We start from the raw sequence: 57671 nt of genomic DNA on the forward strand, positions 1-57671 counted from the left end.
TTCTCAGTAAATGATCACTAGGCACAAGTTCATCAAGTGTAAATAAAACAAGTTGGTCTCTATTTATCATATCTTGCTTTCGCAACATAAAAATCACTCCAATATAAATATGTATTTTTAGAAAAATGTTTGAGCTTGCGAGTTTCAAAGTTCCTAGAATTTAGGATGTATGGAGATTTTAGAAATCTCAAGGTGAAATTTAAAGGCCGCTCATTCCATTAGAGGACGCATATTATATCTTTAATTTATATTTATATTTTACTACAAAAAGAAAGAAAGCTCTTTTTGAATTACAAAAAGGCTTTCTACAATATAATTTGTCAACAGTCTGAAAACCTTAGGGCTATAACCCTAAGGTTTTGTAACTATTTTCCTAATCTAGTTCTTAATTTTTCAAGCATATCTTTTGTCATAGAAGATAAATCATACTTAGGATTCCATCCCCATTCCTCTCTTGCAGCACTGTCATCTAATGAATTTGGCCAAGAGTTTGCAATTGATTGCCTTACACTATCAACGTTATAATCCATTTCAAAGTTAGGTATATGTTTTTTTATTTCTGCTGCTATTTGTTCCGGTTCAAAACTCATAGCAGTTATATTAAAGGCATTTCTATGTATAAGTTTAGATGGGTCAGCTTCTAATAGAGTTGATATAGCATTTAATGCATCTGGCATATACATCATATCCATATATGTTCCTTTATCTATATATGATGTATATCTTCCTTTTTGTATTGCATCATAATATATATGAACTGCATAATCTGTAGTTCCACCACCTGGTAAAGTTTGATATGAGATAAGTCCCGGGAAACGAACTCCCCTTGTGTCTACTCCATATTTTTTGAAGTAGTAATCGCAAAGTAATTCCCCTGCAACCTTTGTTACTCCATACATAGTAGTTGGCCTTTGAATTGTATCTTGAGGAGTATTATCTGCTGGAGTATCTGGACCAAATGCAGCTATTGAACTTGGAGTAAATAGAGAAAGCTTTCTTTCTTTTGATATTTCGAGCATATTAAAAAGCCCGTTCATATTTATATCCCAAGCCCTAGCTGGATTTTTTTCACCAACTGCAGATAATAGTGCTGCAAGATGAATAATTGTATCTACATTATATTTAGATACTACTTCAGATGTTTTTTTTCCATCTAGAACATCTACTATTTCAAAAGGACCTCCATATATAACACTTTCATCTCCATTTTTATGGATATCACTTGCAACTATATTGTCATCTCCGTAGATATTTCTTAAATGTATAACTAGTTCAGATCCTATCTGACCTAGTCCCCCTGTAACTAAAATTTTTCTCATAAATTTATCCCCCCCATATATAATATTTATTAATTTATAATTTTATTATTAAAGCTGAAGATTGTAAAATTATTTTTTTGAATATTGTGAATTTTTTTCATAAAAAAACACTCAAAATTTTGAGTGTTTATTTTCTATTTGCTGGTTCTATATTAATTTTATTACCTTTTATTTTATTGTTTTTCATTATATTTAGTACATCCTTTGCATGTTCTCTTGGAACTTCAACAAATGTATATTTATCGTATATGTCTATAGCTCCAATTAACTTTCCTGCAATTCCTGTTTCTCCTGCTATAGTTCCAACTATATCTCTTGCAGAAACCTTTTGCTTACGACCAACATTTATAAACAGTCTTACCATTCCAGGTTCAGCACCAGTATTTTCAAAATCATCTTCTATCTTCACTTCATCTTTTACAGAGTCTTCTCCCATAGAAAGCTTTAAAAGTGCAGCAGCTATATCTAAAGATGTATATTCTTCATCTAACAGTCTTTCAATCCAATTAACATATTTAGTTAGGTGACCTTCTTCTACTACATTTTTTACTTTTTCTAAGAATAAATTAGTCTTAATTTCTTCTACATCACTCATAGAAGGAATTTCATGTATCTTAACTTTAGTTTTAGTATACTTTTGTATATCTTTTAATTTATATATATCTCTTCCTACTATAAATGTGAAAGCTCTTCCTGTCTTTCCTGCTCTTCCTGTTCTTCCTATTCTATGAACATAATATTCTTCATCTTGTGGCATATCATAGTTAAATACAGCCTCTACATCATCTATGTCAAGACCTCTTGCTGCTACATCTGTAGCAACTAGTATTTCAACTGTTCCATTTCTGAACTTAGCCATAACATTATCTCTTTGACTTTGCTTCATATCTCCATGAAGCCCATCAGCAAAATACCCTCTTCCTTGAAGATCTCCTACTAATTCATCAACTCTCTTTTTAGTATTGCAAAATACAACTGATAACTTAGGATTATACATATCTATTAAACGAGATAATACTTCTGACTTTGACTTTTCTTTTACTTCAAGATAAAATTGCTCTATACTTGGGACAGTTAATTCTTTTCTTACAACTTTTATAAGCTCTGGATTTTTTTGATATCTTTTAGTAAGATCTAGGATAGCTTTAGGCATAGTAGCTGAGAAGAATGTTGTTTGCCTTTCAGTTGGGACTTTTTCTAATATAGTTTCTATGTCTTCTCTAAAGCCCATATCAAGCATTTCATCAGCTTCATCTAGTATTACCATTTTAACATTTTCCATTTTCAGGGTACGACGGTTCATATGATCCATAACACGACCTGGTGTACCTATTATAATTTGAATTCCTTTTTTTAGTGCTTTGATTTGGCGATCTATTGGTTGTCCACCATAGATAGGTAGGATTTTGATTGAATGCTTATATTTTGAAAGCTTTCTCAGTTCTTCTGACACTTGAATAGCAAGTTCTCTCGTAGGACATAATACTACAGCTTGAAGTGAGTTGTCTGTAGGATCTACCATTTCTAATATAGGTATTCCGAACGATGCTGTTTTTCCAGTTCCTGTTTGTGCTTGACCGATTACATCTCTTCCCTCTAATATATAAGGAATAGCTTGTGCTTGTATAGGAGATGGTTCTTCAAATCCCATGTCAGCAATAGCTCTTAAAATCTCCTGTGACAAATTTAAATCTTCAAATCTAATTTTTTGGTTGTTTTCCATAATTAAGTTTCACTTTCCTTTCATACGCTTATCTTTTCAATTATATATACATTTGTCGCATTTTGCAATCTTTTTATTTTTTTATTTCAAGATTATTTTCTCTATTTTAATGATATTTAATGCATAATTGTTTAATTTTTGGCATAGTTTGGACACTTATTAATTTTTTGTAACATTTTGAAATATTGTATACAATATGCGTAAATTTTGTGTTAATATATACATATAATATATTGTATACATAATTTCTTAAAGGAGGTAGTTAAATTATGAAAGCATGGGAAAACTTTAAGCTTGGAAAATGGACTAAAGAAATAGATGTTAGAGAGTTCATACTAAGCAACTATACAGAATATACTGGTGACGAATCTTTCCTTACTGGTCCTACAGAATCTACTAAAAAACTTTGGGAGAACGTTTCTTCTTTAATCAAAGAAGAAGTTCGCAAAGGTGGAACTCTTGATGCTGATACTAAAGTTATTTCTGATATAACTTCTCACGAACCTGGATATATAGAAAAGGAATTAGAAAAAATCGTAGGACTTCAAACTGAAGCACCTCTTAAAAGAGCTGTAATGCCTTACGGTGGAATTAGAATGGTTGAAGCTTCATGCGATGCTTATGGATATAAACTTGACCCTTCTGTTAGTGAAATATTTACAAAATACAGAAAAACTCATAACGAAGGTGTATTTGATGCTTATACTTCTGAGATGAGGGCTGCAAGAAATTCTGGTATAATAACTGGTTTACCTGATGCTTATGGTAGAGGTAGAATAATCGGGGATTATAGAAGAGTTGCTCTTTATGGAATAGATATGTTGATAGAAGATAAAAAGAATCAACACAAATCTTTAGAAGTAAATGTTATGGATGAAGATACTATAAGATTAAGAGAAGAGTTAGCTGACCAAATCAAATCTTTAAAACAATTACAAGAAATGGCTTTATCTTACGGATACGATATATCAAAACCTGCTACTAATGCAAAGGAAGCTATTCAGTGGACTTATTTTGCTTACCTAGCAGCTGTTAAAGAGCAAAATGGAGCTGCTATGAGTTTAGGTAGAGTATCTACTTTCCTTGATATATATATAGAAAGAGATTTAAAAAATGGAACTTTAACTGAAGAAGAAGCTCAAGAGCTTATGGATCACTTCGTTATGAAACTTAGAATGGTTAGATTCTTAAGAACTCCTGAGTACAATGAATTATTCTCTGGAGATCCTACTTGGATAACTGAGTGTATAGGTGGTATGACTTTAGATGGAAAATCTTTAGTTACTAAAAACTCATACAGAATACTTAACACTTTATACAACTTAGGTCCTGCACCAGAGCCAAACTTAACTGTTCTTTGGTCTGTTCATCTACCAGAAAACTTCAAAAAGTTCTGTGCTAAGGTTTCTATAGATACAAGTTCTATCCAGTATGAAAATGATGACTTAATGAAGCCTTACTGGGGAGATGACTATGGAATTGCTTGCTGTGTTTCTGCTATGAGACTTGGAAAGCAAATGCAATTCTTCGGAGCTAGATGTAACTTACCTAAAGCATTACTTTACGCTATAAATGGTGGTAAAGACGAAAAAACTAAGATGCAAGTTGCACCTAACTTCGCCCCTATAACTTCTGAATACTTAGAATATGATGAAGTTATGTCAAAATTCGATCAGTGTCTTGAGTGGCTTGCTAATCTTTACGTAAATACATTAAATGTTATCCACTATATGCATGATAAATACTGCTATGAAAAAATACAAATGGCACTACATGATAGAGATGTAGTTAGAACATTAGCTTGCGGTATAGCTGGTCTTTCAGTTTGTGCAGACTCTTTATCTGCTATAAAACATGCTAAAGTTAAAACTATAAGAGATGAAGATGGAATGGTTGTTGACTTTGAAATCGAGGGAGATTATCCTAAGTATGGAAACAATGACGATGTAGTAGATACTATAGCAACTGAATTAGTTGAATTATTCATGAACAAAATAAGAAAAAATAAAACTTACAGAAATGCTATACCTACTCAATCAGTACTTACTATAACTTCAAATGTAGTTTATGGTAAGAAAACAGGAAATACTCCTGATGGAAGAAAAGCTGGAGAGCCATTTGCACCAGGAGCTAACCCAATGCACGGTAGAGATACTAAAGGTTGCTTAGCTTCTATGTCTTCTGTTGCTAAACTTCCATACAAAGATTCTCAAGATGGTATATCTTACACATTTACAGTTGTACCTAGCTCTTTAGGTAAATCAATAGAAGAAAGAATAAACAATCTTACATCATTACTTGATGGATACTTTGTTCAAATGGGTCACCATATAAATGTTAATGTACTAGATAAAGAGACTTTACTAGACGCTATGGATCACCCAGAGCTTTATCCTCAACTTACAATACGTGTATCTGGATACGCTGTTAACTTTATAAAACTTACTAGAGAACAACAACTTGATGTAATAAATAGAACATTCCACGGAAAGATATAATTCAAAAATAAAGCCAAGGTAAATTTATCTTGGCTTTAAGATTCAAAGTGAGGTGGTATTATGGAAATTAAAGGAAGAATTCATTCAATAGAAACATTTGGAACTGTAGATGGACCTGGAATAAGATATATAACATTTCTGCAAGGATGCCCTTTAAGATGTAAATACTGTCATAATAGAGATACATGGGATCCGTCTGGCGGGAATGAGTATACCGTATCTTCTATTATAGATGATGTGAAGAAATATACTCCTTTTATGAAATATTCTGGTGGTGGCATAACTGTATCTGGTGGAGAACCTATGCTTCAGCCTGAATTTGTAAAAGAACTATTAATGAGAGCTAAAGCTAATGAAATTCATACAGCTATAGATACATCTGGGTTTGTAGATATAGATGTTATAGATCCTATTTTAGACTATACTGATCTTGTTCTTTTAGATATTAAGCATATGGATAGAGATTCTTGTAAAGAGCTTACTGGTGTATATAATGATAAGACTTTAAACTTAGCTAAACACCTTTGTAATAGAAAAATCCCTGTATGGATAAGATATGTGCTAGTTCCGGGCATTACAGACGATGAGGGTGATTTAGAAAACCTTGCAAAATTTATATCTACTCTTAACAATGTTGAAAATATTGAAATACTTCCTTACCACACTTCTGGATCATTCAAATGGGAAGAACTTGGTTATCAGTACCCTCTTGAAGGTGTTCCTGATGCTACTGATGAAGATGTGTCAAAAGCATCTAAAGTGTTTGAAAAGTACGGATTAAAAGTAAAAAGGAAAGCGGCTTAAAGCCACTTTCCTTTTTTTACTTTATATCAAACAAACTACTAAGTATCATATTTACTATACTTAATACTATAGATGCAACTATAGCACCTAGTAGTCCATAAATTACAAAACCTTCAACTAATGCTGATGCAAGATAAAGCATAAAACCATTTATTATAAATGTGAATAAACCTAATGTCATAAAGTTAATAGGAATAGTAAACATCACTATTATAGGCTTTATAAGTGTGTTTATAATTCCTAAGATCGCTGCTGCTACTAAAGTTGTTGAAAAGTCTGATACGTGCACATACCCTAATAGCTTAGCCGTAAGGTATATACTCAAAGCTGAAATAAGCCATCTCAAAATGAATTTTCTCACTAAAATTCAATCCTTTCAACTTCTATATTATCAATAGCATCTTTAATTAATTCATCTACATTGAGCTTTGATTCTGAACTCAATATTTTTTCTATTTTAGGTCTTATAACAGGGTTCTTAGGTAAGAATACTGTACAACAATCTTCTTCAGGAATTATTGATGTTTCAAATGTTCCTATCTTCTGAGCTAATGATACTATTTCCGTCTTGTCCATAGCTATACACGGTCTAAATACCGGAATATCTACTGCAGAATTAGTAACATGAAGACTTTGAAGAGTTTGCGATGCTACCTGCCCTATACTTTCGCCAGTTATTAATGCATTACAGTTTCTATTCAGTGCAACTTCCTGAGCTATCTTCATCATAAATCTTCTTGATAATATTGTCATTTCTTCTTCAGGACAATTTTGATTTATAGTTTTTTGTATAGGAAGTAGATTTACTGAATGCATAGTAAACTTTCCACAATATTTAGATAGTATCCTAGCTAAGTCTTTTACTTTTTCTTTAGATCTTTCACTAGTAAATGGATAACTGTGAAAATGTATAGCTTCTATCTCAACTCCCCTCTTTGCTACAAGCCATGCAGCTACGGGGCTATCTATTCCTCCTGAAAGTAAAATCATAGCCTTTCCGTTAGTTCCTATAGGAAGACCTCCATATCCTTCTATCTTATCTACATAGCATATAGCATTTTCTTCTCTCATCTCTGCATATACCACGAAATCTGGATTATGAATGTCTACCTTTAAACTATCTCCTAAGTTAGATAATAAATATCCTCCTATATCCTGACTCATCTCTGGAGACTTAAGTTTGAATTTTTTATCTGCTCTTTTTGACTCAACTTTAAACGTGCTTACATTTTCAAATTCTAACTTCTCTTTTGTAAGTTTTAGACAAACATCTTTTAGTTTATCATAATCTGGCTCTAGTTTCACGGCAGGGCTTAGTGATACTATACCAAATACCTTTCTTACCTCTTGTATTACAGCTTCATAATCATAGTCTTCTATATCTATATATATTCTTGCTTGATCCTTATATACTTTCAATTTTCCAATTTCTTTTAGATTATTCTTTATATTTCTTATAAGTCTATTTTCAAATACATATCTATTTTTTCCTTTTACACCTATTTCTCCGTATCTTGCAATAACTACATTATACAAACTATCACCTCTTATTTATTATTTTTCTAAGATCATATATTCTTTTCTTTAGTATATCTACAGCTAATTTTATTTCTTGCTCTGTATTTGTATGTGACAAGCTAAATCTTATAGCACCTTCTATTTCTTCTGGTTTTAATCCCATAGCTATAAGTACGTGGCTTCCCTTCTTCTTAGATGAGCAAGCAGATCCTGTTGAAACATATATATTATCTTCTTCTAGATAGTGAAGAAGTATTTCTCCTTTTATGCCCTTAAATGATACATTTAGGATATGACAAACTCCATCTTGTGGACTATTTAGTTTAATATCATTAATATTATCACTTATTTCTTTTAATAATAAAGATTTCATATTATTAATTTTTTCTATGTTTTCTTTTAGGTTTGAACTTGTAATTCTGACAGCCTCACCAAGTCCTAATATTCCTGGAACATTCTCTGTGCCAGATCTAAAGTCATACTCTTGTCCACCACCTGTTAAAAATGGCTTTATTTTCGTCTTTTCCTTTATGTATATAAACCCTACTCCTTTAGGACCATGTATTTTATGACCACTTACAGATAATAAATCCACGTTATATCTAGAAGGTTTAAAGTCAATCTTTCCGAATGATTGAACTGCATCTATATGAAAATAAATTTTTCTTTTAAATTTATTTAGATAGTTGCCTATTTTATCTACTGGCTGAATACTACCTACTTCATTGTTTACATGCATAATACTTACGAGTATAGTATTTTCATTTATAGCATTTTTAAATTCTTCAAAATCTATGACCCCATTTTTATCAACATTTAAATATGTAACTTCATACCCTTCTTTTTCTAAATCCTTGAATGTATTTAGGACAGATGGATGCTCTATATTTGTGGTTATTATGTGGTTTCCACTTCTCCTATTTGCATACGCAATTCCTCTTATAATTATATTGTTAGCTTCTGTTCCTCCAGATGTAAATACTATTTCTTTCTCATTTACACCTAAAACTTTAGCTATTTCTTTTCTTACATTTCTTATTTCCTTTTCGACAATTACTCCTCTTCTATGAACCGAAGATGGATTTCCGTATTGCTCTGTTAGTGCATAAACAACTTTATCTACAACTTCTTTATACGGCTTAGTAGTTGCACTGTTGTCTAAATATATTTCCATTTTGCATCACCCACTGAAAAAATTATTAAAGCCAAATAACATATTATATTATTTGGCTTTATATGTAAAGTTAATACCCTATTTCTTCATTTAGTATATATACTTTAAAGTCTATAAGTGGAGGTGCTGTTTCTATTATACTTGTAACCATGCACATTCTCTCACTACTTTTGCAATCCGTACACTTTTCTACTTTTGAACAAGGGACTTCTCTACCCAATCTTTTTGCATTTTTAGGACATGCAACCTCCTTTATTCTTTTCATTGCATCTTCATAATCTTTACATATTTTATTTACACCACATATTATTCTGACTTTCTTAGGTCCAAAGAACATAGCTGCAACTCTATTTCCTACTCCATCTATATTTATTATTTTTCCATCTTCAGTTATTGCATTACTACTAGTTAGATATATATCTGAAAACAATGCTTTTCTAAGTACATCCAGTTTTTGTTCATTAGGTACTTTCCAGTGCCATAAAACATTATTACCTCTTTCTATTAGTTTATCATACAGTCCTAGTTCTTCGACAGTCATAGATCCACCTATTGCAACTAATTCATCATTTTTTATTTCTTCCATTATTTCGCTCATTAAATCTTCTCTGCTTTCAAATAATTTTGAGTTTATATTCCTCTTTGAAAAAGCATCTATAACCTTTAATATTCTTTCCATAGACTTTACCTCCTTTAATCATGTACACTTTATATTATATTAGATTTTGTAGTAATATAAAAATTTATTTTTGTTCAAATGTAAAAAATACCTATTGCAAAATTTGTCGCATTTTGTTATACTATGTTTAGTGGTTATCCCCCTGGTAACCTCAATGAAATCTCTATTCCCAATACCCCTTTTGAACGGATTTCACGCATATGATTATGCGTAGCCTGCCATATGTGGCAGGTTTTTTTTTATCTTTTTTCTTTATAATACATGAAATGTCATATATAATATAATTATGACTTATTATATCTAAGGGAGGTATTTATGAAAAAGAAAGTAGCAATAATATTCACTGGTGGTACTATATCTATGACAGTAGATCCTAGACTTGGAGCTGCTATACCTACTCTTTCAGGTGAACAGATAATGTCTATGGTGACAAATATAGATAAACTTGCAGATATAGAAATCATCAATTTTGATGAGATTCCTGGCCCACACATGACTCCTGAAAAAATGCTAGATTTAAAAAAATTAATAGATACTTTAATATTAAGAGATGATATTGATGGAATAGTTATAACTCATGGAACTGATAGCCTTGAGGAAACCGCTTTCTTCTTAGAATTAAGCTTATATACGGATAAACCAATAGTTGTAACAGGGGCAATGAGAAGTAGTTCAGAACTTGGATACGATGGCCCTAGCAACTTAGCTGCAGCTGTTTGTACTGTTATATCAGATAAGGCAAAATGTAAAGGTGTTTTGGTTGTTCTTAATAATGAAGTAAATGCAGCTTCAGAAGTTACAAAGACTGATACTTTAAGATTGAATACATTCAAATCTGTATCTTATGGTCCTTTAGGAATAGTTGATAATGATGAACTTATACTTCATAGAGACATACTTTCTAGACAGCACATCCATACTAATAAAATAGAGCCTAATGTAGATTTAATAAAAACTGGTGTTGGAATGGATTCTAAGTTTATAAAATTCTCTATTGACTCTGGTGCTAAAGGAATTGTAATAGAGGCTATGGGAAGAGGAAATATTCCTCCTAAAATGTTAGATGGAATAAAATATGCAAAAGAAAAAAATATACCTATTGTAATAGCTTCTAGATGCCATTCAGGACGTGTTCTAGACACGTATGGTTATGAAGGTGCAGGAAGAAACTTAGTTGAGCTTGGCTGTATTCTCGGAAATGACCTTCCTGGACAAAAAGCTAGAATAAAATTAATGCTTGCACTAGGCAAAACTAACAATATCGAAGAAATTAGAAGTATATTTGAGGATGGAGTATACTAAAGAAAATACCCCTTAGCAGTGGTTGCTAGGGGGTATATATTGACTTAGTAACATTTATATTATAAAATCATAATATATAAATAAATAATTTCTTAGGAGGTATTATCCATGTTTAACATTGGTTCTAAGCTTGAAAATATATCTGTAGATGAAATAGATAAAGAGATTCAAAATGGTGCTATTCTTATAGATATAAGAAATGAAGAAGCATATAGTGAAGGGCATATCAAAGGAGCTATAAATATACCTATAAAGCTTCTCCCTTTTAAAATGAATGAGCTTGATAAAAGTAAAACTATACTTGTAGTATGCTATGTTGGTGGAAGCAGTGTTGTTGCTTGTAAAGCTTTAAGTAAAGCAGGATTTAAGGTAAAGAATGTTACTGGTGGAATGAAAGCTTGGAGAGGCAATTTGTCAAAATAATTTATAATGAGGGGATATTCCCTCATTATAAATTTAAAACACTAATTCTAATTTTAATAGCCTTTCTTTTACTTCATCTACTATTTTCTTTTCTTCTTCATAATCTTTAGCTTCAAATGTTACACTAAACCTTAAGAAAGCTCCTGCATCATCCCATGGAACTGTAGAAATAAATGCATTTTCAAGTATATATGAAGAAGCATCTTCTGCATTTGTGAATATTTTTCCACATTTTGTTCCTTTAGGTATCGGAGCATAGCAATAGAAAGTTGCTTTTGGCTTTGTAACATCAAATCCTACTTCCCTTAGTGCACAAACTAGTAAGTCGTGTCTTCTTGAGTATCTTTCGCAGTTGTTATGTGTTATATCTACATTATTTAGTGCACATATACCAGCCTTTTGTATTGCTATAAATTGACCTGAATCTATTGTAGATTTTACATCTGCATATAAATCTATAAATCTTTTGTTTCCTACAATAAATGCAAGCCTCCATCCTGTCATATTGAATGCCTTAGATAATGAATAAACTTCAGCTCCTACTTCTTTTGCACCGTCTACAGAAAGAAAACTTAAGGGCTTATAATCATCAAATGTTAGTGCACTATACGATGCGTCAGAAATTACAAATATATCATTTCTTTTTGCAAAATCTATAACTTCCTCATAAAACTCACGTGTTGCAACTTGACCTGTTGGGTTATTAGGGTAATTTATATACAAAAGCTTAGCTCTTTTTAGTATGTCATCGGGTATATTCGAAAAGTCTGGATAGTAGTTATTCTCTTTATACAAAGGTAAGTTATATACTTCTCCACCTAAGTATCTTGTGTGGTTTGCTATTACAGGATATCCTGGAACCGTTGTTAGTATGACATCTCCACTATTAATAAAACAAAGAGGAATCATTGCTAAAATTGGCTTTGATCCTATTCCGTGCATTATTTCATTATTAGGATCAACATTACATATTCCATATACTCTCTTTAAATATTTAGCTGCAGCATCCTTGAATTCCTGTATTCCATTGTCAGCATACCATCTATTTTCAATTTTTCCAGCCTCATTACAAAGAACATCGACAACTTTTGAATCTGCTTGTATATCAGGCTCTCCTACTCCTAAATCTATAATCTTTGCATCTGGATATTTCAATTTTAGCTCAGCCTTTGCACTTTTTATCTTCATAAATTTGTAGCTTTTCTTTGAAGGGTCGAAATTCTTTCCTCCTAGTCTATTTGCAATTTTTTCTCCAACAAAATCCATGTTCCCCCCCCTTTACACTTTTATACACTACTATATATTATTCATTATGTTAACTATTTGTTCGAACAGAAAAAGAGATTTAACACGTGTTAAATCTCTTTTTAAATGTTCCCATATTTATACCGTAGTTCTTATTTAGGAAAATAATAAACCAGCTTGTTAACACAATTCCTTTAAACACACTGCTCATACTGATGCTCCACCATACACCGTTTAATCCTAATACATTCTCTGATGATAAAATAAGTGCTGCTGGAACACGAAGCCCTGTAAAAACTATTCCAACAATAGATGGTGGTATTGTTTTTCCTAGTCCATTAAATGCTCCTGCTGTTGTTATCTCTATACACATAAAAAGCTGAGATAGTCCTAGTATCTTTAGATATACTATTCCATAACTTAGAGCTTCTTGCTCTGAAATAAATATAGAAAAAACACTTCTTGCTCCAAATATCAAAAGTGCAGTTGCAAATAGTCCTATGACACTTACTATACTCAAGGCTACGAAATATCCTTTATAAATTCTATCCCATTTCTTAGCTCCATAGTTTTGACCTACAAATGTACTTAAAGCTGTAGAAAATCCTCCTGCACTCATCCAAGAAATAGCTTCTATTTGAGACCCTACCTTTTGTACTGCTATAGGAACAGGACCCCAGTTAGATATTATCCTAGCTATAAACATTGCAAATACAGTAAATAATCCACTTTGAAGTGCCACTGGTAATCCAACCTTTATTATACCTTTTATTCTATCATTCTCTGGCTTTTTTAATATGTTAAAACCTTCAAACAAAACCATTTTCCCTCTTATCTTATACACAAATACCATAAAAACGATAAACTGTGCAGTTATTGTTGCAAGTGCTGCTCCCCTTACTCCTAAACTCGGAATTGGACCTAATCCAAATATCAATACAGGATCTAATATCATATTTACACATAGACCTATAGCATTAATCATAAATGGAGTTTTACTGTTTCCATATCCATTAAAAATACCAGTCAAAACTGGATTTATAAAATGAAAAACCATTCCACTTGCAATTATAGTTAGATATTCAACAGACATATTTGCAACTTCTATGTCTCCCATATTAAAAAAGCTTATAAGGTATTTTCTAAAAATTATGATAAAAGTACTGTAGATAAGTGCTAATGATATATTGAGCTGAATACCACTTCGTGCATAAGATTTTGCAGATTCTAAGTCTTCTTTTCCTATACTCTGTGCTACCCCTATTTCAGCTCCTATTTTAGAAATCATTATAAGGGCCATAGAAAACCATACAAAAAATCCAGCAGCACCTACAGCTGCAACATGTCTACTTCCCATTTTCCCTATCCATATCATATCAGTCATGTTATATGCCATCTGAAGAAATGATGTTCCCATTATAGGAAGTGCTAATTTTATAAGTGCTTTAAAAATACTTCCTTCTGTTAGCTTATTAGTTGACATTTTACCCCCCCTGCCCTCTCGATTAATCAAATACATTATATTATACATAAAATAAAAGCTTATTGTAAATGGCAAAAAATTAGGACTTTTTCCAAAGTCCTAACTTCTATCTATATTTTTTTTAAAGCATAGATACCAATCTATACAATGTAAATCTCCTGGACATGTTTCTCTTTCTATCAATCCTTCGTACGTTTGTGGTGGAGGCACAACTACTGGTTGACCTGGCACCCAGTTAGCTGGGGTTACTACCTTTTTCTCATCTGTTGTTTGTATTGCATATAATAGTCTAAGAATTTCTGGTATATTTCTTCCATTAGTTAGTGGATAAGCTAAAATAGCTCTAATTATTTGCTTATCATCTATTATAAATACACTTCTAACTGTTTCTGTTGCACTAACACTTTCTGATATCATTCCGTAAAGTCTAGATATAGATCCATCTCTATCTGCTATTATCGGGAAAGGTATCTGAATTCCTGTGTTCTTATATATATTATGAACCCACGCTAGATGAGAAGGGTTGCTATCTATACTAAGTCCTATTATCTCTGTATTCCTTTGTTTAAAAGCATTATAGCACTGTGTAAAGGCAATGAATTCCGTTGTACAAACAGGTGTAAAATCCCCTGGGTGTGAGAATAATACTACCCATTTACCTTTATAATCTGAAAGTTTCATAGGCCCAAATGTAGTTTTTGCAGAAAAATCTGGAGCTTTCATTCCTATTTTTAGACACTGACTCACAATATCACCTCACTCAAAATATTCATACCTTCTTAATATATGGTATGAATATTTTGAGTGTTGGTTACATTGATGTATTTATCTTGAGAGTCCATTTTTCATAAACTTTATCAAATTATTTATAACTTCCTCATAATCATTCATTTTACTTACACTTGTTATATTAGTTATGTTTGTAAATAAATAAGAAACTATACTTTTTATAAATTCCTTTGGCAAATCCTCCCTAAATTCACCTTTGCTGTACGCATTTTCAATAAGAGCATTCATATAATCATCATTTTGAAAATTGTACTTTTCAAATACTTTCTTATATATTTCATTTTCTTTTTCCTTAATGAAACTTTCCGAGAACTTGCTTATACTAGGACTTTTGTTTGCGAACTTCATTCCAGCCTTTGTTAACTCTTCAAATATTGTAAAGATATCTTTAGAAAAAACATCATAACTTACATTGTTCTTAAGAAACTCTTTTTTCTCATCTATTAATATACCTATTAAATATATATATAGTGCCTCTTTATTTTTAAAGTGGTAATAAAAAGTGCCTTTGCTTATTCCTGCTTGTTTCAGGATATTATTTAAAGAGGCATTTTCGTATCCTCTTTCACTAAATTCATTAATAGCTGCATCTATCAATTCGCTTTTTTTCTCGAAAGTTTTTTCTTTTTCTTGCAAAATACCACCTCTTTATAATTTCATTTGTTTACATCTTAGTTCTTTGTAAGAAAAGTCTGTATGACACAAAATTTAGGATTAGGACATATAAAAGCCCTATAAAGTAGTACTGATTGTAGCTTAAAAGTAATATACTCTCTCCCTTTATTATGCTGCTTATTGCCTTGGCAGGATAAAAGCTTGGAACAAAAGAAAAGAATAGTTCTCTTTTATCTATAAAGAATAATGATATTATAGGAAATATTATAACACTTCCTGCCCCTTTCATTGCAGCAAATCCTTCTATCTTATTCTTAGATAAACAATTTATAAAAAGCCCTGTCATAGGAGCTGATAGGGAAGCTAGGAATGCAATAGATATTATTTGTATATTATTGAAACTTCCTATATTTGAAAAATACATTACGTAACTACATGCTATAAAAGATAAAATAAGCACTATAGCTAATCTAAAAGATAGAAACTGATGAATATTAAGTGGTGTAACTCTTATAGATGTCAAAATATTATCATCTCTATCATCTAAAATTGAAAATCCTATCAAAGCTCCATAAATTTGAGGGGTAAGTAGTGTTAGAATAACTACTATTAAATCCGCATAAACATCTATGTCAAATCCGCTACTTTCTGCAATCCAAGGAAGAAAATATCTACCTATCAATCCAAATATGATTGGATAAAACATCATAAATCCCATCAAAGGATCCCTCATATATTTTTTGAATTCACTTTTTATGAAATTTGCATACATATTAAACCCCACTTTCCTTTACAGCAAATTGATCAAACTTATTCAGGACTATAACATATAAACTTATAGACAATATAATTAAATATAAGCTACATAGAATTATTTCAATATTTTCTATTCCTCCTGTAGAGGCCTTGAGTAAAACCATAGATGCTTTAGTTGGTACAATATATAAAGCTTTTTCTATAATTTCACCTTTAATTAGTCCTACTTCTTGTAAAAGTACTGGAAGCATACATACAAAAGAATACTTTATCATTCCAACCAACAGTTCAGTAAAGTCTTTAGAGTAATAAGTTAATATAAATCCTATTAAAGAATGTAAAAAAGCGATTAGCATAACTGTAAAAATTAAACCTACAATATTGATATTTATTTCCTTAAATAACTTAGAATATATATACAAAATAACCAATGTTATAATATTAGAAAAAACATTAGCAAAAGTCTTAGCAAGTATATATTCAACTTTACTTATAGGAGAAACTAATAAGCTCTTTATTACACCTTCTTGTTTTTCAAAGAACATAGTAACTCCAATCATCAATATACTCATAGAAGTTGCATCTAAATAAATAAGTAATGGAAATATTTTACTTACATCATTTATTTTAGTAAAGTGAAGAACTGCTATCCACATCAATGAAACAAAAAAGCTTGCAGTAAGAATATTATATCTTTTCATTCTTTCAAGTTCACCGTTGAACAATACTACTAAATTATTCATTTTTCTCAACTCCTGTTACTTTTATGAATATATCATCAAGAGTGGTTTCTTTACTGTGTATAGTTACTATTTCTTTGGTTTTAATAATACTCATAAATTTTTCATTTCCTCCTAGATTATCAAGCTTAAAAGATTCTTTTATTACATTATTATCACTTATATATTCTATATCAACCTTCCTCTGTCCGTACTTTAATTTAAGATTCTTAGGAGTGTCTATTTCTGCTATTTGGCCATCTGCCATAAATGCTACTCTATCACAAAGCTCATCAACATCATTCATTAGATGTGTAGTTAGTATAACAGTACCCCCATTTTGTCTAAATTCTTTTATAATATCTTTCACTATTCTTGCATTTTTAGGATCAAGCCCATTTGTTGGTTCATCTAAAAATAGTATCTTAGGATTATTTATAAGGGCTCTAACAAAATTTAATCTAGCTTTCATTCCTTTTGAATATTCATTAACTCTTTTGTCTTTATCCTCGTGAAGCCCAACCCTTTTTAAAAGTTCATTTGTATCTTTATTAGATTTGTATAGCTTCTTGAAAAAATTCAAATTCTCATCCGCTGTAAGTTTTGAAAAGTGAACAGGCATTTCAAATCCTACTCCTATTTCTTCATAAAAGTCTTTACCATAAAACTTTAAATCTTTGCCTTTATATATAACACTTCCATCGTATTTATCTAATAGCTTAGTTAGTATCTTCTGTGTCGTACTTTTTCCAACACCACTTGGACCTAAAAGTCCAAATATTTCTCCTTGCTCAATTTCAAAGTTGATTCCTTTTATCGTATTTTCTTTGTTCTTTGGATACCTAAATGTCAAATTCTCTACTCTAAACATTTCGTTCCCTCCTTATTTTATAGACTATGTAGTCTAGACCGTTAAGTCTATATTATGTCATGTTTAATTTTATGTCAATAAATAAATTTGTATGCAAAAAAAAGAAGACCTGTAAGGTCTTCTAGTTTGCACTTAACCCAGCTAAATTTAGCAAGTTCCAAGGTTTGTTGTAATGTGGCTGAAAGAAAAAATCAACAAATGCAAGCTCGTCTATAGTCATATTGTTTTGTATACAAACTGATATAGTATTTATCGACTGAGTTAAATCAACTTTTGATATTATTTGTGCTCCTACAATTCTTCTTGAGTCTTTTTCGTATACTACTTTTAGTTTTGCTTCATCATAAGTTGGCATAAATTCTGGTCGATAATTATCAGTTACAATTACTGATTCTACATCCATTCCAAACTCATTAGCATAGCTTTCTGTAATTCCTGTTGATGCTATATTGTAATCATAAATTTTAATTCCTGATGTTCCTTGAGTTCCCATATATTTAGTAGTAGGTTCTACTAAATTTCTAGCTACCAAGGTTCCCATTCTAACAGCATTTGTAGCTAGTGGAATATACTCATGAGTTTTTGTAGGATTGTATATAACACTACAGCAATCTCCAGCTGCATATACATCATCTTTGCTAGTTCTCATATACTCATCTACTATAATAGCTCCATTTGATAGCATTTCAACTTTATTTTTAAATAGGTTTGTACTAGGTCTAAACCCTATACAAAGTATAACAAGGTCTGCATTATGCTCTCCTTTGTCAGTTATAACCTTCATAACTTTTCCATCTTTTCCTTCAAACTTAGTTACAGTTTCTCCTAAAGCTAATTTTATGCCCTTATTTTTTAATTCATCTTCAGCCATATCTGTATATTCTTTATCTAGATATTTACTTAATATTCTATCTTGAGTATCTATTAGTGTAACATTTTTTCCGTTCATTTCAAATGCCTCTACAAGCTCAACTCCTATATACCCAGCTCCCACTACAACTACATTTGTAGCATCCTTTGACTTTTCTATTATTTCATTAGAATGGTAGTAGTTTTTAGATAGAAGTATATTCTTCAAATCTACTCCTTCTATATTAGGAACTATAGGCCATGAACCTGTCGTTATAATAAGCTTATCAAATGTGTCCTCAATTTCTTCATTTGTTTTCAAATTCTTAGCTTTGATTTTCTTGTTATCTATATCTACATCTATTACCTCATGAGACATTTTTGTATTTACTCCTATACTCTTGAGATGCTCTGGAGATGAATAAAAAAGTTCTTTAGGATCTTTAACTATTCCTCCTACATAAAGTGCAATTCCACACGAAAGAAATGATATAGTATCATTTCTTTCATATACAGTTATTTGAGAATCTGGGTATAATCTATTTATATTCAATATTGAAGCAGTACCAGCGTGTGTACAGCCTATAACAGCTATTTTCATATATATTGCCTCCTTGAGAGTTTAAATTATTCATATATATAATACCCAAGTTAGATTTGTTTAAACACCAAGGAAGCTATAACAGGCTAGAACACCACAACTTTTCCTTCTTTAATAGTTACATTTATAGTATCACCTTTTTTAAATTTGCTTTGTAGATATTTTTCTGCTATTTCATCTTCTATATACTTTTGTATAGTTCTTCTTAAAGGTCTTGCACCATACTTTTCGTCATACCCTTTTTCTAGTATAAAGTCTTTTACTTCTTCTGAAACTTCTATATTCATATCTTTTTCTTTTACTTCATCTTCAACTTCTTTCAACATAAGATCTATAATTTTTCTTAGTTCTTCTTTGCTTAGACTTGTAAATACTATTATTTCGTCTACTCTATTTAAAAATTCTGGCCTAAATATTTCTTTTAGTGCATTTTTTGCTTTATTTTCTAAAGCTTCATATGCATCTTTTGCAAATCCTATATTATTAGATCTCAGACTACTTCCTGCGTTTGATGTCATTATAATAACTGTATTTTCAAAGCTAACAGTTCTTCCATGAGAGTCTGTCAATCTTCCATCTTCAAGTACTTGAAGTAGCATATTAAATACATCTGGATGAGCTTTTTCTATTTCATCTAATAAAATAACAGAATATGGCTTTCTTCTTACCTTTTCCGTAAGCTGTCCTCCCTCATCGTATCCTACATATCCTGGAGGTGATCCTATTAGTTTTGAAACCGTATGCTTTTCCATATACTCAGACATATCTATAGAAATCATTGCTTCTTCACTTCCAAACAGTTCTCGTGCTAACGTTCTAACAAGCTCTGTTTTTCCTACACCCGTAGGGCCTACAAATATAAATGAAGACGGCTTTTTCTTTTTTCTAAATCCAGATCGATTACGTCTTATAGCCTTTGATATACTTTCAATTGCTTTGTGCTGACCTATTACATGCTTATGTAAACTTTCTTCTAGGTTTAAAAGCTTTCTTGCTTCTTCTTGTGTTATCTTTTGCATAGGAATTTTTGTCCATGACTCAATTACAAAAGCAACATCCTCTACTGTAACATGTGTTTGATTAGCTTTTTCACCTATGGATTTAATTCTTTCACTTATTTCACATTCTTTCATTTTGTATGTAGCGGCTCTTTCATAGTCATTATCAATTGCAGCTTGCTCTCTTTTCTCATTTATATCTTTTAGTTCTTCTTTCAGTTTTTCTAATTCTAAAAGATCGTGATTATTTAAATTAACCTTTGATCCTGCTTCATCTATTATATCTATTGCTTTATCTGGCAAGTATCTATCTGTTATGTACCTTTCAGATAATTTAACTGCTGCTTCTATAACTTCATCTGATATCTTAACCTTATGAAAATCTTCATAGTAACTTCTTATACCTTTAAGTATCTCTATAGATTCTTCTATTGTAGGTTCATCAACTATAACTGGTTGGAATCTCCTTTCAAGTGCTGCATCTTTCTCTATATGTTTTCTGTATTCTTCAAGGGTTGTGGCTCCAATTATTTGTATTTCTCCTCTTGCAAGAGCAGGCTTTAATATATTAGCTGCATTCATAACTCCTCCATGAACTTCTCCTGCTCCCATTATATTATGTACTTCATCAATTACTAAGATAATATTGCCATGCTCTTGAGCTTCTTTTATTATAGATTTCATTCTTCCTTCGAATTGACCTCTAAATTGAGTACCTGCAACAATTGCAGTTAAGTCTAAAAGATAGATTTGTGCATTAAATAACTTAGAAGGCACCTGCTTTTCTACTATTCTAACAGCTAATCCTTCAGCAATAGCTGTCTTTCCAACACCCGGCTCTCCTATTAATATAGGATTATTTTTACTTCTTCTATTTAAAATTTGTATTACTCTGTCTATTTCTTTATCTCTTCCAATAATTTTATCTATTTGATTACTTCTAGCTTTATCTATTAAATTTGTTCCATAAGTTTCTAGATACTTAGTGCTTTTCTTCTTATTTTCATTGATTTCTGGTTTTTGTTTAGTGTCTGATATACTTTCTTTTTCTTCACTATATAAACTTTTAAAATTGTTAAGTATATTATTTAGAACGCTATCATTTTCAGTATTATCATCATCGAAATCTTCATCTTCAAAAGCTGCGTTCATATCTTTAGCCAGATTTTCTATATCTTCTTCATTCATACCTGTTTGTCCTAGAATTTGATCCATTATTGGAAGTCCTAGTTTTTTTGCACATTCTATGCATATTCCTCTCATCTGTGTTTTTCCATTTTCAATTTTTGATACAAATGCAATTGCTACATTCTTATTGCAAACAGAACATTTTTTCATATTAATCATCTCCGTTTATACACCAAAAATTATAATTTTTTATAAAATTTATTAATATTATAACATATAGAAAAAACCTCTTTAACAGAATTTAACTCTTCTAAAGAGGTTATTTTTTTATACATTTGGGATATCCATACCATAAAATATCTCAGTCATTTCCTTATTTAACATCTTTATTATACTTTCCTTTTGTAATTCACTAAGATCTTCCTCTTTTATTTCAAATAAATAGTTATTTAAGTTTATATCTTTGACCCTCATCTTTGTATGAAATACATTTGATTGATATATATTCATATCTATTAGATGGTACCTATTAATAGTTTCTTTGCTTATATAGTTTTGGATTGAATTAATTTCATGGTCTATGAAATGTTTTCTTCCATCTACATCTCTAGTAAATCCCCTTACTCTATAATCTATGGTTATTATATCTGAATCAAAACTGTCTATTAAGTAGTTAAGTGCTTTTATAGGAGATATGGTTCCACAAGTGGATACATCTATATCAACTCTAAACGTACTTATATTATTTTGTGGATGACTTTCTGGATATGTGTGAACAGTTATATGACTTTTGTCTAAATGTCCTACTATATTTTCTCTACTCGGAGATATTATTCCTCTATTACAAGAAGTATCTAGCACATATAAAGGAACTTCCTCCTCTGATATTAAAATTGTTACACTAGCTCCCTGTGGATCATAATCCTGCTTTGCAATATTAAGTACACTAGCTCCTATACTTTCTGTTACATCTGTCAAAATTTTCGTCAGTCTTTCTGCATTATATTGCTCGTCTATATATTCTATATATTTCTTTCTGTCTTCTTCACTTTCTGTATAGCAAATATCGTATATATTAAAGCTCAATGATTTAGTTAAATTATTAAACCCATAAAGTTTTAGCTTATTTTCTTTTATGTTAGTCAATGTAATTCCCCATTTCTTTTTAAAGTTATACATTACTAGATATTATTATATCCATATATATACATTGTTATAACTTTTGAAGAATATTATATTTTAAACACGTTTCATAATCTAATGTCTTTATTTCATATTTAAATTTAACTTCTATAATATTACCTTTTTTACTTATAACTTTACCATCTTTAAAAATCTTATGGTATACATTATCACCTTGTTTTATTGAGTTCAGTTCATCATATGTTACACTACTAACTTCTTCTATAAATCTAGACATATACGCTCTTTTTCCATATCTATTTCTTATATAGGATATATATAACTTTTCCATAGCTCTAGTCATAGCTACATAAAAAAGTCTTCTTTCTTCTTCTATAAGTTCTTCATCTTCAAACGATTTTTCATGTGGCATAACCCCTTCTATAGCTCCAATTATAAATACATTTTTAAATTCAAGACCTTTAGAACTGTGTATCGTAGTTAAAACAACACTATCACTATCTTCATTACTTTTGCTTGTAATTTCATCTTTCACTTTTTCTATATGAGTTAGATATTCATTTATAGTTTGAAAGCTTGCTCCTGAGCTTTCTATTTCATTTAATATGTCAAATAATCCTGTACTTTTTATTTTTCTCTGCGAGCAATAATCAAGTATATGTCTATCGTATTCTAAAGTAGTTCTTATATAAGATATAGCTTCCTTAGGAGGCAAACAACTAATATAGTTAATATCTATTTCAAGGTCTTCTATAGTTTTTATCTGCCATGGTAATAATTTACTTTTTATACAATTTATAAAGTCATTACTCTTAAGTGCAAAGTTTATATTATCCTTAGATATATATCTAAAAGGCTTGTTTATTATCCTAGCAAATTCATCTTTTAATTTTATATCTATACACAGTTTTAAGTAAGCTATTATATCTTTAGCTACCCAGTGGTCGTATAAGGTTATCATTGAGTCTTTGACAACAAAAGGTATATTCATATCCATAAATACATCTATTACAGCTCTTGCTTGCATATTTGTTCTATATATTATTGCTATATCTGAATAATATAGATTTTTGTTATCTACTATACTGTTTATTATCTTTCCTATTTTTCTTCCCTCTTCTTCTGAGTCATTTGATGATATATATTCTATATTCTCATTGCTTTTTTTTAGTCCTTTTATTACTTTTTCATATCTTTTGCTATTATTTGAAATTAGCTTATTCGATCCGTCTATTATTTTATCAGTACTTCTATAATTTATATCTAATATTATTTTGTTTACTGGTGAAAAATACTTTTCAAACTGTAAGAGAAAATCAGGCCTAGCTCCTCTAAATCCATATATAGACTGATCTTCATCTCCAACTACAAATATATTTTGTGTATATTTCACTATAAGTTTCAAAACCTCAAACTGTACTTTATTTACGTCTTGAAATTCATCTATCAGTACATATTTGTATTTGTTTGCAACTATACTCAGCACATCATCATTATCTTTTAAGAGGTTGTAAGTATGTATTAGCATATCATCAAAATCTATCTTCTTCATATCTATTTTATATTTTCTATACATATCATAAATTCTAGTAAATTCATCATTAGAAACTAAGCTAGACTCAAATTCATTTACATTCATAAGTTCATTTGTAACAAATGATATTTCATTTATTATAGATGATATAAACTCGTCATCTTCATAGTTTTCTATGTGACATGTCTTTAGTATGTTCTTAAATATATATCTTTTATTTTTTTCGTCTAAAATATTTTCCATGGTATAGTTTCTAAAATTTCTAAGAATGTTAAAAAATATAGAATGGAATGTTCCAAAATTAACTCTACTTGCTCCTGATGATAGTCTTATAGTTCTATCCTTCATTTCAAGTGCAGAAGATTTAGTAAAACTTATGGCTAATATATTTTGTGGATTTATATTATTCTCTATTAAATTTACTATTCTATGTGTTATAACTCTAGTCTTTCCAGACCCGGGTCCTGCTAATACTATACATGGCCCTTTTATATGATCTACAGCTTGCTTTTGTTTATCATTTAAATTCTCGTATGTAAATTTCATGTATATCACCTAGTCTTAGATTTAGTAATATTTATATAATATCACAAAATCTTTTTAAGTTATTAATCTTTCCTTTCTCTTTAAATGAGCCTTTATCGCATTCTTTGTATAATATACCAAATCCATATCTAATGCTTTTTCAGGTTCTACCCATATATAATCTTCATGTTCATAACTTAGATTAACTTTCCCCTTTATGTACTTTGCTTCATAAATTAAGCTTACATATTGTCTTTTATCCATTTCAAAAGCACTATCCACTGAAGCTATATCAAATATATCTACATCAAGTCCTGTTTCTTCTAGAACTTCTCTTTTTAGACATTCTATAGGATTTTCTCTAAACTCTAATTTTCCACCTGGCAAATCCCATTTATGTGATGCAAATGCACTATTTGATCTTTTTATTAATAAAACCTTGTTTTCCATAAATATTAATGTCTTTATTAGGATAATAAACACTTAGTCCACCTCGTTTTACATATGATATAATCATATTCATGCTAATATTATAATACATAGTAAATCATATATTCATGTATTTTATTTAGGAGGTTTTTATGGAGATTATAACTAATACACTAGATGAACTAATAGATATTCCTGAGGGGTTTTGTGTGTTTGATATAGAAACAACAGGCCTTAGTCCAAAGTATAGCTATGTTATACTTATAGGCGTTTTGTATATCAAAAATAACAAAACTGTGATTCAGCAATTTTTTGCTCATGACCCCTCGTTTGAAAAGGAGATACTTTTTTATTTCAAGGAACTTTTTAAAACTTTTAAAGGACATATTAGTTTCAACGGTACCACATTTGATATACCATTTCTAAATGAAAGATTTTCTCATAATAAGCTAGATTATTGTATAGATAAAAAAAATGATGTAGATATCTTAAGATTAGTTAAGCCTCATAAGGAAAAACTTGGACTTATTGATTGTAAGCTTAAAACTGTAGAGAAACTATTAAACATAGATAGAAAGGATACTATATCTGGAAAAGAAAGTGTAGAGCTTTATAAAAAATTCGTATTAAGTAAAGATTCAAGTCTTAAGGATAAAATACTTCTTCACAATTATGAAGATATATATTATCTAGGTAAGCTTTTTAAAATCAAGGAACTTATAGATTCTAAAGAGGAATTTATTGATTGTCTTATATTTAAAGAACATTTTAAATTAAGACTTAACTCTTTTAAATTAAGAAAAAATACTCTTTCCTTAGAATATAGGCTGAATAAAAAGCTTCCACTTAATGTAGAGCTTTATAATGACAATTATACCTTGTATGGATGTGAAGATACTCTTACCATAAACTTAAATGTAAAGAAAGGAAAAGATATAAATGAGGTTCCTGTAGTTTTTTTTAATATAGAGAATATTATTCCATTGAAATTTGATAAACGCTTCCTTGAAGACAACATTAGAAGTTTAGGAAAATACATCATAAATTCTGAGTTTAATCATAAAAAGTAGGCACCTTTTAAGATGCCTACTTTTTTATAGTTTAACTAAAGTTTGTGCAATTATTTCCATGGGATCTATTATTGGTATATCTAAATGTTCTTGTTTTAGTACTAGCCCTATTTCTGTACAGCCCGAAATTAAAAGTTCAGCTCCATTTTGCACTAGTTTCGTAGCTGCTTCTTTAAGAAGCATAAGTGGTTTTTCTCCAAGATTTCCACTTTTTATACCATATTCTCCATAAATAGCTTGCATAACCTTCTCTTCTTGATCTTTATTATCAGGATAAATAATATTAATATTATCTAAATACTTTTCAAATAGTCCCGTTTTAACAGTACCTGATGTGGCTAGAACACCTACAGTGTTAACTCTAGGATAATTAGCTAAAATATACTTATTAACTTCCTCAAATGCATTTATTATAGGATAGGACACACTTTCCTGAATACTTTCTATAAAATAATGGGAAGTCATACAAGGTATACACCCTACATCTACACCTATAAGTTCAAGGTTTTTAGCAGTCTTTACTATATCATCTACTGGACTTTTACCATTATATAAAATGGCTTGAGTGCGGTCTGGAATTTTTGGATTACTATCAATTATAACTCTAAAATGATCTTGATCAGCCTTAGTTTTTGTAGCTTTTATAATTTTCATATAAAGGTTAGCTGTCGCTTCTGGCCCCATGCCACCTATGATACCTATAACTTTATCGTTCATAATTGTACCTCTTTTCTAAAAAACTAGATATTTCATATATTATTCCATTCCTGCTACTCTTTTTTCCAAAGGTCTGAATAAAACTTTTGTATCAATATAAGGTTTTAGCCTACTTAATATCTCTAGTGCAATTTTAGCTCCATAATCCATTCCTTGGCAACCTGCTAACATCAAAACATCATCGTTACCTATTCCTGAAAGAGCGTACTCAATCGCATCTGATAATTCCTCATATAAATGAACCTTAATTCCTTGTTCTGACATAACTCTTTGGAAAGCTATTAATTCTTCATCTTGTACTCTATCTTTTTCAGTTACATGTGATTTACTTAACGTAACTATTATTTCATTCATATCAAGCTTTGGTGCCCACTTGGCTATCATCTGAGCATTTTCTTTATTTACAATAGGTCCCCTATTTCCACGAATAGCGTATACTAACTTTAGGTTGTTATATTTCATTTTTTGTAAAGTTTCTAGTGTTATGTTTATATTTCCAGGATTAGCAAAGTGGTCATCTATTATCTTAAATTCATCTTCAAAAATAATCTCAAAACGTCTTTCCACTCCTTTAAATTGATTTATACCTTTCTGGATAACAGGTATTGGAACACCGCACAATAACCCAGCCATAATAGCCACCATAGCATTGTATACTGAGTGATAACCAGGAGTTGAAAGCTCTATATCAAACATTGTTGGCTTATATACTATATCATCAACTTTGAACTCTTTTCTAACTTCAACTATAAATTTTGCTCTACCAGTTGATAAATCTATATCTCTACACCATAAATCTCCAGTATTATTTTCTATTCCAAACGTAAGAGTTTTAGCTTTTGTTTGGTTGACTAGCGAAGCTGAGTATGGGCAATCTAAATTCAAAATAGCCCATTGTTTTTCGCTTGCGTTTCTTATTAAACTTGCTTTACTGTCAAAATAATTTTCAAATGATCCGTGCAAATCTATATGTTCTCTACTAATGTTATTAAAAGCTACTATATCAAATTCTACATTGCCTACACGAGAAAGCTCTAGTGCTGAAGATGAAACTTCCATAGCTACATGAGAAATCCCCTCTTTATTCATACTATGAAGGTATCTATGCAAGTCTAAAGATTCTGGTGTCGTCAACTGAGATGGAATTATATTGTTTCCTATTTTTATAGATACCGTTCCTATTACACCTGTTTCAATTCCGTAAGCTTCTAAAATTGAATTAGTCATAAAAGTAGTTGTAGTTTTTCCATTTGTTGCAGTAATTCCGATCATTTTCAATTTCTTAGAAGGGCATCCGTAAAAATAATCACTTAAAGCAGCTAGTGCATATCTGCTATTACTTACTTTGATTTGAGGTATATCCCAGCCTTCTTGAAAATCTTCTACCACAATCGCCACTGCTCCATTTGAGATTGCACTAAAAATATATTTATGGCCATCTGTTTTGTATCCTTTTATGCATACAAAAATATCACCTGGTGTTACATTTTTAGAATTATAAGCAATGCCTGTTACATCGACATTTTTTTCATTTTTCATATCTATGATATCAATAGATTTAAGCAATTCATATAATTTTATCATGGGTTTCTCCTTTCTATTAGTTATTCGCCCTTATTCATGAAATTATTTGAATAACTTTCCTGATATTTTATCAAGTAAAGATCTTAAGAATACAATAAAAGGCTGTGGGTCGTTATAATCCCAAATCGCATACGCCTTTGGTCTAAAATATGACTTAATAACTTGCAGTAATGTTAGTTGTTTAGTTTTAATGTATCCTTTAACCGCTAGGAAATCTTCATATGCATACCAAAATACTAAATTTTTATCACTTGTGATAGCCTTAGGACTTAGAGGAGATCCAGTAAGCTCCATGTATGCAATATATGGCATATTAATTCCTACCTTATATAATAAATTATTTAAGTTAGTAGTTCTAACATTTACTTCTATTAGATAGTACTTTCCTGTATTAGAGTCTTTTTTAAACTCTATCTCTGCAAAACCCTTAAACTTAACCCCTTCTAAAAATCTTGAACCTATTTCATACAGCTCTGGAACATATTTTTGTTGAGTATATACAGATGCACCAAAATTGATAGGATACTGACGCATTTTCTGGCAAGTAACCCAATGAGTAATCTTAGCATCTTGGTTTAAATAAGCATCAAATGTATACATATGATCATCAAAGCCTGGAATTATCCTTTGAACTATAACTTCTATATTTTCTTTATTAGCAAGTTTTATTGATGAAATTAACTCTTCTTTATTATATACCTTAAATAGCTTCTTTCTAAATTTAGCAACAAATGCGTGAGAATCTACTGGTTTAACTAGGCATGGATATTTTATAATCTCTTCTACTTTTTCTATAAGATTTTCATCATCTGTAGTTAATGTTTCAGGAACCAAAACATCATGCTTAATTGCTAAATCTCTAAGAGTATCTTTATTCATTAATTTTGTATAAAGATTTTCCTCAGTTTGAGGAATTAGAAAATATTTTCTCAGTACTGAAAGATACTTGTCTAAAAATTCTACATAAGGATCCGCACAAGGAAATAATACTGGAGGATTGTCCTGCTTTTTTGCATATTCTATTAAAAATTCTAAAAATGCCTCAGGATCTTTTTTGTAGTGTGGTCCTACTAAAGTTTCAGAGCAGTATTTAGAATAAAAACCGTATGTGTTTTTGTCAGAGTAATCTACTGCTACTACATGTACTCCGTTAACTCCTAAACATCTAATTACACTAAGACCTATATAATAATTAGCCCCAAGAACTACAGCTTTATGTTTCATATTTCATCTCTCTCTCTTGTTATTTTTAGTTGATATTTCTAAATTAGGTATTAAAAAAATTCAAAGTACTTTAACATTATAGTGCTACTTTGAATTCAATACAATCATATATAATAATATTTTGATGTTCCTACTTTTGTATCATAAGATTACGTAGGCTCAAGTTTTCTAGTAAGTAGTATACACTAAAAAAATATAAGTTTCAATAGAATTTCAATTACCTAATCTCATCTGTAGCAATTATCTAAAAACTAAATAAGAGTAAGAATTAAACTGGAATATATTAATGAGTATGCTGGATTTGTTAGTGAAAAATAATTTTGATAAGTGGTTATGAATAGAAAAAGATAGCATTAAATAAGCTATCTTCCTTGATTGGCGGAGAAGGAGGGATTTGAACCCTCGCGCCCCTTGCGAGACCTACTCCCTTAGCAGGGGAGCCTCTTCAGCCACTTGAGTACTTCTCCATATATAAAAAATGGAGCGGGTGAAGGGGATCGAACCCTCGCAGCCGGCTTGGAAGGCCGGAACTCTACCACTGAGCTACACCCGCTCGTCCTATTGACATGTATAATAATATCATAGCAGTTTCATCATGTCAATATTTTTTATACTATATTTTATTGAATTTTTGCAGCATTAACTACGTGTTTAGCAAGTATACTTGTTGTCACTGATCCTACTCCCCTCGGTACAGGAGTTATCATAGCTGCTTTGTCTTTGCAGTCTTCAAAATCAACATCTCCACATAAATTCCCATCTTCATCAACATTTATTCCAACATCAATTACTATAGCATCTTCTTTTATAAAACTTTTATTTATCATCTTGGCTTTTCCAACTGCTGCTATCAATATATCAGCTTCTCTTGTTATACTTTCTAAATCTTCAGTTTTAGAATGACATATAGTAACAGTAGCATTTTTATTTAATAGAAGTATTGAAATAGGCTTTCCTACAACTGTTGATCTACCTATAACAACTACATTTTTAGATTCTACAGGAATTTCATAATATTTTAATATTTCCATTACTGCTGTAGGTGTACAAGGTGCAAATCCTGACTTATCTCCTTCTAATAACTTCCCTAAATTTATAGTATTAAGACAATCTACATCTTTATTAGGATTGATTATATTTTTTATTTTATCTTCGTCTATATGTTTAGGAAGTGGCCTTAAAACTAATATTCCATTTACACTCTTATCTTCATTTATATTTTTTAGACCATCTATAAACTCAATTTCATCTATATCATCATCAAAAGCTTTAACATCTACCTGTATACCTATGCTCTCACACCTTTTTATTGCCCCTCTTTGATAAGCCATATCATCTTCTTTATTTCCTACTCTAACTATAGTCAGCTTAGGGGTTACGCATTTTTCTTTTAGTTTGTTAACTTCTGTTATAAGTTCTTGTGTTATTTTATCTGCAACAGGCTTTCCTAGTAATATTTTCATGCTGCTTCCTCCCTTATAATTAAATCCAGCTGCATAAATTGCAGCTGGTTTTAGATTAAAACAATCCACTTATTACTCCATTCTCATCTACATCTATTTTTTCAGCCGATGGAACTTTAGGAAGTCCAGGCATTGTCATTATTTCACCAGTAAGTGCAACTATAAATCCAGCTCCTGCTGACACTTTAACTTGCCTTACAGTAATCTTAAAGCCTGTAGGTCTTCCTAGTTTCGTCTGATCATCCGTCAAAGAATATTGAGTTTTTGCCATACATATTGGAAGCTTGTCAAAACCTAATTTCTCAAGGTTTGCTATTTCTTTAGATGCACCCGATGTAAACTCTACATCATCTGCTCCATATACTTTCTGTGCTATCGCTCTTATCTTTTCTTTAATAGGTATATCTAGATCGTATGCATAGCTAAAGTTATTTTCTCCTTCTTCAATCAATCTTAAAACCTCATTAGCCAGTTCTTGTCCACCTTCTCCTCCTTTAGCCCATACCTCTGATAATGCAACGTTTACACCTAACTCTTTACATTTATCTTTTATAAGATTAAGCTCTTTTTCTGTATCAAACGGGAATCTATTTATTGCAACTACCGCAGGAAGTTTGAATACTTTAGTTATATTCTCAACATGTTTCAAAAGATTAGGTATTCCTTTTTCAAGAGCATCTAAATTTTCTTCATTTAAATCTTGCTTAGCTACTCCACCATTGTATTTCAAAGCCTTTATTGTAGCAACTATTATAACAGCATCTGGCTTTAAATTAGACATTCTACATTTTATATCTATAAACTTTTCAGCTCCTAAATCTGCTCCAAATCCTGCTTCTGTAACTACATAATCTGCAAAATGCATAGCCATTTTTGTAGCTATAACAGAGTTACATCCATGAGCTATATTAGCAAATGGCCCTCCATGTACAAATGCAGGAGTTCCTTCTAGTGTCTGAACTAAATTAGGTTTTAGAGCATCCTTCAAAAGTGCTGCCATAGCTCCATGTGCATTTAATTGTCCTGCTGTAACAGGCTCACCACTTCTTGTATATCCTATTATTATTTTTGAAAGCCTTTCCTTCAAATCTATTATATCATTAGCTAAACAAAAAGCTGCCATAACTTCAGATGCAACAGTTATATCAAATCCATCTTCTCTTGGAACTCCATTGGCTTTTCCATTTAATCCATTAGTTATAAATCTTAGCTGTCTATCATTCATATCAACAGCTCTTTTCCATGTTATTCTTCTAGTATCTATATCAAGAGCGTTCCCTTGATATATATGATTATCTATCATAGCTGCAAGCAAATTATTAGCAGCTCCTATAGCATGAAAATCTCCTGTGAAGTGAAGGTTTATATCTTCCATTGGAACAACTTGGGCATATCCGCCACCTGCAGCTCCTCCCTTAACTCCAAATACAGGCCCTAAAGATGGCTCCCTTAATGCAACTAGAGTGTTTTTTCCAAGGCGTGATAATGCATCTGCAACTCCTATAGTCGTAGTAGTTTTTCCTTCTCCTGCTGGAGTTGGATTTATAGCAGTAACAAGTATTAACTTCGAATCTTTTGATTTACCATTTTTCAATAAATTATAATCTACTTTTGCCTTATACTTTCCGTAAAGTTCTAAGTCGTCTTCATTCAAATCAAGCTTTTTTGCTATCTCCCTTATATCCTTAAGTTTAGCTTCTTGAGCTATTTCTATGTCTGATTTAAAGCTCATTTTCATCCCCCTCTAATTATAGTTTAATATTCAAAACTCATTTTAAATTGTGAAAAATTTTGAAAACATTTACTATATTGTACCACTTTCATAAAATTCTTTCCACAGTATTTTTTGAACATTATGTCGATTTTTATTATTTTTGTACGCTTCATTTCGCTAATTAAATGCATATTTCACACATTAATATTCGCATATTTTTATATAAAAACAAGATAGCTATCGGCTTAACTATTTGCCTTTTTTATAGCTATCTTGCAACAATTAATTTATCTATTCATTCCTCTTTCTATTGCTTTAGTATTTAGTTCTACAAATTTTTCTTTAACATTTTCTTTAACAGCTTTATTCCAATCTGCGTCTTGAAGGTCTAAAGCTTTTATAAGTCCTCCAAGCATTACTATATTTTGAGCTTTTATATTTCCAAGTTCCACAGCTTCATCAGCAGCTTTTATTACAGTAACATCATCACAAAGTAATTTTACTTTTTCTATTATACCTTGAGGGTATTTTTCTTTTCCTGCTATTACTGTTGCAGAAGGTATTTCATAGTCATTTATTACTATTTTTCCATCTGGCTTTAGGTAATCAATCCATCTTAGAGCTTCTACTTTCTCAAATGCTACTATAACATCTGCTTGACCTTTTCCTATTATAGGTGAATATACTTTTTCACCATATCTTACTTGTGTTGTTACACTTCCACCTCTTTGGGCCATTCCGTGTACTTCTGACATTTTAACGTCATAACCTGCATCTATTAATCCACTTGTAAGTATTTTAGATGCTAATATTATACCTTGACCTCCAACACCTACTAATAGAACATTTTTTATCTCTTTCATATTATTCACCTACCCTTTCTATCGCATCAAATGGACATACTTGAGCACATACAGAACATCCTACACACATATCTTTATTTATATTTACAGTGTCACTGTATGATAAAGCAGGACAACCTGTCTTTAAACATAATTTACATACTTTACACTTATCATCTATTACTCTGTATAATGAAGGCTGACATCCAAACTCTTCTATATCTTCTTCAGAGAAGTTCTTAAGTGCACAAGGGTACTTAGTTACAATTACTGTAGGTTCAGTAGATTCAAAAGCCTTATTTAAAGCTTCCTCAGATGCCTTAACGTCAAGCGGATTTATAACCATTACATTTTTTACTCCTACTGCTTCACATAACTTAGGTATGTCTATAGCTACTGTTTTCTCTCCCATCAAAGTATATCCAGTTCCAGGGTTTTCTTGATGACCTGTCATACCAGTTATTCTATTGTCAAGAATTACTGTAACAGCATTTCCTTTATTATAAACTATATCTATTAAGCTTGTTATTCCTGAGTGGAAGAATGTAGAGTCTCCTATAACCCCTACTACCTTCTTATCTACACCATTAACTTCAAATGCCTTCTGTGCTCCGTGTCCTGCACTTATAGATGCACCCATGCATATACAAGTATCCATTGCATTAAGAGGTTCTGAAGATCCTAGCGTATAACATCCTATATCTCCTGTTACCATTACATTTTTCTTTTTAGATAAAACATGGAAGAATCCTCTATGTGGACATCCCGCACATAATGTAGGTGGTCTTGATATAATATCTTCTTTAGCAGCATCTAAATTTCTTACCATAGCTGTTTCTTTTCCTAAAAGAGATTTAGCTATTATATCTGGATTTAATTCTCCTATTCTTGTTATTTTTTCTTTACCTATGCAGTCTATACCACGGGCTTTTATTTGCTCTTCTATATATGGCTCAAGTTCTTCTATTACATATAAAGTTTCTACTTGATTTCTAAATTCTTCTATTTTCTTGAATGGAAGTGGATGAGTAAATCCTAATTTTAAGTAAGAAGCATTATCCCCAAACACTTCTCTAGCGTATTCATAAGCTACTCCTGATGTTATAATACCTATTTTCTTATCTCCCCACTCAATTCTATTTAAATGAGTATTATTACTGAATTCTTCTAATTTCTCTAACTTGTCTTCTAATATAACATGAAGTTTTTTTCCGTTTGCAGGAGTTGCAACGAATTTGCTTATATTTCTAACGTAAGGCTTTATCGCTACATTTTCTCTTTCCTTTAATTCTACCATTCCTTTTGAGTGACATATTCTAGTAGTTACTCTTAAAAGAACTGGTGTATCAAACTCTTCTGATATTCTTAAACCTTCAGCAATAAAATCTTTAGCTTCTTGGCTATCACTTGGCTCTAACATAGCTATTTTTGCAAATTTAGCATAATATCTATTGTCTTGTTCATTTTGTGATGAGTGCATTCCTGGGTCATCAGCAGAAACTAATATTAATCCTCCATTTACTCCTGTGTATCCATAAGTCATAAGTGCATCTGCAGCTACGTTAACTCCTACGTGTTTCATAGCACCAAGTGCTCTTGCTCCTGCTATAGATGCTCCTATAGCTACTTCTAAAGCTACCTTTTCATTTGGAGCCCACTCACAGTAAACATTCTCCTTATACTGAGCCATGTTCTCAAGTATTTCTGTTGATGGTGTTCCTGGATATGCTGATGCTACAGTTCCACCAGCTTCATAAAAACCTCTAGCGATAGCTTCATTACCTGTCATTAGCTTTTTCATATATATTCCCCCTCCTATTTATAATTAGCAATTAGTGCACCTAAAGCTATAGAGTATAGTTTTGACTGAGCATCATCAGCTCTAGATACCAAAACAACCGGAGCTTTAGCTCCCATTATTATTCCAGCTGATTTTGCATTTGCCATATATGTCAGGGATTTACCAACCCCATTTCCAACTTCTATATTAGGAACTAATATTACATCAACTTCTCCTGAAACTTCACTTCTAAAATTTTTGATTTGAGCTGCTTCTTTTGAAACCGCTAAATCAAATGCAAGTGGTCCTTCAACTATAACTCCTTCACCAAAATCTCCATTTTGTCCTTTTTCTTGAAGAGCTGCTGCATCTACTGTTGCTATCATTTTTTCACTAACTTTTTCTTTTGCAGCAAGACATGCAACCCTTACTGTATCAAGCCCTAATGCTTTAGCACCTTGAATTGAATTTTTTAGTATTTTTGCTTTTTCATCTAATGTAGGATTTATGTTCATTCCTCCATCAGTTAAGAAAAGAAGCTTATGATAAGTCGGAACTTCATATACCATTAAGTGACTAAGTAAGCTATCTGTTCTAAGACCATGTTCTTTGTCTAACACTGCTTTTAGTAATATAGATGTATCTAGTATACCTTTCATAACAAAATCAGCTTTACCTTGGGAAACTAAAGACACAGCAATTTTAGCTGCTTCACTTAAATCTTTTTCTTCTATTAATTTAATATTTTCTAAGCTTTCGCCTAAACTATCTGCTATTTCTTTTACCTTTTCTATATCTCCAACTAATATTGGTTCAACTATTCCTTGTTTCTTAGCATCGAATACAGCTTCAAGCACTTCAATATCTTGAGCTGCAGCTACAGCTAACTTCATTGTAGATATTTGTTGCACTTTTTTAACAACTTCATCTAGCTTTCTCATGAATTAATCACCTCTCATAAAGTTGAATTTTGTCTTTTTATATCGATTGATGTATTTTACTCCCAAATAATATATTCTATATAAGAAAACTTTTTCCTCTTACAAAATAAATTTTTTTACTGAACAATTTAAATATATAATATTTTCACAATTTTATGCAAAAAAAATATAACCAAGCTAGTATTTTCTAGCTTAGTTATATTTTCTTAACTCATTTAGACACGCTACAGTTATTTCATCGTTTGGATTTATATCATAAGCCTTGTTTATATATTCACTAGCTTTTTCTAAATCTCTAGTTTGTAGATATGTCATGCCCAAATTACATAAAAGCTCAGGATCTTCTCCTATTATATCTATCGCTTTTTTATAATTTTCTATAGATTTCTCATAATTACCGAGTATACCATTACAAAGTGCTATTTCAGCTACTGTATCTCCTTGATTTGGATTTAGTATAAGTATTTTCTCAAAGTATTCCATGGCTTCATTTATATTTCCTAGCTGCCTATAAGCTAATCCTATGAAAAATAATAAATTCCACCAATCAGAATAATCTTGAACTAATGGGAGTAACTTTTCAAGGCCCTTTTCTGGCTGTCCTTGTAAAACTAAATTATATCCCTCTTCATAATCTACTTTATATTGAATTTTATTGATTTGCTCTTTTATTTCACTACATTTATCATCATCTAACCCTCTTTTTATACCTTCTTCCCAGGTTAGCTTTGCTTTTAAATATTGTTTTTGATTATGATAGTGATATCCTAATTGATAATAAGCTAGTGCAAATTCTTCATCTATATCTATTATTAATTCAAGCTTTTCTAATGCTTCTAAAAGATAATCTTCTATTATTTCTGTTTGCTTAGTTTTTTCGTACCTTTTAGCTATATCTTGACATATAACGGCGTAATTATACAGAGCATTTACATTTCTTGGATTTAAGGTTATAAGAGATTTGAAGTATATCAACCCTTCTGTCAATTCTTTATCTTGTGACTTCTTTATTCCCATGTAACCTATATAGTCTTCTATTTTTTCATCAAATGAGTATAAGAACTTCTTATATTCTTCATTATATTTAAAATCCTTATCTATACCTATTATATATATCATTCCTCTTGCTATAGCAGCTAATGTCAAAGGTTCTGATTTATTCTTTATGTTTTTTATAAGTTCGTCATTAAGTATGGGAACATCTATTCCATCTTCTGGAATTTTATATCCCTTTAAATTTATATCTGCATCAGATTTTATAGTTATAAAAGAAAGATCTTGTGTTTTTTTAAGTAGATATTTATCTATTCTGTACTTCATATTTCCCCTCCTAGATTTCTACATTATATGATTTGGATTTTTCGAATACCTTCTTATCTAAATCATATATAAATAACATTATTGTTAGTTCTTCTTTTAAGTCACAACATATATCTTGTTTAAGTTTTGATATATTATATCTAAACACTTCGAAATTTACATATTTTATTATGTTTTTGGCACTTACATCTTTATATTGTGGCAAAAATCTTTTTATATTTTCTTCCTCTTGTAAAAACTTATGACATCTGTTCTTAAAGTCTTCAATCTCTATTTTATTAAAGAAATTAGGTATATTTGAAGTTCTTCCTAAAGAAACATAATCATACTTTAATATTTCTTTGAATAAATCTATTTTTTTATTTATCTTGTTTTCATAAAACTCTAAAAGTATTTTGTACTGTTCATTTTTACCTTGAGATGTTTTAAAATATCCTCTATCATTCCAAAAGCTTGATATATCTTCAAAGAATTTGAAAGCATCTTCTCCATAATAGTTTTTGATTATATACGAAATTGATAAATTAAAGTTGTCAGAGTTAAAGTAAAGTTCTAACATTTCTTCTATATCTTTTATTCTTAAGAGTTCTCCATATGTCATATAATTATTGCACAATACTTCATACGGTGGATAATCTTTGTATAAATATCCATGCTTTTTTGCATTATTTCTAACACCAGATCCTTTTAACATCTTTAAAAATCCTAATTGTAATTGATCTATCCCAAGATTAAATACCATGTTAAACGAGTTTCTAAAACTTTCATAATTTTCATAAGGAAGTCCTGCTATTAGATCTAAATGCTGATGTATATTCTTAAAGCTCGATATTTTTTTTACTACATATGATAGTTTATCAAAATCACAATTTCGCTGTATCTCTTTTAATGTAAGTGGATTTGTAGATTGTACTCCAACCTCAAATTGAAACAATCCTTGTTTACATTTAGATAAAAACTCTAGCATTTCTTCATCTATTAAATGAGCTGTAACTTCAAAGTGAAAATTTGTATATCCATTATCATGCTCTATAAGGAAATTCATTATATCAAGAGCATATTTTTTATTTGCATTAAATGTTCTATCTACGAATTTAACCTGCTTTACCTTAGCATCTATGAGTATTTTTAGCTCTTTTTTTACTCTTTCTATGTCAAAGAACCTAAGCCCTTTTATTGTAGATGATAAGCAGTATTGACAGTTAAAAGGACAACCTCTTGATGTTTCATAATAAACTATTTTATTTTCGTATTCTTTTATATCTATGTTTTCATAAATACTAGGTATTTCATCAAGCAAGGTTAAAAGACATCTTTCTTTATTAACTATTATATTTTCATTCTCTCTATACACTATACCATCTATGTTTGTTATATCTTTTTTTCCTAACATATATTCTACAAATTCTCTGAAGGTTACTTCTCCTTCTCCATATATTAAATAATCTATATATGGGTTATCTTCCATAACTTTAACATAATCGTAAGAAACTTCTGGTCCTCCTAATAATATCTTTATATGGGGACTGATTTTTTTCATGTTTTTAGCTATTTTTAATGTTTCATCTACATTCCATATGTATGTTGAAAAGGCTATTACATCTGCATTTTCATTGTACATATCTTTTAATATATAATCTATTGTATTATTTATTGTGTATTCTTTTATATCTATTTGAGTTAAGTGGCTAGTGCATGACTTTAAATATCTTATAGCTAGATTTGTATGCACAAACTTAGAGTTCAATGTTGTAAGTAGTATTTTCAATTACATCAGTCCTTTCTTTTGCATCAGTATATATTATCACAAAAACAAATAAATATCTATTTGTACAGTAATATTTATCCATTTGAAATTAATTTTCATTCAGTTTAATATATTAATATAAGCTTGTCTTTGGGAGGCCAATTATGTTAATGCATACCCATAAGATAATAGCATATCACGTCTATGATAATATCAAAAACAAGTTAGATATAGACCTAAATAGAAATTGTTTAATTTACGGGTCTATGAAGCCTGACATTTCACCAAGACTCGCTCTTAAGAAACACTATAAAAACGAGAGTTTTAACTTTGTACTTGATGAAATAATGTCTCTCATTGATGATGGACTAAGTGAAAATTTAATCTCCATTAATAGATTTTCTACTAGATTAGGCGTTATTAGTCACTTTTTATCTGATTTTTTCTGTCTACCTCATTTTGATAGAGATTATTATCATGATAAACTTATAAAGCACCTAAAATATGAAAATGATTTACACTATAAATTTAAAGATTTCAAAGGAATAGACAAAATAAAAATTCCTTACTTAGAAGATGTAAACTCTAAATGCATAAGAGCTTTTATAGAGGAATTATACGATACTTATAAAAATAAACCTATAGGATTTGAAAATGATATACATGGATCAATAAATATATCTTCTGCTGTAGGTATGGTTATAGTTGAAAATTCCATTATGACTTTAACTGAAAAAGTCACTGCATGAAAAAGTAAAAAATTTGTTTATTTTTGAAGGTTTTTAGATTATTTTATAGAAAGTTATATGTTATATATTAAATACAGTAGGAAGGGGATTTTCAATGGACCAATTCGACAAAATATCAATCAACCAAATATCAAAAAGAGATATGCTTCTTATAATAAAAGCATTAGAATATACGTTTGAAAATACTAAAATTGAAGAATTTAAGGATCTAAAAAATGATATTCTTAAAGAATTATGCTTCTTATCTGAAAAAACAGAAGAAGAGTTCCTTAAATCTTTAGAGTAAATTTAAAAGAGCCACTAGGCTCTTTTAAATTTAAAACTATATTCACCGGACTTTGAAAGTACTTTTATATATAAAATATCATTATCTAATTTCTTATCTATTACTTTTATATTGTTAAGTATCGGATTATATACCATATCCCCTATATTTAGTTTTATTAAATCTTTTGGATTTACTTTTTCATTATATATTTTCTTATTTATTTCATATTTTCTAAGTTTTAGTATATATTGTGAAAGTGAGTTTATAAAAGAAAATCCTTCGATATTTTTATTATCAAATTCAAATCCTAAAAGTGCAAGCATAGAATTTTTTACGCTTTTAAGCTCTTCAATTTCCTCATTGTAGTCTTTTATATACACCTGATATAAAACCCTTAAAACTCCATCTATTATATTTTCTTCTTTTATAAGATTTATATCTTTTTTTAGAAATCTATCAAGTTTTTGCATTACGTATATTTTACATTTATTGAAATTTATAATATCAATGTTATCCATATTAAATTCTATGATATACTCTTTCAATTTAGTTATAATATCGTTAATACTGATATCTTTGTCTTTTATTATAGTTTGCATTACATAATTGTATATAATACCCGCAAATATATATTCATATTTATCAGTATAAAAACTTATATTTTTTGAAACTTCTTCCTCACATTTTATTAAATTTGTATTACAAAGTATTATTGGAAGTATATAATTAAGATTATATATAGATCTATTATTTTTTTCTCCATAACATTTGTAAAGCAATAACTCATCTTTAAGTCTATTATAATCTATATAATTTAGTCTTTTATTTTTATCATCAACCATTGATTTTGTATTTAACACTATCATATCTTTAAGATACTTACTTTCGCACAAAAAAGCGTATATAAAAGAGTTCCTTAATCTTTCTTCCATAGATACCTCTCCTATTCATTATAAAAAAGTCTTTCTTTGAAAGATCTTAAAGGTAGACTTTTTTGAAATTCATAACAGAAATTATAAATTATCCACAATTCAAAAAGTTTATAATTTCCTATTCATTATAAAAAAGTCTTTCTTTGAAAGATCTTAAAGGTAGACTTTTTTGAAATTCATAACAGAAATTATAAATTATCCACAATTCAAAAAGTTTATAATTTCCTATTCATTATAAAAAAAATAGCAGCTATACGCTGCTATATGATGGGGGGGTAGTAGCAACAGACTATAGCCTTCTTGCTACAATGTTCTACATTAACTTTCATACGTTTATTATATAATATTTGTTTTTTAGATGTAAATACTTATTTTTCGACAAACTACATTCTTTCAGGTGAAGCTACTCCAAGTAATGCTAATCCATTTTTTATAGTTTGCTTAGTTGCTTTAACTAACGCAAGTCTTGCTTTTCTTAACTCTTTATCTTCAACTATTATTGCATTGTCATGATAGAATTTATTAAATGCTTGAGCTAAGTCTACAACATATCTTGCTATTATGTGAGGCTCATTTTTTCTCATAGCATCTAATACAGCTTTACTAAACCCTGAAAGTACTGTTATTACATTTATAGAGTCTTCATCAGTAAGTAAGCTAAAATCTATATCGCAATTTACTTCTTCATTTGCTTTTCTTAATAAAGAGCATGTTCTAACGTGAGTATACTGAACATATGGACCTGTTTCTCCATCAAAATTAAGTGTTCTATCCCAAGAGAACGTATAATCTTTTATTCTATTATTAGATAATTCTTGGAACACAACTGCTCCTATTCCTACTTGTTTTGCAACTTCATCTATATTTTCAAGATTAGGATTTTTTTCTTTTATTATATCTTTAGTAGTTTGGATAGCTTTATTAAGTACGTCTTCTAAGAATACTACTCTTCCTTTTCTAGTAGCTATTGTTCCCTCTTCTAAGCTAACAAGTCCAAAAGGAACATGAACGCAGTCTTTAGCCCATTCAAATCCCATAAGTTCTATAATCTTGAACCATTGTTGGAAGTGTAGGTTTTGCTGAGATGCAACTACATATATGTTCTTATAAAAATCATAATGCTCTTTTCTGTATATAGCAGCTGTTATATCTCTTGTTATATATAGTGTAGATCCATCACTTTTTCTTATTAATGCTGGTGGCATTCCATATTCTTCAAGGTCTACTATTTGAGCTCCTTTTGATTCTTTCAATATGTTCTTTTCTTCCATCATATCTAGTACTCTAGGCATCTTGTCAGAATAGAAACTTTCTCCAGCGTATGAGTCAAACTTTATATTAAGCATATCATATACTCTATTGAATTCATCTAAACTAACATCTCTAAACCACTGCCATAATCTAGTAGCTTCTTCATCTCCATCTTCTAACTTCTTAAACCACATTCTTCCTTCGTCTTCTAAAGAAGGATCTTTCTCTACTTCATCATGGAATTGAATATACAGTTTTAAAAGAGTAGGTATAGGATTGTTTTTAACTTCTTCTTCACTTCCCCACTTTTTGAATGCTACTATAAGTTTTCCAAACTGAGTACCATAATCACCTAAGTGATTTATGCTTATTGTATTGTATCCACAGAATTTATAAATCTTTTCTATAGAGCTTCCTATAACTGTACTTCTTATGTGACCTATATGAAATGGTTTTGCTATATTAGGAGATGAAAACTCCACTATTACACTTTTTCCTTCTCCGATATCACTACTACCATACCTATCTTCTTTTTCTAAAACTTCTTTTATAACAGACTCAGCTAGAGCTTTTTTGTTTATGAAAAAGTTTACATATCCCCCAAGTGGCTCTACATTTTCAATACATCCTACTTTTTCTATTTTAGATGCAAGTTCTTGTGCGATTAAATTTGGAGCTTTTCTAAATACTTTAGCAAATCTAAAGCAAGGAAAAGCATAATCTCCCATTTCTTTATTTGGTGGAATCTCTATTAAAGAAATTATATCCTCTAAACTTAGATCTGTAGTTTGAGAATGAATGCTCTTAGCAACTTCTAATTTGAAGTCCTTCATATAAATACCTCCTGATTTTTATTCATATGTAAAGTTGTTATAATTATATTATTTTATAAATATAACTAATTTAAACAAAAAAATACTCGCCCCTTAAAAAATTAAGAGACGAGATTTTATCCCGTGTTACCACTCTTATTGGCATATTGCCCACTCATTGACCTTTAACGGTGGCTACCGTATTTTCTTACTAATATTTCAGAAAATATCCTCTAGGACTCTTTTCAATATAGACTAATACTAGACTCACACCAAACTCTAGCTCGCTGAAATAGTTGCTATACTTACTCTTCCTTTCATCGGATTTTATATATTTTTTTACATTAATATATGTTATCATATATTGTTTGTTTTGAGAATACTATAGTTTATCTGTTTAAGTTTACTATTTTGGTATTATCTATAGATTTTATATCTTTACATCCTGTCAGTATCATAGCCTGTTTTAATTCATTTTTGAAGTTGTCTATAACTAACTTAACACCTTCATCATATCCACCATAAGCTCCCCATATTATAGGTCTAGCTACAAGTACAGCATCTGCACCAAGTGCTATATATTTTAGTATATCTGTACCTTCTCTAACATTTCCATCTGCTAATATAGTAATTTTTCCACCTACAGCTTTAACAATATCAGAAAGAACATCAGCAACTCCTAATGAATGATTAAGGACTCTACCTCCGTGATTAGATACAACTATAGCATCTACACCAGCTTCAACTGCTAAAAGTGCATCTTCTACACACATTATCCCCTTTAGTATAAAAGGAAGTTTAGTAGATTCTTTAAGCTCTTTTAATTCTTCTAACGTCTTAGGTCCTACAGGCTGACCATGAAGTGCCATAGTTACAAGACCTGCTCCATCTATATCTATACCTACTGCAATTGCTCCCGCTTCCTCAGCTTTTCTTATACACTCTATTATTTTAGAATTTTCTCTCGGTTTTATTATAGCTATTCCTTCCCCATTTACCTTTTTAATGCTATTTAGTCCAGCTATATAAAAATCAGGATTTGCACTATCTCCAGTCATAGCTATAGTATTTGCTTTTATACTTCCTATGACTGCTGAATCTGAGTATTCTTCTTCACTTAAATATCCACCCATATTTATAGAACTTCCTGTTACAGGAGCAGTAATTAAAGGTAAATCTAATTTTCTTCCAAATATCTCTATTGATGTATCTGGATTTTTAGCGTCATGTATTGTTTTTAAAACTAACTTTATATTTTTTAAGCTTTCATAATTTCTTTTGAAAGAATCTCCACTTCCACAGCCACCCATTCCTGGAACTTCACCAGCGCAGGCTATCCCATTACATTCTTTACAAACCCTACAGTATCCTTTCATTCTTTCTCTTGCTAACTGTTTTACCTCTTTCAAATTCATAATCTGACCCCCTATAATTTATTTTCACTTTTTAGATTTATTCCTTCTCTTTTTAAAATGGCAGCTGTAACACCAAGACCTTGCTTTAAATTATTATTAAATGTTCCATCGTATATAATAGTAGTTCCACAAGATGGACTTTTTTCCTTCAGTATAGCTTCACTACAATTAAGCAGCCTAGCTATTTTAAGTGTTTCATAAGCCCCTTTTATAAAGTTCTTAGTTACGTCTTTACCTTCTTTATCTATAACTCTTGCTTTTCTATCTAAAACAGCTTCTCCACAACCTTCAACTATTTCGCTTGGGACACGAGGAGTTGTAAGGCCTCCTAATTGTTCTGGGCATACTAATACAAACTGTTTATCTTTCAAGTAATCTATTACCTTATGATCCTCATTATTTTTTCCGTTATATTTACAATCAACGCCTAAAAGACAGGCAGATACTAATATCAAATATATCACTCCTATTTTATTTCAACTATTGTAACTCCTGATCCACCTTCTCCATAAGCTCCATCTCTTTGGCTTTTTACGTGCTTATGTTTTTTTAGCATTTGTTTAATACCACTTTTCAGAACTCCTGTCCCAACACCATGTATAATAGTTACTTTAGGAAGCCCTGCAAGGTAAGCATCATCAAGGTATTTATCTACCTGTGACATAGCATCTTCTAAATTCATTCCTCTTAAATCTATCTCGCTTTTTATATTTGAAGCTTTAGATTTTAGTATTTTTCCAGTACCTGATTTAGATAATTCTTTCTTTATAGAATCTATCTTCTCAAGAGATGCAAATGGCAAGTTCATTTTCATTATACCTATTTGAACTAAAGCTTCTTTCTTATCATTATCAACAGATAATATGGTACCTTCTTGATTTAAGCTTACAACTTTTACTTCATCACCAGCTTTTATATTCTTTATTACCTTCTTTGATACTTTAGGTATTATCATATCTTTTACGCTAGTTTGTACACTTCCCATAGATTTGTTTATTTTACTTCTTATATTCTCTATCTCTTTATTTTTATCTTTGCTATACTCTTGTTTTTCTAACCTTCTTATTTCTTTTATTGCTTCTTCTACTTCTTCTTTTGCCTGGCTTATTATTTTCTGTGCTTCCCTTTTAGCTTCTTGTATCATTTTTTCTTTGTTGCTTGCTAGTTTATCAACCTTTTCTTGATATTCATCTTTAAGTCTTTGTATTTGCGTCTTTAACCTTTGTGCTTCCTCTCTTTCTTCTTGTGCTTTTATTCTATCTTTTTCTATATTCTGAAGCAATTCCTCAAATTCTATATTTTCTCTACTTATTAAGCTTTTAGCATTTTCTATTATATATTCATCAAGTCCTAATTTTCTAGATATTTCAAAAGCATTAGACTTTCCTGGAACCCCTATAAGCAATTTGTAAGTTGGACTTAATGTTTCTAAATCAAATTCAACAGATGCATTTTCAACTCCGTCTTTAGTTAAGGCATAGTGTTTAAGTTCGCTGTAATGAGTAGTTCCTATTGTTCTAGCATTTATATTGTATAAGTAATCAAGTATTGATATTGCAAGAGCAGCTCCTTCTACAGGGTCAGTTCCTGCTCCAAGTTCATCAAATAAAACTAAAGAGTTTTCATTAACTTCTCTTAATATATTTACTATATTAGTCATATGAGATGAAAAAGTGGATAAGCTCTGTTCTATACTTTGCTCATCTCCTATATCAGCAAATATATTATCAAATACGCTCATAACGGTTCCAAAATCTGCAGGAATATGAAGACCACTTTGAACCATTAACTGAAATAATCCTACTGTTTTTAGTGTAACAGTTTTACCACCTGTATTTGGCCCTGTTATAACTAGTGTATTAAAGTCTTTACCAACCCATATATTAGTAGGTACTACACTTTTAGGATCTAGTAATGGATGTCTTCCATTTTTTATATTTATATATTTATCGTTGTTTATTTCTGGAGAAATTCCCCTCATACTTATGGACAATTTCCCTTTTGCAAATATAAAATCTAACTTTCCTAATACCTTCCCATTAGATATAAGCTCATTACTTACACTTCCTACAAGATTTGAAAGCTCTTTTAATATTTTTTCTATCTCTTCTTTTTCTTTTATTCTTAACTCTCTTAACTCATTATTCATCTCAACTACACTCATAGGTTCTATGAATAAAGTAGCTCCAGATGAAGATTGATCATGAACTATTCCAGGTACACTTGATCTATATTCTTGTTTTACGGGAACAACAAAACGATCTCCTCTTATAGTAACTATAGCTTCTTGTAAGTATTTTTGATAAGTAGTTGATGATATTATAGAGTTTAGTTTTGATCTTATTCCTTCGTTTTTCTGAACTATTTTTCTTCTTATACTTCTAAGCTCTGGACTTGCACTATCTGACACTTCGCTTTCACTTGCTATACTGTTATATATACTATCTTCTATATCTCTAAACACATTAAGGGAAGAAACTAGCCCCTCTATAATTTCATATTTTGATTCTCCATCTTCATTTTTCATAAAGTTCCTTATAAGTCTTGCTCCTCTTAATGTATCGGCAACCATCAATAGTTGCCCTGGATCAAGAGATGATCCTATACTAGCTTTCTTTACTAAAATTTCTATATCGTGTATTCCACCTAAGGGAAACGAACCTCTCTTTATTAAGATACTCTCTGCTTCACTTGTTTCCTTTTGCATATTTATAACTTCTTCATAATTTGAAGAAGGTACTAATTTATCTATGTGTTTAAGCCCTAAAGAACATGCTACTTTATCCTTTAGCATATCTATTATTTTGTTATATTCTAAAACCCTCAAAGACCTTTCGTTCATATATTTCCTCCTGAAAATTTACCGCCTAAGTACTAATATATTATTATCTAAACATTAATAATTATATCATATATTGGTAGAAAAAAAGAAAGCCCTTAAGCTTTCCTATAATAATTCTATCAAAAATGCAGCCAAATCATCTTCTTGCTTGCTTTGTCTAAATTCATCTACACTTTTTTGAATACTTTCTAGTATATTATCATTTCTTCCTTTAACTATATCTATCAATCTTTCCATTCCAAATTCTTCTCCACCATGGCCTTTTGTCTCTATTATACCATCTGTATAAAATAGTATTTTATCTCCCTTAGAAAGAGTTACAACCTTTTCTTCATACTCTACTTTATCAAAGAAAGGAGATATTAAGTTTCCACTTGCACTTAACATATTTACTTTTTCATTATTAAATAGTATAGGCAAACTATTATGACCAGCATTTACATATCTTAGCTCATTACTTCTAGTATCTAGTATTGCAAAGAATATAGTAAAGTATTTATCATAATCTAGATTAAGATCTAAGAAATGTTTATGAAGTTTAGTTAAAGCATCACTTGGACTTAAATTATTATCATCAACACACTTCATCATTTGTCTTATAAACATAGTAAGCATAGAAGCTTTAACTCCATGACCTACTACATCGCTTATATACATACCTATATGATTATCACCTATTTTGAATACATCGAATATATCTCCACTTAACATTTCAGATGGTCTGTAAACATAATCTAAACTTATATTTTCATATATTCCTTTACGAGGAAGCATATTTTTTTGAAGAGCTTTTGCAAATTCTAGGTCCCTACTCATTTTATCATTCTTTTGCATAATCTCTTTCTTTAATCTTTTTTCCTCAGTAACATCTCTAAATACTTCTACAGCTGCATATATTTTGTTGTTTACATCTCTTATCGGAGAGCTTACAACAGAATAAATTCTCCCATTCACTATTTCTTCCTTATGATGCATTCTTCCTGTTTTTATTGTCATTTCAGTTATACAGTTTTCGCAAGAACAATCTTTCCCTAAAGAATTGTAACATCTTGACCCTATTATTTGCTCCCCTATCTTTCTTTTCATTTCATCATTCACATATATAACTGTTCCTGTTTTATCAACAACTCTTACCCAGTCTACCATTCCATTAAATATATCTTGTATAAGATTTTTGTGGAATTTTAACTCAGATTTATTTAAGAAATTATTTTCTTTAACTATCATAAATCTACCCCTTTAGAATAAATAATTATATTCGTATACCTATTATATCATCTATAAGGGGTTAAAACAAATCTACTCTACTCCTCTAAAGTAATGTCCATTAGTAATACCTTTATCTTTTAATTTTTCATATACTTTTAAATATTCTTTAGTCACTTCAAAATCATTTTTAACTACACTTGTGTACATTTTTACTATATCTTTTATCTCTTTTACTTCTTCGAGTGTAAAATCTAGTCTTAACACATTTATTCCACTTTTTATAATTTTCTCAAGTTCATCTACAACACATAGTATTTTAGAATTGTATATTATACCTCTACAAAATTCGTCTTTAGATATTGGAAAAATCTCTCCTCTAGAATCTCTTAGTCCATATCTTTTATTTTTGCAGCCTCTGTTACAATTATCAGTTAAAGTACCTAAAGGACAGTATTCTGATATCATAAGCGGTATTCTTCCATAAACTATTCCTTCTACATCTATGTCTTGACTATTCTTTAGAACTTCTCCTATTTCATATATATTAAGCTCCGGCGATATAGCTATAGCTTTTAATCCTTTGTTTTTTAAGTGTTTTATAGAATTAGAGTTGAACACATTTAAAGAATAATCTCCATACATATTAACTTTATCTTTAAATTTATTTATAGATCCTATATTGCAAACCTGTATATTTTCTATATTTTCATCAAAAACTTTATTTATGATCTTATATTGATCGTTTCTAACTATTCTAGGTAAAGAGTAAGCTATATTTTTATTTTTAGATTTACAAATTTCTATAGCTTCTTTTAATGTATCACTATCTTCATAATATATTAAATCTATATCTTCATTTATTATTTCTTTTAGGACATCTATACTTTTAATTTTTATCCTTATCTTTATATCCCTAATAGCTTTGTTAGTTTTAGCATCTTCGTCAATTCTTATTTCTACATCTTCTCTTTGATTGAGCTTTTTTCTTTTATTATCTAGCTTTTCTATTGCCGACCTTCTCATTTCATTCAGTATGCTTACTGGAATACTTATATCATCATCCTTTTGTATATTTATATTTTCTAGAGTGTACGGAGTGTTTCCTAGCTTAGATAATTGCTTTTTTATTTTTTCATCATCAATTGGAATTTTGATAGCCTTTTCAACTTTTTTGTCTGATATAACTATTATTTCATTTTTTCTATTATCTACTATACGTAATTTAGGATAATCATCTAATTTAAGTGTTATATTGCACTGTATATTTATCTTTTTGTTTTCTATATCATTTTCATAACTTTTTCTTGCTTTATCTAGTAGATGACTGTCTAATGTCTTGTATACTTCTTGACCCTTTTTGGCATTTCCTGTAAAATCAAGCTTTATTATACTTTTGCTATGAGCTTCATCTAGGATTTTATCTCCTATTAATATTCTTCCTATTATTCCTCCACCTAGATTTATTCCATCACCTTTTCTTAAAGTGTTTTCAAGTTTTATAGTTAATCTTTTAGCTTTTTTATCATAATCTAAAACCTTACCTATATAAAGTCCTATATTGTTTGGTTTTTGAGGATTCATTATTTCTTTTCCTCGATTTCCTAATATATATCCTCCTGTGAACTTTCTGTTAAATATACTATATAAATCATCCTTAACTTCTTTTTTTACATTCATATCTTTATTCTTTATGTAATTATCTAGAGCTTCTCTATAAGCAGACACAACCGTTGCTACGTACTCAGGTCTTTTCATTCTTCCTTCTATCTTTAGTGACAATACTTTAGACTTTATTACTTTATCTAAGTTTTCTATTGTATTTAAATCCTTAGGACTTAGAAGGTATTTGCCCTTTACATCTATTCTTGATAATGTATTTAAATCAACTAAATCGTATTCCATTCTACACGGTTGAGCACATCTTCCTCTATTTCCTGATCTGCCACCTATCATACTACTCATAAGACATTGCCCTGAATAACAAACACATAAAGCTCCATGAACAAATATTTCTATATCTACGGAAGTGTTATTACAAATATAATTTATTTCATCTATTGTAAGTTCTCTTGCTAGAACTACTCTGCTAAATCCCATATCTTCTAGATACTTAACATCTTCTATTGAGTGAGCTACCATCTGTGTACTTGCATGTATTTCAAAATCTGGAAAATTTTCTTTTATTATAGATGCTATTCCTATATCCTGAAGTATAATTGCATCTACATCTATGTCGTATAAATACTTTACATATTCAATACATCTTTCTATCTCACTTTCTTTTATAAGTGTATTTAATGCTACATATACTTTCACATCTCTTATATGTGCATACTCTACAGCTTTTTTTAAATTTTCTCTATCAAAGTTGCTAGCAGATGCTCTTGCACTAAACTCCTTACCGCCTAAGTAAACTGCGTCTGCTCCATTTTGTACTGCTGCTTTTAGTGAGTCAAACGATCCTACTGGTGCTAATAATTCTGTATTCAAACCATCATCTCCTAAACTTTTCTTTTTATATCTTCTATTTCTCTTCTTAAATTTATAAGTTCTTGCTTTATTTCGTTAAATTTATGATCTAGATATTTTGGACTTTGTCCTTCTTTTATTATACCTAGATCTTTTCTCTTTAGAGGTTCTTCCTCTTCTTTTAATATTACACTAAATTTTCCACAAGCTTCTATTATTGCCTGATCTACCTCTTCTTCTTTCCTTATACCTTTTTTCCTAAGTTCTTGTAACAGATCTCTTTCGTTGAATTTTTCTTTGGCCATATTATCAAATAAAAGCTTTCCATCTCTTATAAGGTGCATTGGCTTTCCTTCTATTATCTCTCCGATTCTTTTACTTTTTAGTGCTATATACGATATTAATCTTTCAAGTAAAATCAAAACTACTAAAACTAATGCGGCATCGTGAAATGGAACCTCTTTATCAAGAGCAACTGAGCTCATTATATGACCTATTCCAGTCATCAAAACTAAATCAAATATACCTAATTCTCCAACACTTCTTTTTCCCATAAGCCTTGCAGCTATAAGGGCTACTGCGTATCCACCAAATGTTCTTACTGCATACATAGTATCTGAATAAAAATCCTTTAAATCATACATAATAAAACCTCCAGGTTATTTTTTTTATTTTTCCCTGGAGGTATTTTGCTTTATTCTTTTTTTTCTAACTCTACTATTTTCATCTGGTAGTCGTATAACCTATTTTGAAAAACACTGACAATCTCTTCAGCATCTTTTATCTTTATTTCTTTTTCTTCTAGCTCTTTTTCTAATTTTTCATTTTGCTCTTTTAAGGTTTTTACTTCTTCATTGAGCTTTGAAAGTTCTTCTTGCATTTTTTGTATCTGGCTTTCTTTAGATTTAATATCTTCTTTTAAATCATTCACAGCAATATTGGCATCTTGTAGATTTTGAAGTGGCTTTTCTAATTGTAGTTTTACTTTATCAAGTTCATAAGAACACTTGAAAAGCTCATCACCTATATTTAAAGTAGTAAGTACAGCTATCATTGCAGTACTTAACTTTGGATTAGCTTTTGCTACTTCTTGCATTCTCTCATCTACATAATTAGCAACTGTTAACAAATATTCTTTGGGTTCTGATCCTACCATCGTATATTCATGGCCATTTATTTTCACTGTAACTTTATTCATACTACCTCAGCCCCTCAGTTCGTCCTATTAAATACATTGTACATTTTTTTTTATATTTTTACAATCTTAATTTAGCATCTAATTTTGTTTCTAATTCTTTAACTATATTTTCGTGAACAGTATTTATCTCTTCATCTGTAAGAGTTTTATCTTCACTTCTATACGTTATAGAGTACGCAACAGATTTATAGCCTTTTTCTATTTGATTTCCTTTATATATATCAAATAGCTTAAAGCTTTCTATTATTCCATTTGAATTATTTTTAATTATATCTTCTATTTCCTTTACAAATATTTCATCTTTAACAACAACTGCTATATCTCTACTACTTGCAGGATATTTAGGTAGTGATTTGTATACCTTATTATCTCTTGAAAGAAGTAGTAAAAGTTCAAAGTCAAGTTCTGCTATATAAGCCCTTTTATTTAAATTGTAGTTTTCTAGAACATCAGGATGCACTTCTCCAAATACCCCTATTATATTGCTATTGTGTATTATATTAGCACATCTTCCTGGATGGAATGTAGGGTGATTTTTTTCAGGCACTATTTCATATTCCTTAAATCCTATGTTATTAAATAGTTCTTCTAATATACCTTTCATATCAAAGAAGTCATATTGTCCATACATTCCTGCAACTATAGACTTTTTCTCTGTAGGTATTATATCTTGCATAGGTATAAATATATTTCCTACTTCAAACCCAGCAAATTGAGGAACTTTATGAGAGTTATTTCTACTCATTATATCCATCATATTTGGTATAAGAGTGCTTCTCATAACACTAGTTTCTTCTCCAAGAGGATTTAATATTTTTATAAGCTTTCTCTTAATTGATGTTTCTGGTAAGTTTATTTTGTCTAATCCTTTCGGGCTTACAAATGAGTATGTAAGCACTTCATTAAGTCCCATAGCTACAAGAGAATCTTTTATTTTTTCTTCAAATAACTGTCCTATGGTTCTAAGTCCCATAGTAGTTTCACCATATATAGGCTGTGAAGAAATTTTGTCATAGCCATACATTCTTGCTACTTCTTCTAAAATATCAGCTTCTTGAGATATATCTAATCTATATGAAGGAATGATTATTTCTAGTTTATCCTCAGCTTTGATACACTTAAATTCAAGGCTTTCTAGTATGCTAATCATTTCATCTACTTCTAGACTTTCTCCTAAAAGCTTATTTATTCTGCATGGGTCTATAATCATCTTATTTTCTTTAACAGGATTTTTATATTTATCTATACATCCTCTTAATACTCTACCTGAATTTGTTTCTTCTATCAATTGACATACTCTGTCTAATGCTGTTTTTACTAAATTTATATCTACTCTTTTTTCAAATCTAGACGAAGCTTCAGTTCTAAGACCTAATCTCTTAGATGTATATCTTACATTATCAGGATTAAAGTTCGCACTTTCTATTAATATTTCTTTAGTATTTTCATCTATTTCAGAATTAAGTCCACCCATTACTCCTGCTATAGCTAGATTTTTTTCCTCATCTGCTATCATTATCATATTTTCATCTAGCTTTCTTTCTACATCATCAAGTGTCACAAAAGTTTCATTAGCTTCTGCTTTTTTTACTATTATCTTACTTCCTTTTATTTTTGATAAATCGAAAGCATGTATAGGTTGACCCATTTCAAGCATAACATAATTTGTTATGTCTACTATATTATTTATCGGTCTTATTCCAGCTTCTATAAGTCTTCTTTGCATCCAATACGGCGAAGATTTAATTACCACATCTTTAACTATTTTAGTAGCGTATCTTCTGCAAATCTCATCATCTTCTATTTGAACATCAAAATCTATATCTTCATCACTTTCTTTGATACTTATTTGTGGATACTTTATTTTATTACCAAGTGTAGCACTTGCTTCTCTTGCTATTCCTATAATAGATAAGCAATCTGGTCTATTAGATGTTATTTCAAACTCTATCAAAGCATCATTTATTCCTAGGACTTCTTTTATATCTTTTCCTAGTTCTTCACTTGAATCTAATATATATATACCATCTCTTTTGCTTTCTTCTACCATATTGTTTGGAATTCCTAGCTCTTCACAAGAACACATCATGCCTTGTGAAAGTTCCCCTCTTAGTTTTCCTTTTTTTATTTTTATTCCTCCAGGAAGCTTAGCATTAACTAATGCAACAGGTATGTAATCTCCTACTTTTATATTGTTAGCTCCTGTTACTATTTGAATTACTTCACTTCCAATATCAACTTGTGTAACTACAAGCTTATCTGCATTAGGATGCTGTTTTATTTCTAATATTTTAGCTACTACTACTTTTTCTATTTCTTCTCCAAAGAACTCAATCTTCTCTACTTTCGATCCAGTCATAGTCATTTTATCTGCAAATTCTTTAACATCTATATCTATATCAACATAGTCTCTCAGCCATTTTAAAGGTACTAACATAAGACTCCTCCTTTAGAATTGATTTAAAAATCTCATATCGTTTTCGAATAATAATCTTATATCATCTATCTCATACTTTAGCATCGCTATTCTATCTATTCCCATACCAAATGCAAATCCGCTGTACTCATTCGGGTCTATTCCACAGTTTCTTAAAACATTTGGATGTACCATTCCAGCACCTAGTATTTCTATCCATCCTTCACCTTTACATATAGGACATCCACTTCCTTTACATTTAAAGCAAGTCACATCAACTTCTGCACTAGGCTCTGTAAATGGGAAATTGTGTGGTCTAAATTTAGTTTTAGTGGATTCTCCAAAGAACTGCTTTACAAACGCATCTAAAGTTCCTTTAAGTTGTGTCATATTTACATTTTTATCTATTACTAATCCCTCTAACTGATGGAACATTGGAGAGTGTGTAGCATCTGGAGCATCAAATCTAAAGCATCTTCCAGGAGATATTATTTTTATAGGAAGAGGCATAGCTTTCATAGCTCTTATTTGAACTGGAGAAGTTTGAGTTCTTAAAAGTAAGTTCTCATCTATATAAAATGTATCGCTCATTTCTCTTGATGGATGGTTCTTAGGTGCATTAAGTGCATCAAAATTATTATAAACAGTTTCTATTTCTGGACCTTCTGCAACCTTAAATCCCATACCAGTAAATATATATTTAAGTTCATCCATTATTTGAGTTATAGGATGTTTCTTTCCTATTACGAACTTATTGCTTGGCATAGTTACATCTATAGTTTCTAAGCTTAATTTTTTATTTTTTTCTTCTTTCTTTATTTCTTCTTTCTTTTGAGATATTTTATCCTCAAGTTCTTCTCTAACTTCATTAACTATTTTTCCAATCAGTGGTCTTTCTTCTTGTGATAATTTACCCATTCCTTTAAGTATGCTTGTAACCTCGCCCTTTTTTCCTAGATATTTTACCCTTACATTTTCAATCTCGTCTATATTAGTACATCTTGTTATCTCTGCTAGGGCATTTTCTCTTATATTCAGTAATTGTTCTTTCAAATAAATCACCCTTTCTATTTATAAATAAAAAAACTCTCATCCCAAGTAGGGACGAAAGTTTGTATTCCGCGGTACCACCCTAATAGTCTAAAAGACCACTTTAAAAGAATTAACGCATCTTAACGTTAAGGCCTACTGCTATTTCGACCCTAAAGCTCCAGAGTGAACTTCCCTTGCTACTTTATAGGATACTTTCAGCTAATATATCCTTCTCTGTTATAAAGTAAGTCAAAGTACTTTTCTCTATCATAGCATTTTGATATTAACTTTTCCAAAAAATTATAGCATAGGAACACATTATTTACAAGATAATGAGTTCTTTATCTCATACATTAATATTCCTGATGCTATAGCAGCATTAAGAGACTCTGCCCCTCCATATATAGGTATTTTGATAAGAATATCAGATACATCTATAATACTCTTACTTATACCACTTCCTTCATTTCCTATAACTAAGGCTACCTTTTGCCCATAGTCTACTTTATGATAGTAATTGTCAGTATCTAAAGTACTAGATACAACATTAAATTTGCTTTCTTTTAGGATATTTATTATATCTTCTTCTCCTTCTATTATAGGTATATTAAATATAGACCCCATGGTAGATCTTATAACTTTAGGGTTGTATATATCTACACATCCCTTTAATAATATTATACAATCAACTCCGCTAGCATCAGCTGTTCTAATTATAGTACCCATATTGCCAGGATCTTGTATTCTATCTAATATCAATACAAAATTTAGATCTTTGTTATTAATGATATTTTCAAGTGAATGCATCTCATATTTTACAACGGCTACTATTCCTTGAGGATTTTCTGTATCTGTAATTTCTCTAAATAGCTTATCATTAACCTTGTATATATTTATATTTATATTTTTATTTTTTATACTTTCTATAGTATCTATGCATTCTTGCTTTTGTAGGAAGGTATCAGTAATAAATACGTAATCAATATTTTCATTTGATTTAATGGCATCTTTTACTATTTTATATCCTTCTATTATATATCTCTTCTCTTCAATTCTATTTTTCTTTTTAAGAAGAGATTTAGTATACTTTATTTTATCATTTTCTTTGCTAGTTATTTCTAATATCATAATTATTTATCCTTCTGCTCTATTTTGTTTATATCTTCATTTTTGCCTATAACTATGAGAATATCATTCTCTCTTAGATTATCTTCAGGTGCTGGAGATATATTTATATTTGTACCTTGTTTTATAGCCATGACGTTTATCCCATAAGTTGCTCTTAAGTTAAGATCCTTTATGCTCTTTCCTATCCAGGCTCTTGGACATACAATTTCTAGTATAGAATACTCTGGATCTAACTCTATATAGTCTATAACATTCTTTGATACAAGATTGTGGGCAACTCTTGCTCCCATATCTCTTTCTGGAAATACAACCTTATCTGCACCTATTTTGTATAATACTTTTGCTTGAAGTTCATTTTGAGCCTTACAAAGAACATACTTAATACCTAGCTCTTTTACTATAAGTGTTGCCATTATTGAAGAT

Annotated in this window: 48 protein-coding genes, 2 tRNA genes and 2 other annotated features (1 of these 52 running past the window's edge); of the genes, 7 read left to right on the plus strand and 43 right to left on the minus strand. The window is 30.2% G+C overall.

Annotation, left to right across the window (positions count from 1 at the left end; translation table 11 throughout):
- Nucleotides 1-365: 365 nt before the first annotated feature.
- A complete protein-coding gene (locus CLOTH_RS08100) occupies nucleotides 366-1319 on the minus strand; it encodes an L-threonine 3-dehydrogenase (protein WP_079412944.1) in 954 nt (317 codons plus the stop codon).
- 127 nt (nucleotides 1320-1446) lie between these two features.
- Nucleotides 1447-3042 (minus strand): DEAD/DEAH box helicase, encoded by a 1596-nt coding sequence (locus tag CLOTH_RS08105; RefSeq protein WP_079412946.1) that lies wholly within the window; start codon nucleotides 3040-3042, stop codon nucleotides 1447-1449.
- 269 nt (nucleotides 3043-3311) lie between these two features.
- On the opposite strand from CLOTH_RS08105, the gene pflB reads away from it, so the two are divergent.
- Together pflB and pflA are read left to right on the plus strand one after the other, a co-directional pair.
- The gene (pflB, locus tag CLOTH_RS08110; protein WP_079412948.1) at nucleotides 3312-5540 is read left to right on the plus strand and encodes a formate C-acetyltransferase; all 2229 of its coding nucleotides are present in this window, start codon (nucleotides 3312-3314) and stop codon (nucleotides 5538-5540) included.
- 60 nt (nucleotides 5541-5600) lie between these two features.
- Nucleotides 5601-6344: a pyruvate formate-lyase-activating protein gene (gene pflA, locus CLOTH_RS08115; RefSeq protein WP_079412950.1), complete on the plus strand. Its 744-nt coding sequence runs from the start codon at nucleotides 5601-5603 to the stop codon at nucleotides 6342-6344.
- Between the two features lie 16 nt (nucleotides 6345-6360).
- On the opposite strand, the gene CLOTH_RS08120 is transcribed toward pflA, so the two are convergent.
- From CLOTH_RS08120 to CLOTH_RS08135, 4 genes are all read right to left on the minus strand, one after another.
- The gene (locus tag CLOTH_RS08120) at nucleotides 6361-6705 is read right to left on the minus strand and encodes a phage holin family protein (protein WP_079412952.1); all 345 of its coding nucleotides are present in this window, start codon (nucleotides 6703-6705) and stop codon (nucleotides 6361-6363) included.
- Entirely contained in the window at nucleotides 6705-7880 is a 1176-nt protein-coding gene (gene thiI, locus CLOTH_RS08125; protein ID WP_079412954.1) for a tRNA uracil 4-sulfurtransferase ThiI, read from the minus strand. Before thiI ends, CLOTH_RS08120 begins: the two co-directional genes overlap by 1 nt.
- Nucleotides 7881-7884: 4 nt before the next feature.
- Nucleotides 7885-9036, minus strand: a complete 1152-nt coding sequence (locus tag CLOTH_RS08130) for a cysteine desulfurase family protein (protein WP_079412956.1) — start codon at nucleotides 9034-9036, stop codon at nucleotides 7885-7887.
- Nucleotides 9037-9106: 70 nt separating this feature from the next.
- Nucleotides 9107-9715: a lactate utilization protein gene (locus CLOTH_RS08135; protein WP_079412958.1), complete on the minus strand. Its 609-nt coding sequence runs from the start codon at nucleotides 9713-9715 to the stop codon at nucleotides 9107-9109.
- Between the two features lie 315 nt (nucleotides 9716-10030).
- Between CLOTH_RS08135 and CLOTH_RS08140 the strand changes: the two genes are divergently transcribed.
- On the plus strand, nucleotides 10031-11017 hold the full coding sequence (locus CLOTH_RS08140; RefSeq protein ID WP_079412960.1) for an asparaginase: 987 nt from the start codon (nucleotides 10031-10033) through the stop codon (nucleotides 11015-11017).
- A 108-nt stretch (nucleotides 11018-11125) separates the two neighbouring features.
- The gene (locus CLOTH_RS08145) at nucleotides 11126-11440 is read left to right on the plus strand and encodes a rhodanese-like domain-containing protein (protein ID WP_079412962.1); all 315 of its coding nucleotides are present in this window, start codon (nucleotides 11126-11128) and stop codon (nucleotides 11438-11440) included.
- A gap of 33 nt (nucleotides 11441-11473) precedes the next feature.
- Here CLOTH_RS08145 and CLOTH_RS08150 read toward each other — a convergent pair whose 3' ends face one another.
- From CLOTH_RS08150 to CLOTH_RS08205, 12 genes are all read right to left on the minus strand, one after another.
- On the minus strand, nucleotides 11474-12706 hold the full coding sequence (locus CLOTH_RS08150) for an LL-diaminopimelate aminotransferase (protein WP_079412964.1): 1233 nt from the start codon (nucleotides 12704-12706) through the stop codon (nucleotides 11474-11476).
- Nucleotides 12707-12785: 79 nt separating this feature from the next.
- A complete protein-coding gene (locus CLOTH_RS08155; RefSeq protein ID WP_079412966.1) occupies nucleotides 12786-14168 on the minus strand; it encodes an MATE family efflux transporter in 1383 nt (460 codons plus the stop codon).
- 99 nt (nucleotides 14169-14267) lie between these two features.
- Nucleotides 14268-14915, minus strand: coding sequence for a peroxiredoxin (locus CLOTH_RS08160; RefSeq protein ID WP_331722066.1), 648 nt, complete (start codon nucleotides 14913-14915; stop codon nucleotides 14268-14270).
- Between the two features lie 78 nt (nucleotides 14916-14993).
- A complete protein-coding gene (locus tag CLOTH_RS08165; RefSeq protein WP_158080494.1) occupies nucleotides 14994-15593 on the minus strand; it encodes a TetR/AcrR family transcriptional regulator in 600 nt (199 codons plus the stop codon).
- Between the two features lie 28 nt (nucleotides 15594-15621).
- Nucleotides 15622-16344: an ABC transporter permease gene (locus CLOTH_RS08170; RefSeq protein WP_079412972.1), complete on the minus strand. Its 723-nt coding sequence runs from the start codon at nucleotides 16342-16344 to the stop codon at nucleotides 15622-15624.
- Nucleotide 16345: 1 nt separating this feature from the next.
- Nucleotides 16346-17071 carry a fluoroquinolone export ABC transporter permease subunit gene (locus CLOTH_RS08175; RefSeq protein ID WP_079412974.1) on the minus strand — a complete coding sequence of 242 codons (726 nt, stop codon included), beginning with the start codon at nucleotides 17069-17071 and terminating at the stop codon, nucleotides 16346-16348.
- Nucleotides 17064-17918, minus strand: coding sequence for an ABC transporter ATP-binding protein (locus tag CLOTH_RS08180; protein ID WP_079412976.1), 855 nt, complete (start codon nucleotides 17916-17918; stop codon nucleotides 17064-17066). The genes CLOTH_RS08175 and CLOTH_RS08180 overlap by 8 nt, the downstream gene beginning before the upstream one ends.
- Before the next feature lie 121 nt (nucleotides 17919-18039).
- Nucleotides 18040-19368, minus strand: coding sequence for an FAD-dependent oxidoreductase (locus CLOTH_RS08185; RefSeq protein WP_079412978.1), 1329 nt, complete (start codon nucleotides 19366-19368; stop codon nucleotides 18040-18042).
- An 86-nt stretch (nucleotides 19369-19454) separates the two neighbouring features.
- A complete protein-coding gene (locus CLOTH_RS08190) occupies nucleotides 19455-21704 on the minus strand; it encodes an ATP-dependent Clp protease ATP-binding subunit (protein WP_079412980.1) in 2250 nt (749 codons plus the stop codon).
- Nucleotides 21705-21821: 117 nt separating this feature from the next.
- Nucleotides 21822-22673 carry an adenosylmethionine decarboxylase gene (gene speD / locus CLOTH_RS08195; protein ID WP_169835137.1) on the minus strand — a complete coding sequence of 284 codons (852 nt, stop codon included), beginning with the start codon at nucleotides 22671-22673 and terminating at the stop codon, nucleotides 21822-21824.
- 34 nt (nucleotides 22674-22707) lie between these two features.
- Nucleotides 22708-24717 carry an ATP-dependent helicase gene (locus CLOTH_RS08200; protein WP_079412984.1) on the minus strand — a complete coding sequence of 670 codons (2010 nt, stop codon included), beginning with the start codon at nucleotides 24715-24717 and terminating at the stop codon, nucleotides 22708-22710.
- A 54-nt stretch (nucleotides 24718-24771) separates the two neighbouring features.
- Nucleotides 24772-25146, minus strand: coding sequence for an NUDIX domain-containing protein (locus CLOTH_RS08205; protein WP_143715450.1), 375 nt, complete (start codon nucleotides 25144-25146; stop codon nucleotides 24772-24774).
- Nucleotides 25147-25277: 131 nt separating this feature from the next.
- Here CLOTH_RS08205 and CLOTH_RS08210 point away from each other — a divergent pair, with 131 nt between their 5' ends.
- Nucleotides 25278-26195: a ribonuclease H-like domain-containing protein gene (locus CLOTH_RS08210; RefSeq protein WP_079412988.1), complete on the plus strand. Its 918-nt coding sequence runs from the start codon at nucleotides 25278-25280 to the stop codon at nucleotides 26193-26195.
- Nucleotides 26196-26219: 24 nt separating this feature from the next.
- On the opposite strand, the gene cuyB is transcribed toward CLOTH_RS08210, so the two are convergent.
- From cuyB to CLOTH_RS08270, 12 genes are all read right to left on the minus strand, one after another.
- Nucleotides 26220-26912: a cysteate racemase gene (gene cuyB, locus CLOTH_RS08215; protein ID WP_079412990.1), complete on the minus strand. Its 693-nt coding sequence runs from the start codon at nucleotides 26910-26912 to the stop codon at nucleotides 26220-26222.
- Nucleotides 26913-26951: 39 nt separating this feature from the next.
- The gene (locus CLOTH_RS08220; RefSeq protein ID WP_079412992.1) at nucleotides 26952-28496 is read right to left on the minus strand and encodes a Mur ligase family protein; all 1545 of its coding nucleotides are present in this window, start codon (nucleotides 28494-28496) and stop codon (nucleotides 26952-26954) included.
- A 42-nt stretch (nucleotides 28497-28538) separates the two neighbouring features.
- Complete coding sequence (locus CLOTH_RS08225) at nucleotides 28539-29720, minus strand: carboxylate--amine ligase (RefSeq protein ID WP_079412994.1); 1182 nt, start codon at nucleotides 29718-29720, stop codon at nucleotides 28539-28541.
- A 376-nt stretch (nucleotides 29721-30096) separates the two neighbouring features.
- Nucleotides 30097-30187 (minus strand) — tRNA-Ser (locus CLOTH_RS08230).
- A gap of 12 nt (nucleotides 30188-30199) precedes the next feature.
- Nucleotides 30200-30273: transfer RNA gene (locus CLOTH_RS08235), tRNA-Gly, on the minus strand.
- A gap of 67 nt (nucleotides 30274-30340) precedes the next feature.
- Nucleotides 30341-31183: a bifunctional 5,10-methylenetetrahydrofolate dehydrogenase/5,10-methenyltetrahydrofolate cyclohydrolase gene (locus tag CLOTH_RS08240; protein ID WP_079413058.1), complete on the minus strand. Its 843-nt coding sequence runs from the start codon at nucleotides 31181-31183 to the stop codon at nucleotides 30341-30343.
- A gap of 55 nt (nucleotides 31184-31238) precedes the next feature.
- Nucleotides 31239-32915 (minus strand): formate--tetrahydrofolate ligase, encoded by a 1677-nt coding sequence (locus CLOTH_RS08245; protein WP_079412996.1) that lies wholly within the window; start codon nucleotides 32913-32915, stop codon nucleotides 31239-31241.
- Between the two features lie 269 nt (nucleotides 32916-33184).
- Nucleotides 33185-33760: an indolepyruvate oxidoreductase subunit beta gene (locus CLOTH_RS08250; RefSeq protein WP_079412998.1), complete on the minus strand. Its 576-nt coding sequence runs from the start codon at nucleotides 33758-33760 to the stop codon at nucleotides 33185-33187.
- A gap of 1 nt (nucleotide 33761) precedes the next feature.
- The gene (gene iorA / locus CLOTH_RS08255; protein ID WP_079413000.1) at nucleotides 33762-35540 is read right to left on the minus strand and encodes an indolepyruvate ferredoxin oxidoreductase subunit alpha; all 1779 of its coding nucleotides are present in this window, start codon (nucleotides 35538-35540) and stop codon (nucleotides 33762-33764) included.
- 14 nt (nucleotides 35541-35554) lie between these two features.
- Nucleotides 35555-36460, minus strand: coding sequence for a bifunctional enoyl-CoA hydratase/phosphate acetyltransferase (locus tag CLOTH_RS08260; protein ID WP_079413002.1), 906 nt, complete (start codon nucleotides 36458-36460; stop codon nucleotides 35555-35557).
- A gap of 192 nt (nucleotides 36461-36652) precedes the next feature.
- Nucleotides 36653-37780 carry a tetratricopeptide repeat protein gene (locus CLOTH_RS08265; RefSeq protein ID WP_079413004.1) on the minus strand — a complete coding sequence of 376 codons (1128 nt, stop codon included), beginning with the start codon at nucleotides 37778-37780 and terminating at the stop codon, nucleotides 36653-36655.
- Between the two features lie 10 nt (nucleotides 37781-37790).
- On the minus strand, nucleotides 37791-39548 hold the full coding sequence (locus tag CLOTH_RS08270; RefSeq protein ID WP_079413006.1) for a B12-binding domain-containing radical SAM protein: 1758 nt from the start codon (nucleotides 39546-39548) through the stop codon (nucleotides 37791-37793).
- Nucleotides 39549-39691: 143 nt separating this feature from the next.
- Here CLOTH_RS08270 and CLOTH_RS08275 point away from each other — a divergent pair, with 143 nt between their 5' ends.
- Nucleotides 39692-40276, plus strand: coding sequence for a zinc dependent phospholipase C family protein (locus CLOTH_RS08275; RefSeq protein WP_079413008.1), 585 nt, complete (start codon nucleotides 39692-39694; stop codon nucleotides 40274-40276).
- A gap of 94 nt (nucleotides 40277-40370) precedes the next feature.
- Nucleotides 40371-40562, plus strand: a complete 192-nt coding sequence (locus CLOTH_RS08280) for a hypothetical protein (RefSeq protein WP_079413010.1) — start codon at nucleotides 40371-40373, stop codon at nucleotides 40560-40562.
- A 14-nt stretch (nucleotides 40563-40576) separates the two neighbouring features.
- Here CLOTH_RS08280 and CLOTH_RS08285 read toward each other — a convergent pair whose 3' ends face one another.
- The 13 genes from CLOTH_RS08285 to CLOTH_RS08345 all read right to left on the minus strand — a co-directional run.
- A complete protein-coding gene (locus CLOTH_RS08285) occupies nucleotides 40577-41476 on the minus strand; it encodes a hypothetical protein (protein WP_079413012.1) in 900 nt (299 codons plus the stop codon).
- Nucleotides 41477-41859: 383 nt separating this feature from the next.
- Nucleotides 41860-43560, minus strand: a complete 1701-nt coding sequence (argS, locus tag CLOTH_RS08290; protein ID WP_079413014.1) for an arginine--tRNA ligase — start codon at nucleotides 43558-43560, stop codon at nucleotides 41860-41862.
- Between the two features lie 101 nt (nucleotides 43561-43661).
- Nucleotides 43662-43869, minus strand: a binding site (T-box leader).
- A gap of 59 nt (nucleotides 43870-43928) precedes the next feature.
- Nucleotides 43929-44954, minus strand: a complete 1026-nt coding sequence (locus CLOTH_RS08295; protein ID WP_079413016.1) for an alpha-hydroxy-acid oxidizing protein — start codon at nucleotides 44952-44954, stop codon at nucleotides 43929-43931.
- Nucleotides 44955-44965: 11 nt separating this feature from the next.
- Entirely contained in the window at nucleotides 44966-45409 is a 444-nt protein-coding gene (locus tag CLOTH_RS08300; protein ID WP_079413018.1) for a DUF523 domain-containing protein, read from the minus strand.
- A gap of 11 nt (nucleotides 45410-45420) precedes the next feature.
- On the minus strand, nucleotides 45421-47796 hold the full coding sequence (locus CLOTH_RS08305; protein WP_079413020.1) for an endonuclease MutS2: 2376 nt from the start codon (nucleotides 47794-47796) through the stop codon (nucleotides 45421-45423).
- Nucleotides 47797-47901: 105 nt separating this feature from the next.
- Nucleotides 47902-49023 carry a SpoIIE family protein phosphatase gene (locus tag CLOTH_RS08310; RefSeq protein ID WP_079413022.1) on the minus strand — a complete coding sequence of 374 codons (1122 nt, stop codon included), beginning with the start codon at nucleotides 49021-49023 and terminating at the stop codon, nucleotides 47902-47904.
- Nucleotides 49024-49095: 72 nt separating this feature from the next.
- Nucleotides 49096-51495 carry a DUF3656 domain-containing U32 family peptidase gene (locus tag CLOTH_RS08315; RefSeq protein WP_079413024.1) on the minus strand — a complete coding sequence of 800 codons (2400 nt, stop codon included), beginning with the start codon at nucleotides 51493-51495 and terminating at the stop codon, nucleotides 49096-49098.
- An 11-nt stretch (nucleotides 51496-51506) separates the two neighbouring features.
- Entirely contained in the window at nucleotides 51507-52118 is a 612-nt protein-coding gene (locus CLOTH_RS08320; RefSeq protein ID WP_079413026.1) for a DUF421 domain-containing protein, read from the minus strand.
- Nucleotides 52119-52168: 50 nt separating this feature from the next.
- Nucleotides 52169-52672, minus strand: coding sequence for a cell division protein ZapA (locus tag CLOTH_RS08325; protein WP_079413028.1), 504 nt, complete (start codon nucleotides 52670-52672; stop codon nucleotides 52169-52171).
- 58 nt (nucleotides 52673-52730) lie between these two features.
- Nucleotides 52731-55109: a phenylalanine--tRNA ligase subunit beta gene (gene pheT, locus CLOTH_RS08330; protein WP_079413030.1), complete on the minus strand. Its 2379-nt coding sequence runs from the start codon at nucleotides 55107-55109 to the stop codon at nucleotides 52731-52733.
- A 12-nt stretch (nucleotides 55110-55121) separates the two neighbouring features.
- Nucleotides 55122-56141 carry a phenylalanine--tRNA ligase subunit alpha gene (gene pheS, locus CLOTH_RS08335; RefSeq protein WP_079413032.1) on the minus strand — a complete coding sequence of 340 codons (1020 nt, stop codon included), beginning with the start codon at nucleotides 56139-56141 and terminating at the stop codon, nucleotides 55122-55124.
- 44 nt (nucleotides 56142-56185) lie between these two features.
- Nucleotides 56186-56400 (minus strand) — a binding site (T-box leader).
- 38 nt (nucleotides 56401-56438) lie between these two features.
- Nucleotides 56439-57248: a TrmH family RNA methyltransferase gene (locus CLOTH_RS08340; protein WP_079413034.1), complete on the minus strand. Its 810-nt coding sequence runs from the start codon at nucleotides 57246-57248 to the stop codon at nucleotides 56439-56441.
- 2 nt (nucleotides 57249-57250) lie between these two features.
- Nucleotides 57251-57671 carry the 3' portion of a potassium channel family protein gene (locus tag CLOTH_RS08345; protein WP_079413036.1) on the minus strand. 233 nt of this gene lie beyond the right edge of the window, so the window shows 421 of its 654 coding nt (coding positions 234-654); the start codon falls outside the window, past its right edge; it ends in the stop codon at nucleotides 57251-57253.

Source organism: Alkalithermobacter paradoxus (assembly GCA_002029295.1).
GTDB classification, from domain to species: Bacteria; Bacillota; Clostridia; order Peptostreptococcales; family Peptostreptococcaceae; genus Alkalithermobacter; species Alkalithermobacter paradoxus.

What these genes read in the sequence shown, in the direction of transcription:
- CLOTH_RS08100 (WP_079412944.1), bottom strand. Translation starts at nt 1,319, where the DNA reads ATGAGAAAAATTTTAGTTACAGGGGGACTAGGTCAGATAGGATCTGAA.
- CLOTH_RS08105 (WP_079412946.1), bottom strand. Translation starts at nt 3,042, where the DNA reads ATGGAAAACAACCAAAAAATTAGATTTGAAGATTTAAATTTGTCACAG.
- pflB (WP_079412948.1), top strand. Translation starts at nt 3,312, where the DNA reads ATGAAAGCATGGGAAAACTTTAAGCTTGGAAAATGGACTAAAGAAATA.
- pflA (WP_079412950.1), top strand. Translation starts at nt 5,601, where the DNA reads ATGGAAATTAAAGGAAGAATTCATTCAATAGAAACATTTGGAACTGTA.
- CLOTH_RS08130 (WP_079412956.1), bottom strand. Translation starts at nt 9,036, where the DNA reads ATGGAAATATATTTAGACAACAGTGCAACTACTAAGCCGTATAAAGAA.
- CLOTH_RS08135 (WP_079412958.1), bottom strand. Translation starts at nt 9,715, where the DNA reads ATGGAAAGAATATTAAAGGTTATAGATGCTTTTTCAAAGAGGAATATA.
- CLOTH_RS08140 (WP_079412960.1), top strand. Translation starts at nt 10,031, where the DNA reads ATGAAAAAGAAAGTAGCAATAATATTCACTGGTGGTACTATATCTATG.
- CLOTH_RS08145 (WP_079412962.1), top strand. Translation starts at nt 11,126, where the DNA reads ATGTTTAACATTGGTTCTAAGCTTGAAAATATATCTGTAGATGAAATA.
- CLOTH_RS08150 (WP_079412964.1), bottom strand. Translation starts at nt 12,706, where the DNA reads ATGGATTTTGTTGGAGAAAAAATTGCAAATAGACTAGGAGGAAAGAAT.
- CLOTH_RS08155 (WP_079412966.1), bottom strand. Translation starts at nt 14,168, where the DNA reads ATGTCAACTAATAAGCTAACAGAAGGAAGTATTTTTAAAGCACTTATA.
- CLOTH_RS08170 (WP_079412972.1), bottom strand. Translation starts at nt 16,344, where the DNA reads ATGTATGCAAATTTCATAAAAAGTGAATTCAAAAAATATATGAGGGAT.
- CLOTH_RS08175 (WP_079412974.1), bottom strand. Translation starts at nt 17,071, where the DNA reads ATGAATAATTTAGTAGTATTGTTCAACGGTGAACTTGAAAGAATGAAA.
- CLOTH_RS08180 (WP_079412976.1), bottom strand. Translation starts at nt 17,918, where the DNA reads ATGTTTAGAGTAGAGAATTTGACATTTAGGTATCCAAAGAACAAAGAA.
- CLOTH_RS08185 (WP_079412978.1), bottom strand. Translation starts at nt 19,368, where the DNA reads ATGAAAATAGCTGTTATAGGCTGTACACACGCTGGTACTGCTTCAATA.
- CLOTH_RS08190 (WP_079412980.1), bottom strand. Translation starts at nt 21,704, where the DNA reads ATGAAAAAATGTTCTGTTTGCAATAAGAATGTAGCAATTGCATTTGTA.
- speD (WP_169835137.1), bottom strand. Translation starts at nt 22,673, where the DNA reads ATGTATAACTTTAAAAAGAAATGGGGAATTACATTGACTAACATAAAA.
- CLOTH_RS08200 (WP_079412984.1), bottom strand. Translation starts at nt 24,717, where the DNA reads ATGAAATTTACATACGAGAATTTAAATGATAAACAAAAGCAAGCTGTA.
- CLOTH_RS08205 (WP_143715450.1), bottom strand. Translation starts at nt 25,146, where the DNA reads ATGGAAAACAAGGTTTTATTAATAAAAAGATCAAATAGTGCATTTGCA.
- CLOTH_RS08210 (WP_079412988.1), top strand. Translation starts at nt 25,278, where the DNA reads ATGGAGATTATAACTAATACACTAGATGAACTAATAGATATTCCTGAG.
- cuyB (WP_079412990.1), bottom strand. Translation starts at nt 26,912, where the DNA reads ATGAACGATAAAGTTATAGGTATCATAGGTGGCATGGGGCCAGAAGCG.
- CLOTH_RS08220 (WP_079412992.1), bottom strand. Translation starts at nt 28,496, where the DNA reads ATGATAAAATTATATGAATTGCTTAAATCTATTGATATCATAGATATG.
- CLOTH_RS08225 (WP_079412994.1), bottom strand. Translation starts at nt 29,720, where the DNA reads ATGAAACATAAAGCTGTAGTTCTTGGGGCTAATTATTATATAGGTCTT.
- CLOTH_RS08240 (WP_079413058.1), bottom strand. Translation starts at nt 31,183, where the DNA reads ATGAAAATATTACTAGGAAAGCCTGTTGCAGATAAAATAACACAAGAA.
- CLOTH_RS08245 (WP_079412996.1), bottom strand. Translation starts at nt 32,915, where the DNA reads ATGAGCTTTAAATCAGACATAGAAATAGCTCAAGAAGCTAAACTTAAG.
- CLOTH_RS08250 (WP_079412998.1), bottom strand. Translation starts at nt 33,760, where the DNA reads ATGAAAGAGATAAAAAATGTTCTATTAGTAGGTGTTGGAGGTCAAGGT.
- iorA (WP_079413000.1), bottom strand. Translation starts at nt 35,540, where the DNA reads ATGAAAAAGCTAATGACAGGTAATGAAGCTATCGCTAGAGGTTTTTAT.
- CLOTH_RS08260 (WP_079413002.1), bottom strand. Translation starts at nt 36,460, where the DNA reads ATGAGAAAGCTAGATGAAGTTGTTAAAAAAGTGCAACAAATATCTACA.
- CLOTH_RS08265 (WP_079413004.1), bottom strand. Translation starts at nt 37,780, where the DNA reads ATGAAGTACAGAATAGATAAATATCTACTTAAAAAAACACAAGATCTT.
- CLOTH_RS08275 (WP_079413008.1), top strand. Translation starts at nt 39,692, where the DNA reads ATGTTAATGCATACCCATAAGATAATAGCATATCACGTCTATGATAAT.
- CLOTH_RS08280 (WP_079413010.1), top strand. Translation starts at nt 40,371, where the DNA reads ATGGACCAATTCGACAAAATATCAATCAACCAAATATCAAAAAGAGAT.
- CLOTH_RS08285 (WP_079413012.1), bottom strand. Translation starts at nt 41,476, where the DNA reads ATGGAAGAAAGATTAAGGAACTCTTTTATATACGCTTTTTTGTGCGAA.
- argS (WP_079413014.1), bottom strand. Translation starts at nt 43,560, where the DNA reads ATGAAGGACTTCAAATTAGAAGTTGCTAAGAGCATTCATTCTCAAACT.
- CLOTH_RS08295 (WP_079413016.1), bottom strand. Translation starts at nt 44,954, where the DNA reads ATGAATTTGAAAGAGGTAAAACAGTTAGCAAGAGAAAGAATGAAAGGA.
- CLOTH_RS08305 (WP_079413020.1), bottom strand. Translation starts at nt 47,796, where the DNA reads ATGAACGAAAGGTCTTTGAGGGTTTTAGAATATAACAAAATAATAGAT.
- CLOTH_RS08310 (WP_079413022.1), bottom strand. Translation starts at nt 49,023, where the DNA reads ATGATAGTTAAAGAAAATAATTTCTTAAATAAATCTGAGTTAAAATTC.
- CLOTH_RS08320 (WP_079413026.1), bottom strand. Translation starts at nt 52,118, where the DNA reads ATGTATGATTTAAAGGATTTTTATTCAGATACTATGTATGCAGTAAGA.
- CLOTH_RS08325 (WP_079413028.1), bottom strand. Translation starts at nt 52,672, where the DNA reads ATGAATAAAGTTACAGTGAAAATAAATGGCCATGAATATACGATGGTA.
- pheT (WP_079413030.1), bottom strand. Translation starts at nt 55,109, where the DNA reads ATGTTAGTACCTTTAAAATGGCTGAGAGACTATGTTGATATAGATATA.
- CLOTH_RS08340 (WP_079413034.1), bottom strand. Translation starts at nt 57,248, where the DNA reads ATGATATTAGAAATAACTAGCAAAGAAAATGATAAAATAAAGTATACT.